Origin of the sequence: Arthrobacter sp. YD2 (assembly GCF_030410475.1) — a bacterium.
Taxonomy (GTDB): Bacteria; Actinomycetota; Actinomycetes; order Actinomycetales; family Micrococcaceae; genus Arthrobacter_B; species Arthrobacter_B zhangbolii.
Genome location: NZ_JAUHHB010000003.1, coordinates 286999 through 344669, shown reverse-complemented (window position 1 = coordinate 344669; position 57671 = coordinate 286999). Strand labels below are relative to the sequence as shown.

49 protein-coding genes and 1 pseudogene (2 of these 50 only partly in view) are annotated in these 57671 nt (G+C 66.5%); 28 read left to right on the top strand and 22 right to left on the bottom strand.

All coding sequences use genetic code 11. The annotated features are described in order from the left end of the window. Positions 1–683 carry the 5' portion of a branched-chain amino acid ABC transporter permease gene (locus QWJ37_RS12565; RefSeq protein WP_290245747.1) on the bottom strand. The gene continues 625 nt to the left of window position 1, outside the view, so the window shows 683 of its 1308 coding nt (coding positions 1–683); the start codon lies at positions 681–683; its stop codon lies off the left edge, out of view. Positions 684–1031: 348 nt separating this feature from the next. On the opposite strand from QWJ37_RS12565, the gene QWJ37_RS12560 reads away from it, so the two are divergent. The 6 genes from QWJ37_RS12560 to QWJ37_RS12535 all read left to right on the top strand — a co-directional run bounded on the left by QWJ37_RS12560 (position 1032) and on the right by QWJ37_RS12535 (position 7011). Continuing rightward, positions 1032–1868, top strand: a complete 837-nt coding sequence (locus tag QWJ37_RS12560; protein ID WP_227904205.1) for a Bax inhibitor-1/YccA family protein — start codon at positions 1032–1034, stop codon at positions 1866–1868. Positions 1869–2145: 277 nt separating this feature from the next. Continuing rightward, the gene (locus QWJ37_RS12555; RefSeq protein WP_290245446.1) at positions 2146–2853 is read left to right on the top strand and encodes a GAF and ANTAR domain-containing protein; all 708 of its coding nucleotides are present in this window, start codon (positions 2146–2148) and stop codon (positions 2851–2853) included. A gap of 30 nt (positions 2854–2883) precedes the next feature. Next, complete coding sequence (locus QWJ37_RS12550) at positions 2884–3840, top strand: aldose 1-epimerase family protein (RefSeq protein ID WP_290245445.1); 957 nt, start codon at positions 2884–2886, stop codon at positions 3838–3840. 48 nt (positions 3841–3888) lie between these two features. Beyond that, positions 3889–5187, top strand: coding sequence for an AI-2E family transporter (locus QWJ37_RS12545; protein ID WP_227904208.1), 1299 nt, complete (start codon positions 3889–3891; stop codon positions 5185–5187). Next, on the top strand, positions 5184–6425 hold the full coding sequence (ilvA, locus tag QWJ37_RS12540) for a threonine ammonia-lyase (RefSeq protein WP_227904209.1): 1242 nt from the start codon (positions 5184–5186) through the stop codon (positions 6423–6425). The genes QWJ37_RS12545 and ilvA overlap by 4 nt, the downstream gene beginning before the upstream one ends. Continuing rightward, a complete protein-coding gene (locus tag QWJ37_RS12535) occupies positions 6418–7011 on the top strand; it encodes a rhomboid family intramembrane serine protease (RefSeq protein ID WP_290245444.1) in 594 nt (197 codons plus the stop codon). The genes ilvA and QWJ37_RS12535 overlap by 8 nt, the downstream gene beginning before the upstream one ends. Before the next feature lie 30 nt (positions 7012–7041). Here the strand turns inward: QWJ37_RS12535 and greA are convergent, their stop codons facing one another. Together greA and QWJ37_RS12525 are read right to left on the bottom strand one after the other, a co-directional pair. After that, positions 7042–7578 carry a transcription elongation factor GreA gene (greA, locus tag QWJ37_RS12530; RefSeq protein ID WP_290245443.1) on the bottom strand — a complete coding sequence of 179 codons (537 nt, stop codon included), beginning with the start codon at positions 7576–7578 and terminating at the stop codon, positions 7042–7044. A 217-nt stretch (positions 7579–7795) separates the two neighbouring features. Then, the gene (locus tag QWJ37_RS12525; RefSeq protein WP_227928885.1) at positions 7796–8260 is read right to left on the bottom strand and encodes a DUF4307 domain-containing protein; all 465 of its coding nucleotides are present in this window, start codon (positions 8258–8260) and stop codon (positions 7796–7798) included. A 56-nt stretch (positions 8261–8316) separates the two neighbouring features. Between QWJ37_RS12525 and mca the strand changes: the two genes are divergently transcribed. The 3 genes from mca to QWJ37_RS12510 are packed head-to-tail and all read left to right on the top strand — an operon-like array spanning position 8317 to position 11856. Further along, entirely contained in the window at positions 8317–9228 is a 912-nt protein-coding gene (mca, locus tag QWJ37_RS12520; RefSeq protein ID WP_227904213.1) for a mycothiol conjugate amidase Mca, read from the top strand. A gap of 50 nt (positions 9229–9278) precedes the next feature. Then, positions 9279–9620 carry a hypothetical protein gene (locus tag QWJ37_RS12515; RefSeq protein ID WP_290245442.1) on the top strand — a complete coding sequence of 114 codons (342 nt, stop codon included), beginning with the start codon at positions 9279–9281 and terminating at the stop codon, positions 9618–9620. 10 nt (positions 9621–9630) lie between these two features. Next, positions 9631–11856, top strand: coding sequence for a thioredoxin domain-containing protein (locus QWJ37_RS12510; protein ID WP_290245441.1), 2226 nt, complete (start codon positions 9631–9633; stop codon positions 11854–11856). A 56-nt stretch (positions 11857–11912) separates the two neighbouring features. Here QWJ37_RS12510 and QWJ37_RS12505 read toward each other — a convergent pair whose 3' ends face one another. Further along, the gene (locus QWJ37_RS12505) at positions 11913–12563 is read right to left on the bottom strand and encodes a hemolysin III family protein (RefSeq protein ID WP_227904561.1); all 651 of its coding nucleotides are present in this window, start codon (positions 12561–12563) and stop codon (positions 11913–11915) included. Between the two features lie 287 nt (positions 12564–12850). Here QWJ37_RS12505 and QWJ37_RS12500 point away from each other — a divergent pair, with 287 nt between their 5' ends. The 4 genes from QWJ37_RS12500 (at position 12851) to QWJ37_RS12485 (ending at position 16246) form a co-directional block, all read left to right on the top strand. After that, positions 12851–13612, top strand: a complete 762-nt coding sequence (locus tag QWJ37_RS12500) for an isoprenyl transferase (protein WP_227904216.1) — start codon at positions 12851–12853, stop codon at positions 13610–13612. Between the two features lie 240 nt (positions 13613–13852). After that, positions 13853–15163, top strand: a complete 1311-nt coding sequence (locus tag QWJ37_RS12495; RefSeq protein WP_227904564.1) for a PhoH family protein — start codon at positions 13853–13855, stop codon at positions 15161–15163. A 73-nt stretch (positions 15164–15236) separates the two neighbouring features. Then, complete coding sequence (locus QWJ37_RS12490) at positions 15237–15758, top strand: A24 family peptidase (protein WP_227904217.1); 522 nt, start codon at positions 15237–15239, stop codon at positions 15756–15758. Positions 15759–15763: 5 nt separating this feature from the next. Next, on the top strand, positions 15764–16246 hold the full coding sequence (locus QWJ37_RS12485) for an NUDIX domain-containing protein (protein WP_290245440.1): 483 nt from the start codon (positions 15764–15766) through the stop codon (positions 16244–16246). Positions 16247–16346: 100 nt separating this feature from the next. Here the strand turns inward: QWJ37_RS12485 and QWJ37_RS12480 are convergent, their stop codons facing one another. The 5 genes from QWJ37_RS12480 to QWJ37_RS12460 all read right to left on the bottom strand — a co-directional run bounded on the left by QWJ37_RS12480 (position 16347) and on the right by QWJ37_RS12460 (position 21735). Then, on the bottom strand, positions 16347–18101 hold the full coding sequence (locus QWJ37_RS12480; protein ID WP_290245439.1) for an MDR family MFS transporter: 1755 nt from the start codon (positions 18099–18101) through the stop codon (positions 16347–16349). Further along, complete coding sequence (locus QWJ37_RS12475) at positions 18098–18826, bottom strand: TetR/AcrR family transcriptional regulator (protein WP_227904220.1); 729 nt, start codon at positions 18824–18826, stop codon at positions 18098–18100. The genes QWJ37_RS12480 and QWJ37_RS12475 overlap by 4 nt, the downstream gene beginning before the upstream one ends. A 110-nt stretch (positions 18827–18936) precedes the next feature. Next, a complete protein-coding gene (locus tag QWJ37_RS12470; RefSeq protein WP_290245438.1) occupies positions 18937–20358 on the bottom strand; it encodes a class II fumarate hydratase in 1422 nt (473 codons plus the stop codon). Positions 20359–20411: 53 nt separating this feature from the next. After that, positions 20412–21074 (bottom strand): carbonic anhydrase, encoded by a 663-nt coding sequence (locus QWJ37_RS12465; RefSeq protein WP_227904222.1) that lies wholly within the window; start codon positions 21072–21074, stop codon positions 20412–20414. Between the two features lie 52 nt (positions 21075–21126). After that, the gene (locus QWJ37_RS12460) at positions 21127–21735 is read right to left on the bottom strand and encodes a DUF4245 domain-containing protein (RefSeq protein WP_290245437.1); all 609 of its coding nucleotides are present in this window, start codon (positions 21733–21735) and stop codon (positions 21127–21129) included. Between the two features lie 164 nt (positions 21736–21899). Between QWJ37_RS12460 and glpX the strand changes: the two genes are divergently transcribed. Next, positions 21900–22940, top strand: coding sequence for a class II fructose-bisphosphatase (gene glpX, locus QWJ37_RS12455; RefSeq protein WP_227904224.1), 1041 nt, complete (start codon positions 21900–21902; stop codon positions 22938–22940). 57 nt (positions 22941–22997) lie between these two features. Here the strand turns inward: glpX and QWJ37_RS12450 are convergent, their stop codons facing one another. Continuing rightward, positions 22998–23849: a tryptophan-rich sensory protein gene (locus QWJ37_RS12450; protein WP_227904225.1), complete on the bottom strand. Its 852-nt coding sequence runs from the start codon at positions 23847–23849 to the stop codon at positions 22998–23000. A 98-nt stretch (positions 23850–23947) separates the two neighbouring features. Between QWJ37_RS12450 and QWJ37_RS12445 the strand changes: the two genes are divergently transcribed. Beyond that, positions 23948–24976 carry a peptidoglycan bridge formation glycyltransferase FemA/FemB family protein gene (locus QWJ37_RS12445; protein WP_290245436.1) on the top strand — a complete coding sequence of 343 codons (1029 nt, stop codon included), beginning with the start codon at positions 23948–23950 and terminating at the stop codon, positions 24974–24976. A gap of 80 nt (positions 24977–25056) precedes the next feature. Here the strand turns inward: QWJ37_RS12445 and manA are convergent, their stop codons facing one another. The 4 genes from manA to QWJ37_RS12425 are packed head-to-tail and all read right to left on the bottom strand — an operon-like array spanning position 25057 to position 29730. Next, positions 25057–26370, bottom strand: coding sequence for a mannose-6-phosphate isomerase, class I (gene manA, locus QWJ37_RS12440; RefSeq protein ID WP_290245435.1), 1314 nt, complete (start codon positions 26368–26370; stop codon positions 25057–25059). Between the two features lie 48 nt (positions 26371–26418). Further along, the gene (locus QWJ37_RS12435) at positions 26419–28068 is read right to left on the bottom strand and encodes an LCP family protein (protein WP_290245434.1); all 1650 of its coding nucleotides are present in this window, start codon (positions 28066–28068) and stop codon (positions 26419–26421) included. A gap of 9 nt (positions 28069–28077) precedes the next feature. Beyond that, positions 28078–28608 carry a 5-(carboxyamino)imidazole ribonucleotide mutase gene (purE, locus tag QWJ37_RS12430; RefSeq protein WP_227904229.1) on the bottom strand — a complete coding sequence of 177 codons (531 nt, stop codon included), beginning with the start codon at positions 28606–28608 and terminating at the stop codon, positions 28078–28080. A gap of 3 nt (positions 28609–28611) precedes the next feature. After that, positions 28612–29730, bottom strand: a complete 1119-nt coding sequence (locus tag QWJ37_RS12425) for a 5-(carboxyamino)imidazole ribonucleotide synthase (protein ID WP_231716091.1) — start codon at positions 29728–29730, stop codon at positions 28612–28614. A 229-nt stretch (positions 29731–29959) separates the two neighbouring features. Between QWJ37_RS12425 and QWJ37_RS12420 the strand changes: the two are divergent. After that, a pseudogene (locus tag QWJ37_RS12420) lies at positions 29960–30445 on the top strand (GtrA family protein); the annotation flags it as partial. Positions 30446–30656: 211 nt separating this feature from the next. Here the strand turns inward: QWJ37_RS12420 and QWJ37_RS12415 are convergent. After that, positions 30657–31379: a TIGR03089 family protein gene (locus tag QWJ37_RS12415; RefSeq protein WP_227904231.1), complete on the bottom strand. Its 723-nt coding sequence runs from the start codon at positions 31377–31379 to the stop codon at positions 30657–30659. A 365-nt stretch (positions 31380–31744) separates the two neighbouring features. On the opposite strand from QWJ37_RS12415, the gene QWJ37_RS12410 reads away from it, so the two are divergent. From QWJ37_RS12410 to QWJ37_RS12400, 3 genes are read left to right on the top strand one after another with little or no spacing between them, the layout of a single operon-like run. Next, a complete protein-coding gene (locus QWJ37_RS12410; RefSeq protein ID WP_231709980.1) occupies positions 31745–32287 on the top strand; it encodes a WhiB family transcriptional regulator in 543 nt (180 codons plus the stop codon). Then, the gene (locus QWJ37_RS12405) at positions 32287–35895 is read left to right on the top strand and encodes a glycosyltransferase family 2 protein (RefSeq protein WP_356882668.1); all 3609 of its coding nucleotides are present in this window, start codon (positions 32287–32289) and stop codon (positions 35893–35895) included. Before QWJ37_RS12410 ends, QWJ37_RS12405 begins: the two co-directional genes overlap by 1 nt. Then, complete coding sequence (locus tag QWJ37_RS12400) at positions 35892–38012, top strand: DUF5719 family protein (RefSeq protein WP_290245433.1); 2121 nt, start codon at positions 35892–35894, stop codon at positions 38010–38012. The genes QWJ37_RS12405 and QWJ37_RS12400 overlap by 4 nt, the downstream gene beginning before the upstream one ends. 7 nt (positions 38013–38019) lie before the next feature. Here the strand turns inward: QWJ37_RS12400 and QWJ37_RS12395 are convergent, their stop codons facing one another. After that, the gene (locus tag QWJ37_RS12395; RefSeq protein ID WP_227928896.1) at positions 38020–38532 is read right to left on the bottom strand and encodes a metallopeptidase family protein; all 513 of its coding nucleotides are present in this window, start codon (positions 38530–38532) and stop codon (positions 38020–38022) included. Positions 38533–38662: 130 nt separating this feature from the next. Between QWJ37_RS12395 and QWJ37_RS12390 the strand changes: the two genes are divergently transcribed. The 3 genes from QWJ37_RS12390 to ahcY all read left to right on the top strand — a co-directional run bounded on the left by QWJ37_RS12390 (position 38663) and on the right by ahcY (position 40859). Continuing rightward, on the top strand, positions 38663–39052 hold the full coding sequence (locus tag QWJ37_RS12390; protein WP_227904234.1) for a DUF3499 domain-containing protein: 390 nt from the start codon (positions 38663–38665) through the stop codon (positions 39050–39052). A gap of 105 nt (positions 39053–39157) precedes the next feature. Beyond that, positions 39158–39364 (top strand): hypothetical protein, encoded by a 207-nt coding sequence (locus QWJ37_RS12385; RefSeq protein WP_227904235.1) that lies wholly within the window; start codon positions 39158–39160, stop codon positions 39362–39364. A 10-nt stretch (positions 39365–39374) separates the two neighbouring features. Next, entirely contained in the window at positions 39375–40859 is a 1485-nt protein-coding gene (ahcY, locus tag QWJ37_RS12380; RefSeq protein ID WP_290245432.1) for an adenosylhomocysteinase, read from the top strand. Positions 40860–40899: 40 nt separating this feature from the next. On the opposite strand, the gene QWJ37_RS12375 is transcribed toward ahcY, so the two are convergent. Beyond that, positions 40900–41700 (bottom strand): RDD family protein, encoded by an 801-nt coding sequence (locus QWJ37_RS12375; protein ID WP_290245431.1) that lies wholly within the window; start codon positions 41698–41700, stop codon positions 40900–40902. 58 nt (positions 41701–41758) lie between these two features. Here QWJ37_RS12375 and QWJ37_RS12370 point away from each other — a divergent pair, with 58 nt between their 5' ends. Beyond that, positions 41759–42751, top strand: a complete 993-nt coding sequence (locus tag QWJ37_RS12370) for a stage II sporulation protein M (protein WP_227928899.1) — start codon at positions 41759–41761, stop codon at positions 42749–42751. 95 nt (positions 42752–42846) lie between these two features. Beyond that, positions 42847–44757 (top strand): TIGR01906 family membrane protein, encoded by a 1911-nt coding sequence (locus QWJ37_RS16200; RefSeq protein ID WP_356882341.1) that lies wholly within the window; start codon positions 42847–42849, stop codon positions 44755–44757. An 81-nt stretch (positions 44758–44838) separates the two neighbouring features. Here the strand turns inward: QWJ37_RS16200 and QWJ37_RS12360 are convergent, their stop codons facing one another. Then, positions 44839–46647, bottom strand: a complete 1809-nt coding sequence (locus QWJ37_RS12360) for an AMP-dependent synthetase/ligase (protein ID WP_290245430.1) — start codon at positions 46645–46647, stop codon at positions 44839–44841. A 42-nt stretch (positions 46648–46689) separates the two neighbouring features. After that, positions 46690–48192 carry a phospholipid carrier-dependent glycosyltransferase gene (locus QWJ37_RS12355; RefSeq protein ID WP_290245745.1) on the bottom strand — a complete coding sequence of 501 codons (1503 nt, stop codon included), beginning with the start codon at positions 48190–48192 and terminating at the stop codon, positions 46690–46692. Positions 48193–48463: 271 nt separating this feature from the next. Between QWJ37_RS12355 and rsmI the strand changes: the two genes are divergently transcribed. Together rsmI and QWJ37_RS12345 are read left to right on the top strand one after the other, a co-directional pair. Further along, a complete protein-coding gene (rsmI, locus tag QWJ37_RS12350) occupies positions 48464–49288 on the top strand; it encodes a 16S rRNA (cytidine(1402)-2'-O)-methyltransferase (protein WP_290245743.1) in 825 nt (274 codons plus the stop codon). Positions 49289–49434: 146 nt separating this feature from the next. Further along, positions 49435–50916 carry an NAD-dependent succinate-semialdehyde dehydrogenase gene (locus QWJ37_RS12345; protein ID WP_290245429.1) on the top strand — a complete coding sequence of 494 codons (1482 nt, stop codon included), beginning with the start codon at positions 49435–49437 and terminating at the stop codon, positions 50914–50916. Positions 50917–50931: 15 nt separating this feature from the next. Here QWJ37_RS12345 and QWJ37_RS12340 read toward each other — a convergent pair whose 3' ends face one another. Genes QWJ37_RS12340 through QWJ37_RS12330 form a run of 3 tightly spaced genes read right to left on the bottom strand, consistent with a single transcriptional unit; the run spans position 50932 to position 55849 of the window. After that, a complete protein-coding gene (locus QWJ37_RS12340; RefSeq protein ID WP_290245428.1) occupies positions 50932–53334 on the bottom strand; it encodes a DUF3488 and transglutaminase-like domain-containing protein in 2403 nt (800 codons plus the stop codon). Continuing rightward, on the bottom strand, positions 53331–54746 hold the full coding sequence (locus QWJ37_RS12335; RefSeq protein ID WP_290245427.1) for a DUF58 domain-containing protein: 1416 nt from the start codon (positions 54744–54746) through the stop codon (positions 53331–53333). The genes QWJ37_RS12340 and QWJ37_RS12335 overlap by 4 nt, the downstream gene beginning before the upstream one ends. A 38-nt stretch (positions 54747–54784) precedes the next feature. Next, positions 54785–55849 (bottom strand): MoxR family ATPase, encoded by a 1065-nt coding sequence (locus QWJ37_RS12330; protein WP_227904245.1) that lies wholly within the window; start codon positions 55847–55849, stop codon positions 54785–54787. A 149-nt stretch (positions 55850–55998) separates the two neighbouring features. Here QWJ37_RS12330 and QWJ37_RS12325 point away from each other — a divergent pair, with 149 nt between their 5' ends. Together QWJ37_RS12325 and QWJ37_RS12320 are read left to right on the top strand one after the other, a co-directional pair. Then, complete coding sequence (locus QWJ37_RS12325; RefSeq protein ID WP_290245426.1) at positions 55999–56985, top strand: TatD family hydrolase; 987 nt, start codon at positions 55999–56001, stop codon at positions 56983–56985. Positions 56986–57339: 354 nt separating this feature from the next. Further along, on the top strand, positions 57340–57671 hold the 5' end (the start) of the coding sequence (locus QWJ37_RS12320) for a resuscitation-promoting factor (RefSeq protein ID WP_290245425.1). The gene runs 808 nt beyond the window's last position; 332 of the gene's 1140 nt are visible here — the first part of the coding sequence; the start codon lies at positions 57340–57342; its stop codon lies beyond the right edge, outside the window.

Here is a 57671-nt window from a genome sequence, read left to right as displayed (position 1 = left end):
TTCCAGATACCGGCGTCCTGCGCGTAGCCGAACGCGGCACCGCCGGCCACCGCGAGTGGGAGAGCCACCCAGACCGGCAGCCCCAGTGCCGCAAACCCGAAGGCCAGCACGGCTCCCAGAGTCACCATTTCACCGTGCGCAAAGTTGGTCAGCCCGGTGGTGCCGAAGATCAGGGACAGGCCGACGGCGCTCAGCGCCAGCAGCAGTCCGAAACTCAGGCCGGCCACCGCACGCTCGGTGAGCAGCGAGGCGAAGCTCTCCTCCTGGAGCACAATGCCCTCACCGAGAAGGAAGAGCGTAGTGATGTTGGTGGTGCCTGCAAAGGTCACCGTGCGGGGGTTCTGCTGACCCTCCGCAAGCTCGACGCCGTCGGGCAGGGTGGACTCGTCCAGCTCCACCTCATACGCGCCCTGTTCGGGGACGCCGATGGACCAGGATCCGTTGGCTCCGGTGACCACTTCGCCTTCGTAGCCGTTGCCGGTGGCAGTGATCTTCACCCCTTCTATGGGAGTGCCCTGGTTCCGGACGACACCGCTGATGCGGTCGGCAAATTCGGCGCCGTCTGTGGCGCCCGTGCCGGAGGCAGGAGCTGAAGCTCCGTCCGATGGCGTGGCTGTTGTTGCGGAAGCGGCAGGTGCTGCGAGCAGCAGGGCAGCAAACATCGCTACCACCGCCGCCAGCATCCCCAGATACCGGGTCAGCGCCGATGTTCTTAGCAAATTCCAAAACCTCCACGCAGGGCTGCGGCACCGTTGGTCCGGTACTGGCAGACGGGTAGATGTGACACAGGTCACCGATTGGGGAACATGCTACCCACTGATTGTTTCCGGCAGTGACGTTTCACTCCGCCCGAATGTCGCGATCGGGTAACGACTTTGTTGCCGGGGAGGCAAGGCTGCAGGTCCCGGTGCAGCCGTTCTGTACCAAACCGTTACCGGATCCACTGTTTCTGCGGGAATCCGCCGCCGCATCCGTTCGTTGGCATTGGTAGGCTGGGCTGAAACAGCCCCCCAGATGGAGGACATATTTCAATGGCACTTGGCGGAAATCCGGTATTCAACGGAAAGAACTTCCGTTCCCAGACCCAGGGCGCAGCCCGGGGTTCGGTGGCAACGGATAACAACTACATGACGCCCCAGCAGCTGCAGGATCTTTATACGGCCCCCTCGGCCAAGGCCTCGGACATGGGCCGGATGACGTACGACGACGTCATCATGAAGACGGTATTCTGCCTCGCCGTCGTGCTGGTGGGTGCTGCGGTTCCCGTATTCGTGCTGCCCGGCATGGCCACCGGCCTGATGATCCTGGGCGCACTGGGCGGCTTTGTGCTGGGCCTGGTGAACTCCTTCAAGCGCGAGCCCGTTCCGGGACTCATCCTGGCCTACGCCTTCCTTGAAGGCATGTTCCTCGGCGGCCTGACTGCTGTCCTTGACGCAATGTACCCCGGCGTCGGCCTGCAGGCCGTGCTGGGCACCCTCGCCGTCTTCGCGGTGACCCTGGTGCTGTTCCGCAGCGGCAAGGTACGCGCCACACCCAAGGCAGTACGTTTCTTCATGATCGCGATCATCGGCTACGCCGTCTTCTCGCTGATCAACGTTGGCCTGATGATCTTCGGCGGCGTGCAGGACCCGTGGGGTCTTCGCGGCGTGGAACTCTTCGGCATTCCGATGGGCGTCTTCATCGGCGTGCTGGCCATCGGCCTGGCAGCCTTCTCCCTGATCATGGACTTCACCTCGATCGAGCAGGGTGTCAAGGCCGGCGCCCCCGAGCGCTACTCCTGGACCGCTGCCTTCGGGCTCACCGTGACCCTGGTCTGGCTGTACGTGGAAATCATCCGCCTGCTGGCCATCCTCAGGGGCGACGACTAAACGCAACAGCAGCAGGACGGACATCCGGCTGTGAACGAAGGACCGCAGGCATCATGCCTGCGGTCCTTCCGCTTTTTGTGGGTTCTGACCGGAGCCGGCAGACAATCCGGGGACTTGGGGAGTCAAAGAGACAGGGTACTCTGGCAGCCCCCGGGCCCCGGACATAGCATTGCCGTCGCGGGGATAATCTCCGCATGGGGAGCAGCCGGGCAGGACCGCTGCGGTGCGTTGTGCTGATACTGCCGTGAGGAGTGCCGGGCTGGATAAGGAGTCTTCAGTGGCCGAAAACGTCCGGCAAACCGTGTACGAGGAACTCCTCGACGCGCTGCTCCTGGAACCCGAACTGGAAGGCTTCCTTGCCGCAGCCGCGGAGATCTCCGCGCAACGGCTCGGCCTGGCGGCACCCGGGGGCTGCTCGATAGCCGTGGAACGCATCCGCCGGCCCCGCCTGTCCGCACCCAGCCTCGGGCTGTCCGGCCCGGCGCCGGACCTCGAGTACGGGGCCGGAAGCCCCGGTGACACCGTGCTGGGCGGGGGGCCCGGCGTCGTTATCCGGGACCTCGCCGCCGATCAGCAGTGGCCCGGTACCGGGGCCGCGGCGGCCGGGCTGCGGTCCGCTGTTGTGCTGCCGCTGCACGGCAACCGGGGAGCGCTCAGCTGCTATTCCGACCGTCCGGGCCTTTTCGACGAAAGGGAAACCGAACGTGCGAAGGAACATGCTGCCGAAACTGCGAAAGTGCTCCGCCTCGCGCTCCTGCTGGACGCCCGGGCGCACCGGGCCGCCAACCTGCAGGCTGCCCTGGAATCACGCACGGTGGTGGACCTGGCAGCGGGAATCATCATGGGGCAGAACGGCTGCAGCCAGCAGGCAGCCATCGACATCCTGCGGAGCGTCTCCAACACGAGGAACATCAAAATCCGCAATGTGGCAGCCGGTGTGGTTTCGGCTGTCAGCGACCGCGTCAATACCCACTTTGACGAGTAATCACCGGCCTCCGCGGGTAACCTTGAGGGCATGGACCTAACGGAACCGGTACCCGCTACCGGTGCTCAATATGAGATCAGCCGGGGCATCGCCCGTGCCGTTATCGGTTCGTTGGGCGGGGCACTGCGCCGATATACCCTGGGTGGCACGGACCTCGTGCAGACCTACCCCGACAGCAGTATTCCGCCGTCGGCCAGCGGTATCCTGCTGGCGCCCTGGCCCAACCGCGTGGCCGACGGCCGGTGGACGCTCGCCGGGGAACCCCAGCAGCTGGACATCACCGAACCGTCCCGCGGGCATGCAAGCCATGGCCTGCTGCGCAACACCGGGTACGTCCTGCAGGACCGGGAACCAGGCGCCGTAGTGCTGCAGGCAGAAATTTTCCCCCAGCACGGGTATCCGTTCCACCTGCTCCACCGCGCCGGGTACAGCCTGGGGGAGGCCGGAGGCCTGCGGGTCCGGCAGAGCCTGACCAACATCGGGTCAGCCGAGGCCCCCGTGGCCCTGGGCGCCCACCCTTTCCTGCGCCTCGGGGACGTCCCCACGGAAGAGCTCATACTCACGGTGCGAGCCCGCACAGTGCTGACCGTTGATGAGCGGCTGATCCCCAACGGCCGGCGGCCTGCCTCCGGGGCCTCGGACCTGAACCACGGCACCCCCGTGGGCGACCTGGAGCTGGACAGCGCCTACACGGACCTTGAACCGACCGGCGACGGTGTCTACCGCCACACCCTGACGGCACCGGACGGCCGCTCGGTGAGTCTGTGGTCCGGGCCTGAATGCGGATACGTTCACGTATTCGTCACCGATAAGTATCCCGGACAGGCCCGTGCGGTGGCGCTGGAACCGATGACCGCGCCGGCCAACGCCCTGAATTCCGGCGAGGGCCTGGTATGGCTTGAACCGGGTGATACCTTCACCGCCGAGTGGGGTGTCCATGCCGACCTCGGAACCGACGGGCCCCACTCCGGTAACAGCGGAGTCTAGGTGCGTAAACTCCGCTCCCGGCAGGGTTCCGTGTGGAAAGATGGCCCAATGAAACCCTACGCACACCGTTCCGCGGCGCCCCGTGTGCTGCAGGCGGCAGCGACGGCCCCCGGACGTAACGGCGATGATGTTCCCTTCGCCCTGCGCGTCAGCGCGGCATGGGCCTGGCGCCTGGGTGTTGTCCTGATTGTAGGAGCAGGACTGGTCTGGGTTCTCAGCCATTTCTCGCTGCTGATCATCCCGCTGATGATCGCTGCCCTGCTGGCTGGCCTGCTCTCACCGGTATCAAACTGGCTCCGGCGCAACAGGCTTCCCGGCGGATTGTCGGTTGCCGTCACCATCGTGGCCTTCCTGGGGCTCATTACCGCAGCACTGGCGCTGGTGGGCCGGCAGCTGGCCCTCGGATTCCGGGATCTGTGGGGAGAAACGCAGGAAGGGGTCCGGCAGGTCCAGGACTGGCTGTCCTCCGGTCCGCTGAACATCAGTGCCGGGCAGATGGACTCGCTGTTCGAGGAAGCAACCACCGCCCTGCAGCAGAATTCGGCCAACATCCTCTCCGGTGCCCTGAGTGTCGGCAGCAGTGCGGGCCACTTCGCCGCCGGCATTTTGCTGACCCTGTTTGCGCTGGTGTTCTTCCTGCTGGACGGGCGCCGGATCTGGCGGTTCACTGCCGGGCTGCTTCCCCGGCGGGCCCGGCCCGCCGCTTACGGCGCCGGGATCCATGGCTGGGAATCCATGGTGAACTACGTCCGCGTGCAGGTGGTGGTGGCACTCATCGACGCCATCGGCATCGGCGGAGGAGCTGCGCTCATCGGAGTGCCGTTGGCGCTGCCGCTCTCAGTGCTTGTCTTCCTGGGATCCTTCGTCCCGCTCATCGGTGCCTTCCTTACCGGTTTCGTGGCAGTCCTGCTGGCCCTGGTGGCCAACGGGTGGGTCAATGCACTGTTTATGCTGGGCATCGTTTTGGTGGTCCAGCAGCTTGAGTCCCACATCCTGCAGCCGTTCATTATGGGCCGGGCAGTCTCCCTGCATCCGCTCGCAGTGATCCTTGCGGTGACCGGCGGAACACTGTCCGCCGGCGTCCCGGGTGCCCTGTTCTCGGTTCCGCTGCTGGCCATCCTGAACACCATGGTGCGGTATATCGCCGCCCGCGGCTGGGAAACCGATCCCGGTTTGCGGGAGGACAGAGTCTTCGGGGACCGGGGGAGGGACCCCGACCCGGGGAACGGGCAGGACGATGATCCTGCGCCCCAACCGGAAAACAGCAGCCCGGAGGGATCCGGGGACAGCAGCCGGGATAAAACAAACGCTGATGCGACGGACACACAGGAAGACCCCACACCTTGACAGACCTGCCGAACCTTCCCGTAACCCTCGACGATATCCAGGCGGCCGCGAAGCTGCTTGACGGCGTTATTGCCCATACCCCCGTGGAAATGTCCCGGGCGCTGGCACGCGAAACCGGTTCCCCCGTTTACTTCAAATGCGAGAACCTGCAGCGCGCCGGTTCCTTTAAAGTGCGGGGTGCGTATGTGCGCATGGCCAAACTTTCCCCCTCCGAGAAGGACAGGGGTGTGGTTGCGGCTTCTGCCGGTAACCACGCCCAAGGTGTGGCGGTGGCGGCGGCGCGGCTGGGCATCACTGCCCGGATCTACATGCCGCTGGGCGTCGCGCTGCCCAAACTCGCCGCCACCCGGGGGCACGGCGCGGAAGTCATCCTGCACGGGCACACCGTGGACGAGGCCCTGGCCGAAGCCCAGCGGTATGCCGACGAGACCGGCGCCGTTTTTGTGCACCCGTTCGACAACGTGGACGTGGTTGCAGGTCAGGGCACCATCGGCCTGGAACTGCTCGAACAGGTCCCGGACCTGGACACGGTGCTGATGGGTGTCGGCGGCGGCGGACTGCTGGCCGGAGTCGCCGTCGCCCTCAAGGCCCGGGCCAGGGAACTGGGCCGGGAAATCCGCATCATCGGGGTGCAGGCGGAAAACGCGGCGGCCTATCCGCCGTCGCTGGCAGCGGATGCGCTGGTACCGCTGACCCGGGTCTCCACGATTGCCGACGGCATCGCCGTCGGACGTCCCGGCCAGCTGCCCTTTTCGATCATCCGGGAACTGGTTGATGATGTCGTGACCGTCAGCGAGGATTCCCTGGCCAGGGCACTGATTTTCCTGCTGGAGCGTGCCAAGATGGTCGTGGAACCCGCCGGCGCGGTGGGGGTGGCTGCCCTGATGGACGGGAAGATCGAGAACCCCGGCACCACGGCCGTGATCCTCTCCGGCGGCAATATCGACCCGATGCTGATGCTGAAGGTCATCCAGCGGGGCCTGGCCGCTGCCGGACGTTTTCTGGTGGTCCGCATCCTGCTGGATGACCGCCCGGGATCCCTGGCAACCATCTCGCGGATTATCGCTGAATCGGATGCGAACGTTACCGGGGTGGACCATACAAGGGTAGGAGGATCCATCAGCATGGGAGATGTTGCCATCACCATCAACATGGAAACCAAGGGCCATGAGCACTGCGAGCTCGTGTTGAAGAACCTCCGGGCCGACGGCTTCCAACCCGTAGTCATCCATGGATAAGCCGCTGCTGGCGCAACGGGCCAAAACGGCTCTCGCCGGTTCCGTAGCCTTTGCCGGGATCCTGTGGCTGGTGTACCTGCTGACTGCGCTGTTCGCCCCGGTCCTGTTTCGGCTGCTGGGCATTCTGCCGCGGCAGCTCGAAGGGATCGACGGCGTGGTCTTCGCGCCGCTGCTCCATGCCGGTCCGTCCCACCTCCTGGGCAACACCGTGCCGCTGATGGTGTTCTCCTTCCTTGTCCTGCTGGAAGGGGTGCGGCGGTTCGCAGCGGTGCTGGCCATCTCCTGGCTTGCCTCCGGAATTGGCGTCTGGCTCTTCGGCAGCGGACTGACGGTGGGTGTCTCCGGCGTGGTGTTCGGCCTGTTTGCGTACCTGATGGTCCGGGGCTTCTATAACCGGAACATTGCGCAGATCCTGCTCAGTGCGGTGCTGTTCCTGGTCTACGGTTCAATCCTCTGGGGGCTTTTCCCCACCGAGCTTGGCGTCTCCTGGCAGGCGCATCTGTTCGGGGCAGCCGGTGGCGTGATTGCGGCGCTGGTGCTGCGCGGCAGCCCGGAGACCCGTACGCAAAAGCGGGCCCTCCGGTAGAAGGCCCGCTTTTGGAAAGTGCAGCTGGTATTAGCCGGCGTACGGCTTGGCGGAGATGATCTCCACGGAGATGCTCTTGCCGTTCGGTGCAGTGTAGGTGGTGCTGTCCCCGGCCTTCAGACCGGAAATGGATGCGCCAAGGGGAGACTTTTCGCTGTACACGTCGATAGTGCTGTCGCCGGCAATTTCACGGCTGCCCAGCAGGAAGGTTTCCACGTCTCCGGCAACGCGCGCTTCCACCAGCATGCCGGGCTCAACAACCCCGTTGTCCTCGGGGGATTCACCAACATGCGCGTTCTCAAGGAGCTGGGTGAGCTGCCGGATACGGGCCTCAGCCTTGCCCTGTTCCTCCTTGGCAGCGTGGTAGCCGCCGTTTTCCTTGAGGTCTCCCTCCGAGCGCGCCTGCTCGATGCGGGCAACAATCTCTGTCCGCCCGGGGCCGGAGAGGTGCTCGAGTTCCGTCTTCAAGCGGTCGTAAGACTCCTGCGTGAGCCAGGCGACAGATGCGCTGTTGGTTGACACGGGTATCTCCTTATGTAACGTCCGGACCACCTGTTGGTCCGGCATGGCTGAACGCCCGCCGGCCGGATTGGCCTGACAAGCAAAGACCCCGCCGTGCGGGACCGGACTGCTCTGTGAGTTCCATCTCTGAAACCCTTCTGCGACTTCCAGCGGGAAGTTCACCAGAGCATAGCCGGACACCTGGGCGGGGCATGTCGTGCTCTCCATACTAGTGGCCCGGCGGGTTTAACCCAATACGCCGGGCCATGTAGGCAAACGGGTCTCAGGCCTCATCCTCCGGGACGATCCAGCAGGTGTTCACACCGCCCGTGACAGCAGGGGAATCGATACGGACGCTGATGTTCTGTGTGCTCGTTTCAGGCACCTCGGGGCCCAGAACCACGGTTTTCCAGCCCACAATGGCATAGCTTTCATTGAGCACCTGGACGGCGCAGGCAGCGGTGCTTCCTTCGGATTTGTCGACGTTGAACTCGACCGTGGCCATGCCCTCCTCCGGGAAGCTGAAGCCGACATCCTTGAAGCTCACGGTTCCTGCGGAGCTGGGGATGCTGTAGACCGCGACGGCGACCACCGCAGCGGCCACGGCCACACCGGCCCCGATAATGCGGGCACGCCGCGGCACGCTCCGCTTGGGGGCGCCGTAGCGATTGGCTAATCTGGACTCGGACGCAGAAGCGTCCGGCTGCTGGGGTGCCGTTGTCTCGGGTTGACCTTCCGAAGTGCTCACACGCCTATTTTAGCCGCCGTATTCATTGCCCCGTTCCGCTGATCTCAGGAGTTGCCTTGTCTGCCCGCGAAAGCACCGAATCCCGGACCGAGCTGCGCCTGCTCGCCGTGCATGCCCATCCGGACGACGAGGCCAGCAAGGGAGCTGCCATGATGGCTGCCTACGCCGCGGCCGGCGTCGACGTCATGGTGGCTACCTGCACCGGCGGCGAGCAGGGGTCCATCCTGAACCCCGGAGCCGCTGATGACCCGGCCGGCAAGCGGGACCTCGCCGGACTCCGCCGGCGGGAAATGGAGGCAGCCAGGGCCGCGCTGGGCATCCGGCACCGCTGGCTGGGCTTCGCGGATTCCGGCCTTCCCGAAGGTGACCCGCTGCCGGAGCTTCCCTTTGGCTGCTTCGCCCTGCAGCCTTTGGAACGCGCGGCTGCGCCCCTGGTGAAGCTCGTCCGGGAGTTCCGCCCGCACGTCATTGTCAGCTATGACGAGAACGGCGGCTATCCGCACCCGGACCACATCATGGCGCACAAGGTCGCGGTGGAAGCCTTCTCCGCCGCCGGCGACCCGGAACGATACAAGGGCACCGGCGAAGCCTGGGAACCCCTGAAGCTCTACTATGACCGCGCCTTCAACCCGGAGCGGTTCCGTGCCCTGCACGTTGCCCTCGAAGCGGCCGGGCTGCAGTCCCCGTACGCCGAGCGGCTCGCCGCCTGGCAGGAAGCGGATACCGAGGGCCACCAGCCGCCGGCCCCGCTGCACCCCACCACCACGCAGGTTGAATGCGGAGATTTTTTCGAGGCCCGTGACGAAGCACTGCGCAGCCATCGGACCCAGGTGGACCCGGAAGGCTTCTTCTTTGCCGTCAGCCCCCAGATGCAGCGCGAGGTCTGGCCCTGGGAGGATTACTCCCTGATTGAGTCCCGGGTGGAAACCGTCCTCCCTGAGACAGACCTGTTTGCTGGCATACGATAGAGCTTGGGAACACTGTTCCGCCGCCGCCCTGGCTAAGAGAGAGATATACCGTGAACTTCCTGTACAGCCTGGCTCTTGCCGTCACCCCGGCTCCGGACTCCACCCTCGCCCCGGGGGTCGATGAAAAAGATGTCACACCGGGCCTGCTGGGCTTCATCTTCACCCTGGTTTTGGCCCTCGCGATCATTTTCCTGATCCGCGACATGACCAAGCGCATCCGCCGGGTGCGTTACCGTGAGCAGGCCGCACAGGCTCTGGCGGAACGCGAAGCCGGTATGCAGGCACCCGGTGAATCCGTCGACGGAGCAAAATCAGCGCCCGGAAGCGTTCCTTCCCCGGACGCCCCCGCTGCCGGGGAGCCCTCCGACACCGGAAACACCTTCCCGCGGTAGCGGATCAGCCATGGCCGAGCGACTGAGGGACCAGGCATCGGCCTATCTGCGCCAGCACGCGGACAACCCGGTGGACTGGTGGCCGTTCGGGGATGAAGCCTTTGCCGAAGCCCGGCGCCGCAGCGTACCGGTTTTCATTTCGGTAGGTTATGCCGCCTGCCACTGGTGCCACGTGATGGCGCACGAGTCCTTCGAGGACGCCGCCACCGCACGGTACCTCAATGAGAACTTCGTCCCGGTGAAGGTGGACCGCGAGGAGCGGCCCGACGTCGATGCCGTGTACATGGCAGCCACCCAGGCGCTAACCGGCCAGGGCGGATGGCCCATGAGCGTGTTCACGCTTCCGGACGGCCGGACCTTCTATGCCGGTACCTACTTCCCGCCCCGGCAGATGCAGGGGACGCCCTCCTTCCGGCAGGTTCTGGAAGCGGTGTCCACGGCCTGGCGGGACCGCCCGGACGAGGTAGCCGCCAGCGCAGCGCAGATTGCGGAGCACCTTGCCTCGGCGCAGCACGGGAACCGGAGGCTCGTGGGGGCGCTGGACCTGAATACGGACAACGCCGGCGCAGTGCCCCGGACAGTTCTGTCGGGGGAGGTCCTGGCGACGGCGGTTGAAGAAGTCGCTGAACAGGAGGACGTCCGGTTTGGCGGGCTGGGCGGCGCACCGAAATTCCCGCCGTCGCCCCTGCTGAAGTTCCTGCTCGGCTACGGTTCAGGCAACGCACCCGCAGCAGGCACCGCAGCCGGAATAGCCGGCCGCACACTGGAAACCATGGCGCGCAGCGCGCTGTATGACCAGCTGGAAGGCGGCTTTGCCCGCTACACCGTGGATCGGGCCTGGGCCGTCCCGCACTTCGAGAAAATGCTCTACGACAATGCGCAGCTGCTGCGGCTCTATGCGCACTGGAGCAGGACGGCCGCCACCGGGGAACAGCGCAGCCTGGCGCTGCGCGTCTGCACCGATACCGCCCGGTGGCTCTCGCAGAGGCTGCGCGTGGACGGCGGCGGCTTTGCCTCCTCGCTGGACGCTGACACAGTAGTGGACGGCCGACGGCGCGAAGGCGCCACCTACGTGTGGACCGGCGATCAGCTCCGCTCGGCGTTGGCTTCCGCCGCCGTGCCGGACACGGAAGCAGACGCCCTGCTCTCGCTCCTGGACCTGGAGACCGGAGCCATGCCCGAGGGAGGCTCGACACTGCATTTCGGCCGCCGGTTGGATCCGGAGCAGGAAAGTCTCTGGCTCCGGCTGCGTCCGGCACTGCTGGCTGCGCGGAACCTCCGGCCACAGCCCGACCGCGATGACAAGGTGGTGGCGGGCTGGAACGGGCTAGCGGTGGCGGGGCTGGCTGATGCCGCACTGGCCATTGCCGATGCCGGTTCCTCCGGCGGCGGTTCCGGCGATGGGGGCGATGACGGCGACGGCGGAGACAACGGTGCCATGGCTGGCGGCGCTACGGAGGGCGGAGCCGAGGCAGCCGCCCGGCTGCTTGACCTGGCCCGGGACGCCGCCGGCTATTTGCTGCGCGTCCACTACCGTGACGGCGTACTGCTGCGGGTTTCCCATGATGGTGCTGCGGCAGGCTTCGAAGGACTGCTGGAGGATTATGCCGGGGTGGCAGAGGGGCTTTTCGCCCTTTTCGCCGCCACGGGGGAGGAACGCTGGTATCTCGCTGCCGAGGAACTGGTCCTGGCGGCGGAGCGACGGTTCATTGTGGACGGCGTGCTGCAGGACACCGCCGTACCAACAGTCCAGCTCGCAGCCGCGCAGGGTTCCCTCGCCGCGGCAGACCCGTTGGACGGGCCGGCTCCCAGCGGCACGGCCTTGTTCGCCGGAGTGCTGGTGACATATGCGGCGTACTCCGGCTCGAGCCGGCACCGGGCCCTGGCAGAATCCCTTCTGGCCCATGTGCAGTTGGTGGCGGCGCGGGCACCGCGGGCCGGAGGCTGGGCCATGTCCGTCCTGGCCCAGGCGCTGGAGGGACCCCTCGAACTGGCCGTCTGCGGAACCGATGAAGCAGCAGTTGACCGGCTGCTGCGGGCCGGGCGTGCAGCGGGAGGCCCCGGCGTCGTGATGGCCTTCGGCGCGGGTGCCGGGGACGAATCCCGCGTGCCGCTGCTCCGGAACCGGCAGGCACCCGACGGCGGGGCGCTGGCGTACCTGTGCCAGGGAATGGTGTGCAGCCGGCCGGTATCCGACCCGGCTGAACTCACTGCGCAGTTCCAGTCCCTGCGCTGAGCCCGGTCCCTGTGCTGAGCAGCTGTGTGTTTTTTTGGGGGGCGGTCGGCTGGCGCCTAGCCGCCGACCGAGAGCACGGCCAGCAGGATGGCAATGTAGTGGGCGGTGAAACCGGCCAGCGTAAAGGCATGGAAGATCTCATGGAAACCGAACCACTCCACTGAGGGGTTGGGCCGTTTCATGGCGTAGATGACTGCGCCGGCAATGTACATGGCACCACCCACGCAGATCAGCACTGCGGCGGTCGGATTGACCCCGTAGAACTCCGGAATATAAAAGAGCGCGGCGCAGCCCAGCGCAATGTAGACGGGGGTGTACAGCCAGCGCGGGGCGTGCAGCCACAGGAGCCGGAAGGCGACACCAAGAAGCGCGCCCGTCCAGATGATCCACAGCAGGGTCACCGCGCTGTCCCGTGGCAGCAGTGACCATGCCAGCGGTGTGTAGGAGCCGGCAATAACCAGCATGATGTTGGTGTGGTCCAGCCGCTTGAGCACCACCTTGACCTTCGGCGACCAGTTTCCGCGGTGGTAGACAGCACTGGTGCCGAACAGCAGGACACCGGTCAGGGCATAGATGGCCGAGGCAATCCGGGTACCGGCGGTGGGGGAGAGGACCACCAGGACAATTCCCGCTGCCAATGCCAGGGGGGCCGCGCCGGCATGCAGCCAGCCGCGCAGACGGGGTTTGATTTCCAGCTCTGCAGCCACGGTTTCAACGGCGCTTTCAAGCGGGCCGGGAGTGGTCCGGGACTCCGGATCGTGCTGGGCGGGAATGCCGGGAGTCCGGGCGGACGATGGTGACGAATCCATAACGGAAATTCTAACCTACGATCCGGTAACTTACGGTTGGGTAGCTGAGCCGCACCCCTTCCCGGCGCAACCAGGGGACAAGCTAGCGGTAGCCTAGGAGAAGATTTTTCCACTTCGGACAAAGACGGAGCCGCCCTTGCGGCCCCTCCGGTTCCGCTCCCGACCTGAGGCAGGTGAGGCAGACTATGAGATTCCCCGGAGTCGTCTATGCCTTCTATGAACGCAAGCTCAGGCGGTCCCTGAGCGGAGACCGTATTCCCCAGCATATCGGCGTGATGGTGGACGGAAACAGGCGCTGGGCCAAGCTGGCGGGTGCACCCACAAGCGACGGACACCAGGCCGGTGCGGACAAGATACTGGAGTTCCTGGGCTGGTGCGAGGAACTGGGGGTACGCACCGTCACCCTGTACATGCTCTCCACCGACAACTTGAACCGGGACGCGGATGAGCTTGAACCCCTGCTGAACATCATCGGCAACACCATGGACCGGCTGGCCGAAAAGGGTGATCTGCGGGTCCAGCCCGTGGGGGCGCTGGAGATCCTGCCGCAGAACCTGGCCAAGCAGCTCACCGGCCTCGGGGAAAGCACTGCCGATGCCGAGGGACTGCACGTCAACGTGGCGATCGGCTACGGCGGGCGCCGCGAAATCGTGGACGCGGTTAAGGAACTGCTCCGCGACGCCGAAGCCCAGGGCAAGGGGATCGCGGACGTGACCGAGGAAATCTGTGATGAACGGATCTCCGAATACCTCTACACCCGCGGCCAGCCGGACCCGGAACTGGTTATCAGGACCTCCGGAGAGCAGCGCCTGTCCGGTTTCCTGATGTGGCAGAGCGCCTACAGCGAGTTTTACTTCTGTGAGGCGCTCTGGCCGGACTTTCGTCGCGTGGACTTCCTGCGCGCCCTGCGCGACTACGCGAGCCGGCAGCGGCGCTTCGGTTCCTGAGATTCGGGACCGTGTCCTGCTGCGGTGACGGCCGTTGCGGGCGTACTTTGGTGCTTATCGGCCGCGCCCGGTGCCGGCCGTTCGCAGCTGCCGGGCGAGTTGTGCGCTCCGGCAGCACTGCATCCAGCGACCGGGGCTGCCGGGGGTGGCCCCTGACGGGAGTTCCACGTGCCCCACGAGGACGCAAGAAGGCAGTCAGAAGAAATTCCCCACGGATGGGCCGCGGCATCTCCGGCTCCCATCTCCGGCACCGATACGGATCGGGCCAGCTACGTCCTGGACACTTCGGTGCTGCTTTCCGATCCCCGGGCCATCCTGAGGTTCGCCGAACACGAGGTCATTCTGCCCCTGGTGGTGGTGACCGAACTCGAAAACAAACGGCAGGACCCCGAGCTGGGGTATTTCGCACGCAACGCCCTGCGGCTGCTTGATGATCTCCGGGTGCAGCACGGCGGGCTGAGCGCACCCATTCCCCTCGGTCCAAGCGGCGGTACGCTGCGGGTGGAACTGAACCACATTTCCACCGACGTTCTCCCCGACGGGATCCGGGGCAGCGACAATGACAGCCGGATCCTGGCCGTCGCCAAAAGCATGGCCGATGAAGGCCGGAACGTCACCGTGGTGTCCAAGGACCTGCCCATGCGGCTCAAGGCCTCGGCAATGGGCCTGGCCGCGGACGAATACCGCAACGAACTGGTACGGGACAGCGGCTGGACCGGAGTGGCGGAGCTGGATATTTCCGAGTCCGATATGGGGCTGCTGTATGAACACCAGCCCGTGTTTGTCCCGGAAGCTGCCGAGCTGCCGGTGAACACCGGCACCGTCCTGATGGCCGGCCGGGGATCCGCCCTGGGCCGGGTGGGAACCGACAAGCGTCTGCGGCTCGTGCGCGGTGACCGGGATGTCTTCGGCCTGCATGGCCGGTCGGCGGAGCAGCGCCTGGCCATCGACCTGCTGATGGACCGCGAGGTAGGCATTGTCTCGCTGGGCGGGCGGGCGGGGACCGGGAAATCGGCCCTGGCCCTGTGTGCAGGGCTGGAGGCGGTGCTGGAGCGCCGGGAACACCGCAAAGTGGTGGTGTTCCGGCCGCTGTATGCCGTGGGCGGCCAGGAACTGGGCTACCTCCCGGGATCGGAGTCCGAGAAAATGGGACCCTGGGGACAGGCGGTGTTCGACACCCTCGAAGCGCTGGTGTCGCCCGAAGTGGTGGAGGAAGTGCTGGACCGCGGCATGCTGGAGGTGCTGCCCCTGACACACATCCGCGGCCGTTCCCTCCACGATTCCTTCGTGATTGTGGATGAGGCGCAGTCGCTTGAGAAGAACGTGCTGCTGACGGTGCTCTCCCGAATCGGCCAGAACTCCAAGGTGGTCCTGACCCACGACGTTGCCCAACGCGACAACCTGCGGGTGGGACGGCACGACGGTGTCGCGGCGGTGGTGGAAACACTCAAGGGACATCCCCTGTTCGGGCACATTACCCTCACCCGTTCCGAGCGCTCGCCTATCGCCGCACTGGTTACGGAACTCCTTGAGGAGGGCCAGATCGGCTAGCCCGGCCCGGCCGGTTGTCCACAGGAAAGGCTTCCCGGATCCCTGGCCCCCGGGGCTGGGCTAGGTTATGGCCATGCTGGGGGTTTTGGCGGAATACAGCTCTGCGGGCGCCGGCGGCGCGGCCGCGGCGCTGCTGCTATGCCTGGCGCTGGGCTGGTTCGGTGTCCTGGCGGTTCGCCTGAGCCTGGCGGACATCCGTACGCGCAGGCTCCCGAATGTCCTGATCCTGCCGTCCTATCCCGCCGCCGGGCTGCTCCTGGGCGGGGCATCGCTGGCTGCGGGGGAGCCGGAGCGGGTGGGCGGGCTGCTGGTGGGCTCTGCAGCCCTGTGGGGAGGTTTCTTTGCCCTCCGGCTGCTGAACCCGGCGGGACTGGGGTTCGGGGACGTCAAGCTGGCCGGGCTGCTGGGGCTGTACCTGGGTTTCCTGGGGGCAGGGCACGTCTTCGCGGGCGTGGTGGCCACCTTTGTCGCCGGAGGCCTCTGGGGAGCGGGACTGATCCTCAGCCGGCGTGGAACCGGGAGGACCGCCGTGCCCTTCGGCCCGTTCCTGTTCCTGGGCGCTGCGGTGGCCATGCTGGCCCCTGGCCTACAGTAGAAACCATGCCTACCCCTGAGTTTGTCCTGACCCTGCGGGAGCGGATCGGACACGATCCGCTCTGGCTTCCCGGCGTGACCGCAGTGGTGTTCAACGAAGACCACGAGGTGCTCCTGGGCCGGCGTGCCGACGACGGACGATGGACGCTGATCACCGGCATGCTGGACCCCGGCGAGGAGCCGGGCCCGGGGGCACTGCGTGAGGTCGAGGAGGAAACCGGCGTCCGCGCTGAACTGGTGCACCTGATCCATGTGGGCGCCCACGGACCCGTCACCTTTCCCAACGGGGACGTCTGCTCGTTCCTGAACCTTGCCTTCAGCTGCCGGTACGTCAGTGGAGCGGCGCGGGTTAACGACGACGAGTCCACCGACGTGGGCTGGTATGCCCTCGCCGCCCTGCCGGACCTGAGTGAACGGCACCGGATGCTCATCGCTTTGGCGCAGTCCTCCAACGGCATACCGGTGTTCGAAGGCCAGGGCGCCGGGTAAAGACCCCGGGAAGGCGTCAGGGCCCGTCCGGCCGCACCCTGAAGGTGCGGCCGGACGGACCCTGCCACCGGACTTCCCCGGTTCGTCCGGCTGATTAAGGTCAGCGGCCGGTATCGCGGTACGGGTTATCCGGGGCCCGTGTGCCAGCGTCCTGTGTGCCAGCGTCCTGCGTGTCCGGTCCGTCCGGTCCGTCCGGGGCGTCCGGGGCGGCACGGCCGGCACTGGCGTCGCTGCCGGTTGTGCCGGACTTGAGTCCGGCCAGCCGCTCGGCTTCCAGCCGGTCCGCTTCGGGCCCGCCGACTGCTTCGCCGCGGGCCACCATGCCGGCCACATCCGAGAGCGGAATCTGCTTGAGGAAGAGGGCCAGCACCAGGGCAATCACCAGGAACGGAATCAGGTACCAGAACACCGGCGCCAGTGAATCCGCGTAGGCGGTAACAATGCCCTCCTGCAGCGGCTCGGGGAGGGTTTTCAGGACCGACGGCTGCAGCGTTGCTGTTGCCTCGCCTGCAGCAGAGGCGTCGAGCCCCGCCCCGGCGAAGGTTTCCTTCAGGTTCTCAGCGAGCCGGGACGTAAACATCGCGCCGAAGATGGCCACACCCAGAGAGGCGCCGACTTCGCGGAAGTAGTTGTTGCTGGAGGTCGCGGTGCCGATCTGGTCCACGGGAACCGAGTTCTGCACTACCAGCACCACTACCTGCATGATGTAGCCCAGGCCGGCGCCGAAAACGAACAGCTGGGCGCAGATGACCCAGACCGGGGTGTCCGCGGACAGCGTGGTCATCCAGAGCATTGCGGCAATAACAAGCGCTGCACCCATGATGGGGTACTTCTTGTACGTCCCGGTTCTGGTAATCGCCAGGCCGGAGTAGATGGAGGTACCCATCATGCCCACCATCATGGGCAGCATCAGCAGGCCGGAGACAGCCGCCGAGGTGCCTGTGGACATCTGGAGGAACGTCGGGACGAAGGCCAGCGCGGCGAACATGCCCATGCCCAGGGTGAAGCCAATGGCGGTGCTGTTTACGAAGATGGGGTTCCTGAAGAGGCCCAGCGGAATGATCGGGTCCTCCACCCGGCGTTCGATCATGACGAAAATCAGGGCAGCCAGCAGCATTCCGGCGCCGAAGGCGAGCGTGAGCGGATCCGACCAGCCGTGGTCAGCCCGTCCGCCGAAGTCGGTGAAGAAGATCAGGCAGGTGGTGGCGATGGACAGGAAAACCACGCCACCGATGTCGATCCGCTTCTGCGCCTTTTTGCTCGGCAGGGTCAAGGTGAAAAAGGCGATCAGGAAGGCAATGATGCCAATGGGGATGTTGATGTAGAACGCCCACTGCCATGTCATGTGGTCCACGAAGAAACCGCCCAACAGGGGCCCGGCGACGGCGGACAGGCCGAAGATGCCGCCCAGCGGGCCCAGGTACTTGCCGCGCTGGTTCGCCGGCACAATGTCGGCGATGATCGCCTGCGAGAGGATCATCAGACCGCCGCCGCCCAGGCCCTGGATGGCGCGGAAGACCACGAAACCCCAGAAGTCCGTGGCAAAGGCACAGCCCACGGATGCTGCGGTAAACAGGGCGATGGCGAAGAGGAACAGGTTGCGCCGGCCCAGGACGTCACCGAACTTGCCGTAGATGGGCATCACGATGGTGGTGGCCAGCAGATAGGCGGTGGTGATCCAGGTCTGGTGCTCGACGCCGCCGAGCTCACCCACGATCGTGGGCATGGCAGTGGAGACAATCGTCTGGTCCAGGCTGGACAACAGCATGCCCGCAATAAGGGCGGAGAAGATGATCCAGATGCGTCTCTGGGTCAGCAGGAGCGGCCCGGACGCGGGCGCTGCGGTGGTGGTCATGGGTGGTCCTTGGGAGAGGGCGGTGGGGGAGTCGGTGGGGGAGTTGGGGTGAAGGTACCCGCGGGAAGGGAATCCCGGGTCACCGGCGTCATGCCGGCAAGCAGATCCTGCAGGGTGGCAGCCTCCTCCGTGAGGAGGGACCGGTAGGACAGGGTGTTGCCGGGCGCGAAGAATGCCGGTCCGGCCCGTTGGGTGAGGCAGCTGAACAAACCAAGCGCCGCCCGGATGCGGGGATCCGTTGCCGGCACTTTCTCGCGGGCGGACAGGATCGCAGCGAAGGTGTCCTCGGCGTCCCTGGTGCCGTGCATTATTTTCTGCAATAGCCGCGGCTCGGCGGCAACGGCGTCCTGGAGTGCTGTCATCTGGGTCCGTGACATGGTCATCCGGTCCATCAGGGCGACGGCAAAGTCCAGGAAGTCCGCCAGCAGGGAGTCGGAAAGGGAGCCTGTGCTGCTGCCGGCGGCAGGCCCGCCGGCAATGAAGGCTTCGGCCAGGTCAGCGGGGATTTCATCCGCCGGCGAGCCGAGGATGGCGTCCTCCTTGGCCGGGAAATAATTGAAGAAGGTGCGCCGCGAAATGCCGACTTCCGTGCATAGCTCCTCGACGGTGAAGCCGTTGACCCCGTGCGCGGCGGTCAGGGACCGCGCAGCCTTGATGATGGCGAGTTTTGTAGCGGTCCGTTTCCGTTCCCGCAGGCCGCCGCTCATCTCTGCACTATTCTTCACGAGGTAAAGTTTTACACTCTGGGCCATAGAGTGCAAATAGTCTTCGGGCGCAAAAAAGGCATCCGGGAAACAACTCGGAAAGCTGCTTCCCGGATGCCTCCGGGATGGAACTAGGCCTGCGGCGGCTTGGTCATGGAGAGGACGTCCAGTGCCTTGTCCAGCTGCTCAACGGTCAGTTCGCCGCGCTCAAGGTAGCCGAGATCTTCCACGGCCTGGCGGATGGTCTTGCCTTCCTTGACCGAGTACTTGGCGATCTTTGCGGCGTTCTCGTAGCCGATGAACTTGTTCAGCGGGGTCACGATGGAGGGGGAGGCCTCGGCAAGGTAACGGGCGCGCTCAACGTTGGCTTCGATGCCGTCGATCATCTTGTCAGCCATCACACGCGAGGAGTTGGCCAGCAGGCGGATGGACTCAAGCAGGTTCGCGGCAATGACCGGAATGCCCACGTTCAGCTCAAAGTAGCCGAAGGTGCCGGCCCAGGCCACGGCGGCGTCGTTGCCGACAACCTGTGCTGCGACCTGGAGGACAGCCTCGGAAATGACCGGATTGACCTTGCCCGGCATGATGGAGGAACCCGGCTGCAGGTCCGGAATGGCGATTTCGCCCAGGCCCGTGTTGGGGCCCGAACCCATCCAGCGCAGATCGTTGGCGATCTTGGAGAAGGAAACGGCGATGGTGCGCAGCATGCCGGAGACCTCGACGAGCGCGTCCCGGTTGGCCTGTGCCTCGAAGTGGTCGCGGGCCTCGGTCAGCGGCAGGCCGGTGTCCTTGGCGAGCAGTTCAATCACTCGCTGCGGGAAGCCCGCGGGGGTGTTGATGCCGGTCCCGACGGCGGTGCCGCCCAGCGGTACTTCCGCCACGCGGGGCAGGGAAGCCTGGACGCGTTCAATGCCGTAACGGACCTGGGCCGCGTAGCCGCCGAACTCCTGGCCGAGGGTCACCGGGGTGGCGTCCATCAGGTGGGTGCGGCCGGACTTGACCACGTCCTTGAATTCCTCGGCCTTGCGCTCCAGCGACACGGCCAGGTGCTCAAGGGCCGGGATCAGGTTGTTGATAAGCGCCGAGGTGGCAGCAACGTGCACCGAGGTCGGGAACACATCGTTGGAGGACTGCGAGGCGTTCACATGGTCATTCGGGTGCACGGTGGTCTCGCTGCCGGCCTCTGTGAGTGCGCGGGTGGCGAGTTCGGCCAGGACCTCGTTGGTGTTCATGTTCGAGGAGGTTCCGGAACCGGTCTGGAAGACATCGATGGGGAACTGGCCATTGTGGGTGCCGGCGGCGACGGCGTCGGCGGCCTTTTCGATGGCGCGGGCACGCTCGTCGTCGAGCACACCCAGTTCAGCATTTGCAGTGGCAGCGGCCTTCTTGATCCGGGCCAGCGCTTCGATGTGCGAGGGTTCCAGCATGGTGCCGGAGATGGGGAAGTTCTCCACCGCGCGCTGGGTCTGGGCGCGGTAGAGGGCGGAGGCCGGGACGCGGACCTCACCCATGGTGTCGTGTTCGATGCGGTAATCGGAGGTGTCAGAAGTCATGCCCCCAAGCCTAATCTGCCCGGGCGCTGCAGCTGAAACCACGGTACGCACTGCTACTTGGGCGCTGCCGAGCGCTGCACGGCAGGGTGCTCCAGGGCTCCGAAACCGGAGACCAGGTCTGCGCGTCCCTCGGCCAGCCGGTAGGACAGGCCGATGACGGCAACCCGGCCCTCATCCACCGCGTCGGAGATGGTGCGGGAGCTTTCCACCAGCAGCTCGGACGTCTGCTTGGTGTGCTCCACCACCATGTCGTTGACGTCGTGCAGGTCCTTGCGCTGGGCCGCCAGTACGGACGGCGTGATGCGTTCCACGAGCGAGCGGACGTAGCCGCCGGGCATTTCGCCGGTTTCCACGGTGGCTTTGGCTGCGGTCACGGCGCCGCAGCTGTCATGTCCAAGGACCACAATCAGCGGTACGCCCAGGGTTCCCACGCTGTATTCCAGGGATCCGAGGACGGCGTCATCAATGACCTGGCCCGCGGTGCGGACCACAAAGGCATCGCCAAGGCCAAGATCGAAAATGATTTCAGCAGCAAGGCGGGAGTCGGAACAGCCGAAGATGACCGCGAAAGGGTTTTGTTCATTGACCAGGGAACTTCGCCGCGGGGCGTCCTGGTTCGGGTGGTTGGCGGTACCTGCGACGAAGCGTTCGTTGCCTTCACGCAGCTTCTGCCAGGCCTGTGCGGGGGTGAATGTTCTTCCGGTTGCTGATTCCACGTTTTCGAGGTTACTCCACCGGACCCGGCCGGCGGGGAAAGTGACGGCGGGGTCAGTTGCCGCGAAGCTCCCGGACCACGTGCTCGGCGAGGACATCAAACTCGCTCAGGTCAGCGGAACCGGACAACACCACGGTCTGGCCTTCGACGTCGGCCACCATGGCTGCCTCACCGTTCTTTGAGTCCCGCAGTTCCCAGGTCACGCCGCCGGCCGGGCGCTCACCGGCCACAGTTGAATCGCCGGTGCTCTGGTAGAGCCAGGTGGGGTTGGCGGCGTCCGTCTGGACCAGTTTGATGAACTCGGTCGAGGGAGTGAGATATCCCACCTCCCAGGTGGCTACGCCGTCATTGCTTCCGGTGTTCCAGCGTGCATAGTTCGCTGTCCAGCCTTCGGGCAGCTCCGGAGCCAGCGGGCTGTAACCGGCATCGCCGGCGGCCTGGTTGGCAACAGCTGCCACATCAACGTCCCGCGCCTGCATTTTGGGGGCGGGGTTCATCAGCACCGGAACCAGGCACAGCGCCAGTGTGAGCCCGGTGGCGATCAGCATCCCCATGACCGTGGCGTTGGCACGTTTGGCCTGTTTGCCGGTCAGGACCGGAGTCACTGTTTCCGGTTCGGAAGTGTTGGTCTGCTGCTTTGGATCCGGTTGCGTTTCACTCACCCCTCCATGATCGCTTATACGGGTAAGAAGTCCTACTTCGCACCCGTTCGCCGTGCTCCGGTCCGTGCCCGGGGTGGTGGCTTTGAACACGCAGACTATGATCGGACAAACGCCTTCTGCTCCTTAGCCGGTGTCCGCAGACGGTTTACATCGAAATTTCGAAGATGAGGTTTGACGTGTCCAAAGGTGCCCAGTACTCAACTCTTTCCCCCGCATTGGCTGTCGGGGACTCCGAGCCGGACCGGAACCTGGCCCTCGAGCTGGTCCGTGTCACTGAGGCCGCGGCCATTGCCGGCGGCCACTGGGTGGGTTTCGGTGACAAGAACGCAGCCGACGGCGCTGCCGTCGACGCCATGCGTTCCCTGATTTCCACCGTCCACTTCAACGGCGTCGTAGTCATCGGTGAAGGCGAGAAGGACGAAGCCCCCATGCTGTACAACGGTGAGCACGTGGGTGACGGCACCGGCGCCCTGTGCGACGTGGCGGTGGACCCGATCGACGGCACCCGCCTCACCGCCCTGGGCATCAACAACGCCCTGGCAGTGCTTGCCGTGGCCGAACGCGGCACCATGTTCGACCCGTCTGCGGTCTTCTACATGGAAAAGCTGGTCACCGGGCCCGAGGCAGCCGACATGGTGGACCTGCGCCTGCCGGTCAAGCAGAACCTGCACCTGATCGCCAAGGCCAAGGGCAAGAAGATCAACCAGCTCAACGTGATGATCCTGGAACGCGACCGGCACAAGCCCCTGGTGCAGGAAATCCGCGACGCCGGTGCCCGCACCCGGATGCTGATGGACGGCGACGTTGCCGGCGGCATTGCGGCCGCACGCGAAGGTACCGACGTTGATGCGCTGATGGGCATCGGCGGCACCCCCGAAGGCATCATTACCGCCTGTGCCATCAAGACGCTGGGCGGCGTCATCCAGGGCCGCCTGTGGCCCACCTCCGATGACGAGAAGCAGAAGGCGATCGACGCCGGACACGACCTCGACCGCGTGATGACCACCAATGACCTGGTCACCAGCGACAACTGCTACTTCGCGGCCACCGGCATCACCGACGGTGACCTGCTGCGCGGCGTGCGCTACAAGAAGGACCGCGTGCTCACCCAGTCCATCGTGATGCGCTCCAAGTCCGGCACCATCCGCGTGGTGGACGGCGAACACCAGGCGCACAAATGGGAGTCCTACGCCCGCTCCAACTAATCCACGCGGGCTCAAACAGCAGGCGGCCGGGGGAATTCCCCGGCCGCCTGCTGTTTTTTAGGCTGTTCGTTGCTGCGCCCCGGAATCCCGGGCGCCCCGCCGGACGCGCAGCAGGACCGTCGCCAGCACCACAACGGCGGCGGCAGCGATGGCGGCCACCGCCGTCGACGTCGATTCAAGCCCGCCGTTAAGCCGGGAGACGGCGATCCAGGCCAAACCCCAGGCCAGGGAGGCCGCGGGGGCAAGGCGGCCATGGCCTGCGGCAGCCAGCGCCACTCCAATACCGGCCGCCACGGCCAGGACACCCCAGGCCCAGATCTCGGGCGCTATCCCGAATCCCCGGAATCCTTCCGAGGTAAGGGCGGAGGCGGTATTGGCTGCCGTGGCCACGCACACCCAGCCGAGGTAGAGGCCCAGCGTGCCGTCAACGGCAATCCACTCCGGCCAGCTGCGGCCGGCGCGTGTGGTGACATACCGGCGGAAGCAGACCGCCAGGACAACCAGCAGCAAAACAATCACCACCACGCTCAGGATTACCGCACCGGCCTGCACTGTGAGGATCCACGCGGCATTGAGCAGAAGGGACGCCGCCACCAGCCAGCCGAGCGAACGCTGGCGGTCTGAGCTGCGCTGGGAAGGGAACCACTGGTAGAGCGTGTAGAGGCCCAGGCCGGTGTAGATGACGGACCAGATGGAGAATGCGGGGCTGGCCGGAGCCAGATAGGTGGCGTCGGCGCTGAGGGCGCCGCCGGCTGCCTCCGCGATGGGTGTGCCTCCGAACACGCCCACTCCGATCATGGAACCCACGATGCAGACCAGGAAGCAGACCGTCACCGTGATTTGGCGGGCGAGGTCCGGTCCACGGTAACCGGTTCGCGCTGTACGGGGGCTGGAAGCTTCAGTACTCATAGTCGACCGTAACAAAGCCGGCCTGCAGAGCGCAGTCCCCTGAAAGGTGCCGCATACCGTTTCGGAGCCCTGCGGCACGGCGAAGTAGGCTGGAAGGCATGACACTGCGCGTTACCCCCTGCTCCGATGCCGCTTCCTGGAATGAAACCGTCAACCGCTTCAGCGGACACCCCCAGCAGTTGTGGGGCTGGGGAAAAACCAAAGCCCAGCATGGCTGGCGCGTTGACCGGGTCCTCGTCACAGATGAAGCGGGGACTGTGCTGGGCAGCGCGCAGGTGCTGCTTCGCGCCCTGCCCTTCCCTTTCCGGGCCCTGGCCTACATCCCGCGCGGCCCGCAGGGACTGCCGGGACGGGAACTGGACGTCCTGGACGCGGTGGGCGGGTACGTAAAGAACACCCATCACGCCGTCGCGCTGTCCATCGAACCCGACTGGGACGCTGAAGGGCCGCTGGCCGCCGGCCTGCCGGGCCTGGGCTACCGCAGCAGCGATAACACCATCCTTATTGGCCGGACCCTGATCCTGGACCTCCGGCGGAGCCTGGACGAGCTCTCCGGGGACATGAGCAAAAAGCACCGGCAGTACATCCGCAAGTCCGGACGCGAGGACCTGGACTACCGGAGGGTAACCCGCGAGGAGATTGCCAAGTGCCTGGCCGTCTACAAGCTCACCGCCCAGCGGGCGAATTTCGGGATCCACGAAGATTCCTACTACCTGGACATCTTCGACCACCTGGGCGAAGATTCCCCGGTGTATGCCGCGTTCAAGGGCGAGGACGTCGTGGCCTTCCTCTGGCTGTCCACCAGCGGCTACACCTCCTTTGAGCTCTACGGCGGCATGACCGAGGAAGGGGAGCGGCTTCGGGCAAACTACGCCCTGAAATGGCACGCCATTTCCGACATGAAGGAACGCGGCATCACCCGTTATGACTTCAACGGCCTGCTCAATGACGGAGTGTCCAAGTTCAAGATGGGGTGGGCCAAGCACGAGGACCAGCTGGCAGGCACCTGGGACAAGCCGTTGTCACCGCTCTATCCCGTCTTTTCCTCCGCGCTTCCGCTGGCCAAGTCAGGGATGCGCAAGGCACGCACGCTCCTCGCAGGACTAAAGGGGCGCCTCGGGCGCTAGCCATCGCCGTGCGGCGGCGGCTCCGTTCCCCGGGAACCGAACCACAGCCGCACGGCATCCGACGGCGGGAGGGAGTCCGCTTAGACCGACACGTCCAGGGTCGGCTCGCCACTTTCCTGGCTGACTACTGACCCGACCGTGACGGCGAACGCCAGCGCGCCGTCGTCGTGCTGGGCGGAGTCCGTGGCGAGAGCAGCGGTCACGGGCGCATCCGCGGCCGGCAGGAACGCGCTCTGGCCCGCTTCGAGGACCAGGCTCCCCGCGGGGGAGGAGAGCAGCATGCTGCCGCGCACCACAATCAGGACCGCGGGCCCGTTCTGCGCCACCGGTACGGGGGCCGCATCCGAGTCCGGACCGGACGCCAGCTGCAGCCGCTGCAGCTGGAATTCCTCGAACGGCGGGCGGTAGAGTTCCTGCCCGGCGCCGGTGCGCTCCGCAGCAACGGAGGGAATGCCCACGGGATGAAAATCCACGGTTTTCAGCAGCTCGGGGACGTCTACGTGCTTGGAGGTCAGCCCTCCGCGCAGCACGTTGTCCGAGGAAGCCATGACTTCCACACCCAGCCCGCTCAGATAGGCGTGGACATTGCCGGCAGGCAGATACACGGCGTCGCCGGGCTCCAGCGATACGCGGTTGAGCAATAGCGAGATCAGAACCCCGGGGTCGCCGGGATGGAAGCCGTGCAGTTCTGCCACGGTGGCCAGTTCCCGGGCGTAGGCGCCGCCATCGGCGGTCACCGCTGCTGCCGCCGCTGCCAGCTCAACGGCAGTGTGCACCTCGTCGCCGTCGGCAATCAAAGTGCTGAACACCGAGCGCAGCCGCTCCGGGGCCGGATGGCCGGAGGATAGCTCGGCAACGATCCATTCCAGCAGGTCCGGAACCTGACGTCCGGCACCGTCGATCGCCCGGTTGACGGTGCGGAAAAGCTCCGCTGCATCGTCCGGGTCCCGGAAGCCGCACAGCGCCTCGAAGGGCGTCAGAGCGAAAATCATTTCGGGTTTGTGGTTGCGGTCCTTGTAGTTGCGTTCCCGGGCGCCACGGTCCACGCCGGCGGCCTCCTCGGCGGCATAACCGGCAGCGGCCTGGTCCGGAGTGGGATGGACCTGCAGGGACAACGGGGAGCCGGCAGCCAGGATCTTGGCCAGGAAAGGCAGTTCGCCACCGAAGCGTGCGGCGATGTCCGGGCCCAGCGTGGGGCCGGGATCCGCAGAGATCAGCTCATCAAGGGTTTGCGCGCCCTCGGCGGCAGGTACCAGAACGGACGGTGCGCCGGAGTGGGCGCCGATCCACATCTCTGCCTCAGGCTCACCGGACGGCTCCCGGCCGAAAAGCCCGGCCATCGCGGTGGTGGATCCCCATGCGTAGGGTCGAATGGTATTCCGGAGCAGGTACATGGGTCTCTTTCGGCTGCTGGTTGGAATGGGATGCTCGCAGGGTGCGGGTTACCCCGGGCTGCACTCGCCGTTGTTGTTCAGGAGTGCACCCAGGGTTGCGTCGTCCTGGATTTCCGCCAGGTACTGGAGGTATTCGACGGTGATCGCCGGCTCTTCGGCCTGCGGGGGTTCCACAATGGCTGTGCCGTCAGCGGCCTCGCCGTCTGTTCCCCCGGTGTCCGCGCCGGAGTCAATCCCCGCATCGGAGCCGTCCTGCGGTGCGGCTTCCTGCGGTGCGGCCTCCCCGGCGGGAGGAGCCGGTTCTTCGGCGGGTGCGGCAGGCTGATTGGAGGCGGCCAGCTTTTCCTGGACCCGGGCGTGGATCAGGTTGAAGTCCGGATACGTAACAAAATTGTCCGCCGCGCTTCCGAAGTCCGGGGGACCGATGGTCATCCGCTCCATGGTCCGGTTCTTCGCCTTGAGCGCCAGGTCAACGAAGCTGCCGAGCTGGTCCTGCGGGAGGTCGGTCCTGACGATCTGCTCGCCCGCCGAGGCAATGGCCTGGAACCGGGTCAGCAGCGTGGCAGGGTCCATCTGCGCCACCATGGCCTGCTGGACGCACTGCTGCCGCGAGATGCGGTGGTAATCGGTGACGAATTCGCGTGAGCGGGCGTACCAGAGTGCGTGGTAGCCGTCCATGGTCTGCGTGCCCGGCGGGATCCAGCCGTCCGGCGGGTAGTGCCGGTTGGTGCCCGGGATTTCCCCGGCGGTGATGGGTACCCAGCCTCCGGCGTTGATGGTGATGCCGCCCATTGCATCAATGAGCGTGGAGAAACCATCCATGTCCACGATGACGTAGCCCTGGACATCAAGTCCCAGGATGCCGCTGACGGCGTCCATCATGGCTTCTGCACCCGGGTCGGCGGAGCCCGGGTAGAGATCCGCGTAGTTCTCGGTCACGGTCTGGTACAGGCTGTTGATGATGCATTCGTCGCCGCAGTTGTACCCGTCCGGGTAAATTTCGTGCAGCGGGGAGTCGGTCGGGAACAGGGCGTTCTGGAAGTTGCGGGGAATGCTGAAGGTGACAGGCTGGCCGGTTTTGGCATCAACGCTGATCATGGAGATACTGTCCGGCCGGAGTCCGGTGCGGTCCTCGCCGGCGTCCCCGCCCATGAGCAGGAAGTTGTAGCGTCCGTCAACGGGATCAAGGGACGGACCGGAGGCGAAAATCGATCCGAAGGTCTGTCGGCTGACGTTGAGCAGGTATGCGCCGTAGGCGAGGCTGCCGCTGGTCAGGACCATCAGGGCTACGAGGGCTGCGGCAACCATGGGGCGTGCACCGCGCTGCAGCAGGGGAGGGCGGATGATGCGCAGCGTGTTGAGGAACAGCAGTGCCCAGCCCACCGCCAGGAGGGCCAGGACCATCATGATCAGGAAGGACGCCCAGCCGTGGGTGAGGACGTCGATGGCCAGTGCCCGGTTGACCAGGGCGACAATGACCGCCGCGATGACCAGCGCCCAGACAGTGAAGGTCACCCGGAGGGCACGCCGGCCGAGCCTCCGGTTACCGGCCACCACCTGCGCGGCACCGGGAAGCACCAGGGTCAGGAGCAGAAGGATGAAGGCCCGCTTGGTGCGTACGGCGGGGGGTGCGGACTGGGGGTAACGGACAGGGTCGGTGTAGGTGCCCGCACCGGGTGCCGCAGAATGCTCGTTCACTGCCGGCGCCTAGTCCGTGCCGGTCAGTGACGCCCGCAGTGCGGCACCTTTGGCCATGGCGGTCTGGCGAAGGGCACCGGCAAAATCGATGAGCTGTTCCTGCAGCCGTGCGGCCAGCGGGTCGGTTCCCGCGGCGAGCATCCGGACTGCCAGCAGGCCGGCATTGCGTGCCCCGCCGATCGAGACGGTTGCCACGGGAACCCCCGCCGGCATCTGGACAATCGAAAGCAGGGAATCCATGCCGTCCAGGTACTTCAGCGGCACGGGTACGCCGATCACCGGAAGAGGCGTTACCGAGGCCAGCATGCCCGGCAGGTGCGCTGCGCCGCCGGCGCCGGCAATAAGGACGCGCAGCCCGCGCCGGTGCGCGTTCCGTCCGTAATCAAGCATGTCCTCGGGCATACGGTGCGCGGACACCACGTCTGCTTCGTAGGGAATGTCGAACTCAGCCAGTGCCGCCGCCGCTGCGTCCATCACGGGCCAGTCGGAATCGGACCCCATCACTAGGCCGACCAGCGGCGTGGTTGCACGGTGGGGCATGCTTCAGTTCTCCTTCATGGGGTCGCGGCCGTCACGGATAATGGCCGCTGCCCGGCCGGCACTGCGCCGAAGAGCGGGAAGCTCGTCGGTGCTGCCGATGACATTAACGTGGCCGATCTTACGTCCCGGACGCACTGATTTGCCGTAAGTGTGTACCTTGACGGCGGGTTCCGCCGCCAGCGCGAGGGGATAGGCGGAAAACAGGTCGCTGTTCTCCCCGCCGAGGAAATTCTTCATCACGGCCGCACCACTTGTCAGAGCTGTGTCACCCAGAGGCAGGTTCAGGACCGCCCGCAGATGCTGCTCGAACTGGCCCGTCACCGAGCCGTCCATGGTCCAGTGGCCGGAGTTGTGCGGGCGCATGGCCAGTTCATTGATCAGGAACCCGCAGCCACGGCCGGGTGTTTCGAAGAGCTCCACGGCCATGACGCCGGTAACGTTCAGCTCTTCGGCCAGGCGCAGGGCTGCTGCTGCCGCCGCGGCCGCTATCTCCGGGTCCAGGTCCTGGGCGGGAGCGATCACTTCGTCGCAGACGCCGTCCACCTGGATCGAGTGCACTACGGGCCAGGCCCTGCTGCTGCCGCCGGGGGTGCGGGCAACCAGCGCGGACAGCTCCCGGCTGAACGGGACCTTTTCTTCAACCAGCAGCGGGCCGTTGCCGAACCAGTCGGTGCAGTCCAGGGCCGCGGCTGCATCCTCCACAATCCGGACGCCCTTGCCGTCATACCCGCCGCGGGGGGTTTTCAGGACCACGGGCCAGCCTGTGGTGTCACCGAACGCGGTGAGGGCCCGGACGTCGGACACTTCCGCCCAGCGGGGATTGGGCAGGCCGAGCCGGTCCACGGCCGAACGCATCACGAGTTTGTCCTGGGCATGCAGGAGCGCGTTCGGACCGGGCTGCACGTTGATCCCCTTCTCCACGAGGGCGTGCAGGTGTTCTCCGGGCACATGCTCATGGTCGAAGGTGAGCACGTCCACGCCGGCGGCGAAGTCGGCAAGAACTGCCAGATCGCGGTAGTCGCCGACTGTGGCATTCGCCACTGCGGCAACGGCCGACACGTCGGGAGCCTCGGCGAGCACACGCAGCTCGAATCCGAGTTCTGTGGCCACCGGGGCCATCATCCGGGCGAGCTGGCCGCCGCCTATCACACCGATAATTGGAAAATCCACGCCTTAAGGGTACCGAAAAGGCCTGCAGATCCCGCTCTGCTACGCCGCTGTCCTTGGCCTTACCAAGCAAACACCCACCAAGGAGCGGTAAGATCGCCTCTTGACCGCCGTGCGTCCGCGCGACGGCTATGGGCAGTCGCCGTCTCTACCGGCCGCTGTCACCGATCGGCCTCGGAGGGTCATGTTTACATCGCTGCAATCCCGTCTTCGGGGCCTTGTTTCCCTGTTTTGGCGGGAAGTTGCCAAGTTCGGAACCGTAGGTGCGATGGCCTTCGTCATCGATAACGGCCTGACCCTTTTCCTGATGCACGGGCCGATGTCCGGCAGCGAGGTCAAGGCCCGTTTCGTCGGTGCGGTGACCGCCACCCTGTTCTCCTGGGTTGCCAACCGTTACTGGACCTTCCGGCGCCGCCGGAACCAGAACAAAGTTGCCCGCGAACTGGGGCTGTTTGTCCTCATCAACGGTGTGGGCATCCTGATTTCCACCGGCTTTACCTGGGTGGCCCGGTACCCGATGGGAATCCAGGACAAGAACCTGCTGTTCCTGGCCGGTGTACTCGGCATTTGCGTGGCCACCGTGCTGCGCTTCTTCGCCTACCGGTTCTGGGTCTTCAACGCCGAACTGGACCAGGAACCCGGGTTCGAGCAGGACTACGAGCTCCTGGAAGAGCCGGCAGCCCAGCGCCCGGCACGCGGCGCCCGCGCCGTCGGCGTTCCCCGCACCGAAGACGGTCCGGCGCCGGGGTCCGAAGCCGGCACGGGCCACCGCGGCACCGTCGACGCCGGAGTGGTCAACACGGGTGCGCTGAACACCGGTGCCCTCAACAACGCCTCTGCCGAGTCCCCGGCTCCGGAAAACACCCGGACCGGGAACCCTGTCAGGCCTCCAAACGCCTAGTCACCCGCTCGGAAGCGAGCAGCCGTTCGCCGGGCTCCGTGCCGGCCGGGGTAAGCACCACGGAGCCGCCCGCCGCCCAGATCCGCAGCGCTTCGGCCAGGACCAGGGGCAAGTCAGCTGAGGCTGCCAGCAGGACCTCGGCCGATCCATCCTCCGCCTTCACGGGCAGTGCAGCATAGGTTACGGTTCCGCTGAGTTCCGCCGACGCCGTTGCGGCGTGCACCTCCAGGGCCGCCCCGGCCGCCTCCGGTGCTCCTTCTGATACGTAGGTGTCCGCGTAGGACCGGATCTCGGCGGCATAATCCACCACGCCGGCAGGCAGGTCCCCCGGGAACGAGAGGTCCAGTGCCCCCGGAGCCACTGCGACCACCGTGCCCTGCGCATCGGGTTCAGGTGAATCGGTCACCGTCACTTCTGCCGCCGTGCCGCCATCACCCAGCACCGCGGTGCCGCCGGTCTGCCAGACTGCCAGCACCCACACCAGGGTCTTCCAATGCACGGGCAGATCCAACCGGACGCGCATGCCGGGCTCGGCATCCAGTTCATCCATCAGGAAATTCGAGGTTTTGGCAACCCAGTTGTCCAGGACTTTCCCCGACAGCTCGATCCGCTCCCCGGCGTCGCCGTACCAGATCAGCGCAGGGGAGGTGGCCTGCCGGGTGCGCAGGTTGGACAGGAGGGTGCTTACTGCGGACGTCGTCATTCGGTGGAGCCTCTTTCTCTAAGTGCCGTACTGCTCTCGAAGTGCCGTACTGCGGGCTGCCGGGCTTCAGCGAAGGCCGTTGCACGTGGCCGCACGGGAAAAGTCCGGGGCAGCCGAAAAAGTTCCGGCTGCCGGCGTGCCGGGTGTAAAGTCCGACGCGCCGGGAAAATGAAGAAAATCCCGGGCGTGGCGTTCCCCGCATCTGCCGATTGAACTCTATAGGATGCCTGAACAGCTTGACGGAGCCGTATTACACACGTGTAATTAGGTATCGGATTTGCTCCAGCCACAAGGGAGGACCCGCGGGTTATGCCTGCGGTCCCGCCACACAGCCGCTGCTGGGGCAATAACACCGGGAGGACTCCATGGGGCAAGCAGAACACAACCGGGACAGCAGCGTCATAGCCGAACAGGCGTCGGCGAGCTACGGTTCCAGAGGCGTACCAGTTGACTGGTACGTGGATCCTGCGGACCCGGGAGCCGCAGAGAGGTACCGCCGCGAGGCGGCGGGATCGCTGGATGACCAGGCCACGGCTTTCCTGGCCGCCCATGAGGCACTGGCGGACGTTCCCGAGGAAACCGAACCGGTACTGGATCCGCCGGTCTCCCTCTTTTCCGGTCCTCCCGCCGAAGACCGCCCGGTGTGGATCGGGTTGCCCGGTCTGGGCCAGGACTACGCCGATGAAGGCGAACTCGGGTGGCAGGCCGATGCACTGTGTGCGCAGACGGACCCTGAAGCCTTTTTCCCCGAAAAGGGCGGTTCCACGCGGGATGCCAAGAAGGTCTGCGCAGCCTGCAATGTGCGCTCGCAGTGCCTGGAATACGCACTCGCCAACGATGAGCGGTTCGGCATCTGGGGCGGACTGTCCGAGCGTGAACGCCGCCGGCTTCGGAAGCAGGCAGTCTAATTCTTTCGCAAGTCCATGTCTGCGCCATTGTCGTAGCCCACAATGGCGCCCAATATCTTCCTGAAACACTGTCCGCCCTCACCGCACAAACGCGGCAGCCGGACTTCTTTATCGGCGTCGACGCCGGATCAACCGACGCCAGCGCCTCCGTGCTCCAGCTCGGCCTGCCGGTAGGAAGCCCGGTCATTGCCGCACCGGCCCGCAGCGGTTTCGGTGCGGCAGTGAAGGCCGGCCTGGCGGAGCTCCCTGAACACCGCCGTGCCGCCGGCGCCGGAGCGAACACCGAAGGCGCAGCGGATCCCGATCCGGAGCACGAGTGGATCTGGCTGCTGCATGACGATTCCGCCCCGGATCCCGGCGCGCTCGACGAGCTTCTCCTGGCAGTGGAGCGGGCGCCGTCCGTCACTATTGCCGGCACCAAGCAGGTGGAGTGGGATAACGAACGCCGGCTCGTGGACGTGGGCATCACGGTCAACCGGTGGGCCGAGCGGCTGACCATGGTTGACGCGGATGAGCTGGACCAGGGCCAGTATGACTTCCGCAGTGACACCTTTGCCGTGAATTCGGCCGGGATGCTGATCCGCCGTGATGTTTGGGACCAGCTGGGCGGATTCGATCCTGCCCTGCCTGGCAGCGGCGACGACATTGACCTGTGCTGGCGGAACCGGCTGGCCGGAAACCGCGTTGTGGTGGTCCCCGCCGCCCGCGTCCGCCATGCCGGTAACCGTCCCAACCCAGCAGGCGCCGCCTCGACTGCCCGCCGGGCGGAAATTTTCCTGCGGCTCAAGCACGCCCCGCTCTGGCAGGTTCCCTTCCTGATGGTTGGCGCCGTCCTGGGCGGGATCGGACGTTTCTTCCTCGGGATGCTGGCCAAGGACCCCGGTTATGCCGCGGCGGCGCTGCTGACCAGCACCGCCGCCGTCTTCAGGCCCGTGGACTTGTACCGTTCACGCAAACAGGCCGCGGCAACCCGGCGTCGTCCGCGCAACGCGGTAAATGCCCTCCGAAGCGGTCCCCGCGAGGTCCGTGAGCACCGGCGGTCCCTGACCGAAGCCCGGGCCGCTGCGCTGGCGCCGGAAACCGCGTCAACCGGTGGCCAGGAGTATGTTCCCAGCGGTGACGCCAATGATGACTTTGCCGCTCTTGAAGGCCCCGGCCGCAGCTGGGTTGGCATCGGCGCGCTGACGGCTGCCTTGCTCCTGACCGGTGCCTCGCTCGCCGCCCTGCACCGTTTCCTGGGCGCCTCGGCCCTTGCCGGGGGAGCCCTCGCGCCCCTTGGCCAGGGTGTTGGCACGGTCTGGACCGCAGCAACCGGCTGGTGGGCGCAGATCGGGTCCGGATATCCCGCCCATGCCGATCCGTTCACCTACGTTCTGGCCCTGCTTGCCCTGGCCGGCTTCGGCAACGGCAGCGCCGCCGTGCTGGTACTTGTGATGCTTGCCCTGCCGCTGGCAGGGCTGAGCGCATGGTTTACCGCCGGAGCGTTCACCGCGCACCGCGGACTCCGTTTCTGGGCGGCCATGTTCTGGGCTGCAGTCCCCGCCTTCCAGATTGCCCTGGGCGAAGGCAGACTGGGCGCCATCCTGGTGCATATCCTGCTGCCCCTGACGGTGCTGTCCGTTGCCCGGGCCGTGGGCGCCGGCTCCGCTGCCCGGTTGGGAAGCAACCCGGAGACTGCCGCCGGACCGGCCGGAGCCGCGATACGGGGACAGGCAGGCGGGAAAACCCGGCCGTCCTGGACCGCCGCGGCCGTTGCCGGCCTGCTCCTGGCTGTGCTCACCGCCGCCGCACCTTTGACGTTTGCCCTTGCGGTTTTTGCCGTCTTCCTGCTGACTCTCGCCCTGCGGGGCAGGGCGCGAACGTTCTGGTGGGCCTTGCTGCCACCGATTGCCATGCTCCTGCCGCAGGTTCTTTCGGCTGCGCCGAATCTCCGCAGCCTCCTTGCGGATCCAGGGCTTCCGCTCGCGTTCGACCGCGCCGAACCGTGGCAGCAGCTGCTGGGCTATCCGGTGGCCTTCGACGTCGAGGGAACCCTCGGCGGACTGCTTCCCCAGGGTCCCTGGCACCTGCTGCTGGCGCTGGTTATCGGAGCCCCGGTGGTGTTGCTGGCGGTCGTGTCCCTCTTCCGCTCAGCCACTGCTCCGTTGGGGCGGCTGACCTGGCTGCTGGTTCTGCTGGCGCTCCTCCTGAACCTGGCTGCCTCGTATGTGGGCACCGCTGCGGCTCCCGAGGCCGTAGTGACACCCTTTACCGGGCCACTGGTCTCCGCCGCCGTGCTGCTGTTGCTCTGCGCCGCTCTGGCAGCGGCGGGGGACCTGCTGACCGGTCCTGCCCGGTCCGTCTCCCGGGCGCGCGCTCCGGAGGGCGCAACTGCTCCGGCTGCACGCCGTCCGCGCCGGGCCCTGGCCCTGGTGCTGGGTACGGTGCTGGCGGCCGGCCCCGCCGCGAGCCTGGCCCTGTGGGCTGTTCCACAGTTCACCGGCAGCGGGTTTACCGGGAACGCCACCGAAGCTGAAGCCGGCGCAGCCGGTATCCTCCCCGGATTCACCACCGACATTGACGGTGCTCCGGCGCGCAGCCTGCCGGCTACCGCTGCGGACGCAGGCAATGGTGAAGCGCAGTCACGCAGCCTGGTCCTGCGGGCAGATGAACAGGGTAATGTCACTGCGGCCCTGATGCGCGGCGGAGGCACAACTCTGGAACAGTTCTCCACCATTTATGCTGCCCGCACCCTGGAGGGCATGCCGGGGGTACCGGCCGAAGATGACCCCGCCACGGCTGACCTGCGGCGGGCGGTGGCGGTGATTACCGCCGGTACCGGGGTGGACCCGCGTCCGGACCTGGCCCGCCTTGGCGTTGCCTTTGTGGTGTTGCAGGAATCGGATACGGCGGCGGAGCTGCTGGCGGGCCGCATGGACTCCGTTCCCGGCCTCGCTGCCGTTGGCCAGACCGAATCCGGTTGGCTCTGGCGGGTTACCGAACCATTGAATGACGCGGGTACTGAAACGCAGTCCGGCGTGGGCTCACGGGTACGCATCCTCAACGCAGACGGCAGCACGGCTGCAGCGGTCCCGTCCGGTACCGAGGGCGTCCGGGCGTCCATTCCTGCCGGTGGGGAGGGACGGCAGCTGGTGCTCGCCGAACGCGCAGACGCCGGTTGGCATGCGAGCCTTGACGGCAGGCAGCTGACGGCCGTGGACAGTGAGTGGGCCCAGGCCTTCGAACTGCCGGCCGACGGCGGCGAGCTGGAGGTGGCCTACTCCAGTCCGTGGGAACCCTGGGTGGAAGCACTGCAGCTGCTGGTGATTGGCCTGACGGTGCTGCTGGCACTGCCCACGCCGGCCGCCGGCCGCACCGTGCGGCTGCCGGGCAGGCGCGACGCGCCGCAGCGCCGGGAAGGGCCGCCGGAAACGGGCGGTGCTTCTGCGGGCGCACTGCCGCAGCCGCCCGCCAGCCATATGGCGGTGGTTTCCGCTTCCGGCAGCACGACGCCGGCTTCGTCCGAACAGACGGTGGCCTCCGCCCCTGAGTCCACCAACCGGGCGCCGGTCCACTCCGGAGCCGCCCCCCACCCGGAACAGCGTGCCTCGGAAGGAAGCAAGCCATGAGTACCGAGAGTTTCGGAGGCGGCCGCCGGGCGGCCCGGCAGCGGGAGAAGGACGCCGCCGACCGCACCGCGGCAGATACTGCTTCGACCGAAGACACCGCACCGACCGAAGACACCGCACCGGCCGGTGACACCGCATCAGCCCGGGAGTCTGTTCCGACCGATGCTCCCGGCGACACTGCGTCAACCGGGGTGCCTGCTGCGGCCGGTGAGTCGGCAGCGACCGGAAATACCGCATCACCCGGTGACTCCGAGTCGGCCGGTGAGCCTGCATCTACCGAGGGTCGTGCTTCGGCCAGTGAGCCTGCACCATCCGGTGAGCCTGCACCATCCGGTGAGCCTGCACCGTCCGGTGAGCCTGCCTCGCCGGAGAATACCGCTGCCACAGGCAGTTCCGCCGCAGCTGATGGACCGGAAAAGACGCAGGACAAACCGGCAGACCCGCCGATAGCAGCAGCCGGCAAGGCGGACCGGGCGGAAGGGCCCGCGCCGGCCTCCGGTCCCGCGCCGGCTGCCGGTCCCGCGTCTGCGTCCGGGGCCGTAGGGTCCCGGGAGCGGAAACGCGGCTCCGCACGGCGCAGCACCGGAAGATGGGCCGCCGGCATCCTCCTGCTCGCCTGCACTGGTGCAGTGGCGGCAGGGGCCGGGGTTGCCGGTATCGGCGCGTCAGCCCAAAGCGTTGAAGTGCCGTTCGCTGAGGTCCCCGCCGGACCACTGACCGGTGTCTGTCCTGAACCGTTGCGCCTGCTTTCGGGCAACGTTGCGGGTACCGATGCCGAATTCAGTGCTGAGTCCACGTCTGCCCGCAGCGTTGTCAACGCGGCTGTGCTCGCGGCGGCCGGAACGCAGCTGCCCGCTGCCGGTTTGGCCAAGGTTGCTGACGGTGCCTCGCTGGCCGAACTGTCCGCGGGGACGTCGGATACGCCGCCGCTGGCAGGCACCCGGCCCGGCGCCGTCGTCCGCGACCGTGCGGTTTCCGCCGCAACCCTGCTCAGCGCCGAACCGTCGGGAGCGTTGCAGGCAACCGCAGGTGCGGGCATGACGTATACCGCGGCGGACGGTGACCTCACCGGACTTGCCGCGGCCAACTGCCAGGCGCCTGCCAATGACCTGTGGCTGGTAGGGGCCCGGACGGCTGTTGGTGCCACGGCGGTCCTGCAGCTGACCAACCCCTCGCAGACTGCTGCCGACGTTGATTTGGAGCTTTACGGTACTGCCGGCCCCGTGGACGGGCCCGGCAGCCGGGGCATATCCGTGGGACCGGGGCAGACCAGGAATGTGGTGCTGGCCGGCCTGGCCGCCAACCAGGAGTCCCTGGCGGTGCGCGTGCGCAGCTCCGGCGGACCGGTGGCTGCCGTGATTTCGCAGAACATCCTGCGGGGTTTGACTCCCGGGGGTGTGGAACTCATCCAGCCGACCACTGCTCCGCAGCCCGCGCAGGTGATCAGCGGGGTCCGGATCCAGAATCCGGAAACCACCCGCAAACTCGCCAGGGAAGACGGCTACGCCTCGGTGCTCCCGTCCCTGCAGGTGGCCGTACCCGGCGCGAGCGATGCCGTAGTGAACCTGCGGGTGTTTGGTCCGGCGGGGGAAGTGCAGCTCGAGGGTGGCGGAAGCTATAACGTAGCGGCCGGAACCGTGAGCCGGCTTCCGCTGGATTCATTGCCGGAAGGTACGTACACGCTGGATATCTCCGCTGACGCAGGTGTGGCAGCCGCAGCCGTCTTCAGCCGTGGATCCGATCCGGAAAAGGGTACTGACGTAGGAGTTGCCGCCGCCGGTGAACGGCTTGGCAGCGAGCACCTGGCAGTGCTGCCTTCGGCGGATTCCGTGCTGTCCTTCACCGCACCGGACGGTGCAGCCGAAGTGCAGCTGACCGGAGTCACGGCGTCCGGGGACCTGCTGGCGGAAAAAACGGTGAAACTGGGTGCCGGTTCCGTCACTGAAGTCCGGCCCGGAGATCTGGGCGGCGCCGTTGCGGCAGTTCTCATCCATGCCACCGGCGCGCCGGTCTTCGGTGCGCAAAGCGTCACCGGCGGCGAGACCGGGATCAGCGCGCTGACCCTCCCGCGGGGCAACGTGGGCGGGAGTCGCGTCCAGGTGGGCGTGGGCTACTAGCGCGGCGCTAGAGCGGACGGTACCTGCCGTACGCCGGATCAATGGTTTCCGGGTCCATGCCCATCAGTCCGGCCAGCTGCTCCACGATGACGTCGTGGAGCAGCTCGCTGACGGGAACCAGCCCGTGCGCTGCGGTTTCCACGGCATGCCGGTAGATGGTGATAACCGGGGGACGGTTCGGTCCGGCCGGTGTTCCGGCGCCGAGGGGAATGGGTCCGCCTGAGCGTGCCAGTTCCTCGAGATCGGGCGGAATCTCCTCCACCAGAAACTGGTAGCTCTGAATCTGTTCGCCCCACAGGCGTTCAAGGCGCTGCGCTGATTCGAGCACCCATTCATCAAAGCGTTCAGCGCGTGTGCGGGCGCCGGCCAGGTGCGGGGGAATCAGGTCTCCGCGCAGGCCCCGGCCGTGCCGGTTTCGGCGGCGCTCCCGGAAGGACCGGGCGGGAGCATCGGCGGAGCCGGGCGCCGCGGAGTCCGGCCCGTCTTCCAGGCGCACCCGGAACGAAGATCCCATGGACATGTAAGAACTCTAACCGCTGCCAGCCGGTGCGGGGACCCGTTTCCCTCGGGTCCGGGGAGCCTTTTTCCCGCGGCTGCGGACCGGCGCGCCTGCGCGGGCACCGGCGGAGGAGCGGGTAAAGTGGTCGTCCGTGGAATCCTTACGTCAGTGCTCGCGTTCAGCCTGCCGCCAGCCGGCAGTGGCTACCCTGACGTACGTTTACGCCGACTCCACCGCAGTTCTCGGCCCGCTCGCCACCTATGCGGAACCGCATTGTTACGATTTGTGCGCCGGTCATTCCGGGCGGCTTACCGCCCCGCTGGGATGGGAACTGGTCCGGCTGAACCTGGAAGGCCAGCCCCGGCTCCCCAGCCGGGACGAACTCTCCGCTCTTGTGGACGCGGTGCGGGAACAGGCCGCAAACACCCCGGATGAGGACGACGACGAGCCCAAGCGCAGCGGCAAGCATGCGCTGGAGCCGCCGGCCGAAACCCCGGGAACCCGCCGGGCGCATCTTCGCGTCCTGCGCGAACAGCACTAAGCCCCGGATACATCCTTCCTCCGAAACGCAGGGAGCAAAGGGTTAGGCTTGGCAGTGACGAGCCGCCCGCTGCGGTACCTGATCTCTCAAGGAAGTGCTGTTTCCATGGCCACTATGACAGCCGGACTCCTCGAAGTCCTGCGTTGCCCCGTCACCGGTTCCCCGCTCACCCAGGACGGTGATGAGCTGGTTTCCACCGCGTCCGATGCGTCCGGGAACCCGGTCCGGTACCGGCTGGAAGAAGGCATCCCGGTGATGCTGAAGGCCGATTTCGACGCAGCGGAGGCCCCCGGGCCGGCCGCGGATCTCTGAGGATGTGCGCATGAGTGTCGATTTCAAAGTAGCCGACCTGTCCCTCGCCGAAGCCGGCCGGCACCAGATCCGGCTGGCCGAGCACGAGATGCCGGGCCTGATGGCCCTGCGGCGTGAATACGGTCCCTCCCAGCCGCTCGCCGGTGCACGGATCGCGGGATCCCTGCACATGACCGTGCAGACGGCCGTACTGATTGAAACCCTCACGGCGCTTGGTGCGGAGGTCCGCTGGGCCTCCTGCAACATTTTCTCCACCCAGGACGAAGCCGCGGCGGCAGTGGTGGTGGGCAACGGCACCCCCGAGGAGCCTGCAGGTGTTCCCGTCTTCGCGTGGAAGAACGAGTCGCTTGAGGATTACTGGTGGACTGCTGAGCAGATTCTCACCTGGCCCGAAGGCTCGGGCGGCCCGAACATGATTCTCGACGACGGCGGCGATGCCACCCTGCTGCTGCACAAGGGTGTTGAATTCGAAGCCGCCGGGTTTGTGCCGGAAAGCCCCAGGGAAGGAGACGAGGACTACTCCTACGAGTTCACCGTCATCCTGGACCGCCTGCGCCGCAGCCTCGCCGAGCACCCCGGCAAATGGACCGAAATTGCCAAGGGCATCCGCGGCGTGACGGAGGAAACCACCACCGGCGTGCTGCGGCTGTACCAGCTGGCCGCCGAGGGGAAGCTGCTGTTCCCGGCCATTAACGTCAACGACTCGGTCACCAAGTCCAAATTCGATAACAAGTACGGCATTCGCCACTCGCTGCCGGACGGCCTGAACCGTGCCACCGACACCCTGATTGGTGGAAAGGTGGCTGTGGTCTGCGGATACGGCGACGTCGGCAAGGGCGCCGCCGAGGCGCTGCGCGGGCAGGGCGCACGGGTTATCGTCACCGAGATTGATCCGATCTGTGCCCTGCAGGCCGCGATGGACGGATACCAGGTGGCCCGGCTGGAGTCGGTTCTCGGTCAGGGTGACATCTTCATTACGACCACCGGCAACAAGGACATCATCATGGCCGAGCACATGGCTGCCATGAAGCACCAGGCCATTGTGGGCAATGTTGGCCACTTCGACAACGAAATCGACATGGCCGGTCTGGCACGGGTTCCCGGGGTACGCAAGGTCGAAATCAAGCCGCAGGTCCACGAATGGGTCTTTGACGAAGGCACCGACAAGCAGCGCAGCATTATTGTGCTCTCCGAAGGGCGCCTCCTGAATCTGGGCAACGCCACCGGCCACCCCTCGTTTGTTATGAGCAACTCCTTTGCCAACCAGACGATCGCCCAGATAGAGCTGTTCACCAAGCATGGGACCAGCCGTCCGGACGGCACCCCGGAGTACGCAAACCAGGTGTACGTGCTGCCGAAGGTGCTGGACGAGAAGGTGGCACGCCTGCACCTGGGCGCGCTCGGCGTCGAGCTGACCGAGCTGACAAAAAGCCAGGCCGATTACCTGGGCGTGGATGTTGCCGGCCCGTTCAAGCCGGAGCACTACCGCTACTAGCGGCTGTTGCGGTGGAGCCGCGGCCGGGTGCCGGCCGCGGCTAGTCGCTGAACGGCATGCGGTGCAGCCGCGCAGCCAGCGCCTCGGTCTGCTCGCGCTGGCGGTCCAGCCGCACGTAGTCCCTGTCCCGCCGCTCGGCCATCACCGCCCGAAGGTAGGCCTCGGGATGGGTGCCGGCCGGAGGCTGCGGAGAGATGAAGCCGCTGGTTTCCGCCGCCAGTTCGGTGGCCAGCGCAGTCCGGGCCGGTGCTGCCATACGGCCGCTCTGGGCCAGGAAACGCGAAATCCGGCGCGACAGGCCGTCCGGCAGCCGGCCCATATCCGCAAGGTCCGCCCACGGCTCAAGTTCCGGGGGCGTGTGGACCAGCGGCGGCAGGGGAGCCACTACCCGGTCCCGCAATGCGTAGGTCCCGGCGAGAATGTCCCCGAGCCGCTTGGACCTGTTATTAAACAGAGCCACGGTGAAGGCCAGGGAACCGGCCAGGAGATAGATTTCCAGCACCGCAGTGATGGCGCGGATAAAGGCATGCCGAAACCGTACTGAGCCGCCGTCGTCGCGCACAATCCTAAGGCCCATGGCCAGCCGGCCCAGGGACTTGCCGCGCGTCAGGGTCTCCACACCGGCGGGTACCGCCACGAACATCAGTACCACCAGTGCCAGGGAGAGCGTGCGGGCGAGGGCGGGATCCGACTCGGCCACTGCTTTCCCGACCAGCAGCATCAGCCCGATGAACACGGTTACCTGCGCCACGACGTCGATAATGGCGCTGAGCATACGGGCAGCGAAACCCGCCGGACGCAGTTCAAGGACCACCGCCTCACCGGTAACAATGGTGCTCATATACGTCCTCCTCGAACCATGGGTCAGGACCACTGTACCGACCCGCTAGGGTGTAACCGTGGACCTCGATGCCTTTGCTGCCGTGCACAGCCCGGATTGGAAGCGGCTTGACGTTCTCGTTGCCCGGCGCCGCCTCAGCGGACCCGAGGCGGACGAGCTGCTGCGGCTCTACCAGCGTGCCTCCACGCACCTTTCCATCGTGCGTTCGGTGGCTCCGGAGGGCACCCTGTCCGCGGCGCTGTCCATGCGGCTTTCCCGGGCCCGCACCCGGTTGACGGGCAGCCGGTCCAACTTCCTCGAGGACATGGCATTTTTCTTTGTGTTCTCCCTGCCGTCTGCGTTCTACCGGATCCGCTGGCTCACCGTCGCCATCGGGGCAGCGTTTATTGCCGTTGCCTGGCTGACCGGTTTCTGGACCGTGAATACCCCCGGTGTGCTGGCCGCCGTGGGTTCCGACGCTGAGATGCGCCGGTATGTGGAAGAGGACTTCGTCAACTACTACTCCGAGAACCCGGCGGCGTCCTTTGCCGGGATGGTGTGGACCAACAATGCCTGGATTGCCGTGCAGGCGGTGGCTTTTGGCATTACCGGGGTCTGGGTCCCGTGGATCCTCTACCAGAACGCCGTCAACGTGGGCCTAAGCGGCGGAATGATGGCTGCGCACGACAGACTCGACGTCTTCTTTATCTACATCCTTCCGCACGGCTTTATGGAGCTGACCGCCATTTTCATTGCCTCCGCGGCCGGGCTTCAGATTTTCTGGACGTTACTGGCCCCCGGCCGCCGTTCGAGAATGAATGCGCTGGCCCAGGAAGGCCGCTCCCTGATGACTGTTGCCCTGGGGCTGATTGTGGTCCTCTTTATTTCCGGCCTGGTGGAAGGGTTCATCACCCCCAGCCCGCTCCCGGCCTGGCTGCGCCTGACCATCGGTTTCCTGGTGTTCGCGGCGTACTGGGTCTACACCCTGGTGCTCGGTGGCCGTGCCTACCGCGCCGGCTATCGGGGCGACCTTTCAGCGCGCGACGCCGGTGCCTCCGTCCTGACCGCCTAGCCTGCGGGCGGGGTGGCGCGCGCGCCGACACGCACCGGCCCGGTAGGGTCGAGGTAGACCAGCGTCGACCACGAGCGTCGAATAGTTTCAGGGAAGTGAAAGAGGAAGCAGTGGCCAGCCAGGACGAAACCCCCACGCATCGACCGACGGCGGGAGGCGAGCCTCCCAGCGACGGCCCGGTGACGCCCGAAACGGAGACCGGCGCTGTTTCAGCCAACGGATCCTCTGCCCGCGAAGCCTTGCACGGTACCAACGAACATGACGCCTGGGATGCCGAATTCAACGGCCTTTCCGGCGGTGACTCACCGGACGCAGCGAACACTGACGCCACGGGTGGCCGCCGCGATACCGCAGATGAACCTGCCGCAGATGAACCTGCCGCCCCAAAGCCTGCCGCAGCCGAGACTGCCTCCTCTGAACCTGCCGCATCCCACACTGACGTAGCCGAGCCCGCTGAGGCTGTCTCCGCCGACGGAAACAACGCGGGTACGCGGGAGTCCAATGGTGCCGGCGCAGCCGAGACGCCTATAACCGGAGCTGCTGCAACGGATATGACTGTCCCGGGAGGACACCCCGCGGTCGCCCAGCGCAGCCACCTGCCAATGCGCCGGGCAAGCACGCTTCCGGATCTGAGCCGTTACGCCTCCCGGTCCGATGACAGCCGAACGGATACAGGCGAACCGAACGCCGGAACCGCGGCAACTGCTTCCGGGTCCGATGCCGAATCCGGGGAACGAAGCCTGCGCACACCAGGGGAGCGCAGTGCCGGCCACGGTGCCGCTGCCGCCGGAGCAACTGCGGGTGCAACCGCCGTTCCGGGTGCTTCCGCCTCAGCTGCATCTGTGCCCTCCACATCTGCGGGCTCCGCTGCGGATGTTTCCGCCGCCGATGCCGCCGTCACGGATGTCCACGGTTCAAATGTCCCCGGTTCAAATGTCCCCGGTTCAAATGTCCACGGTTCAAAAGCCCCCGGATCCGATCTGCCCGGTTCCGAGGTCCCCGCCTCCGGCGCGGATACCCGTACGGCCGCCTTCAAAACTGTGGACGTCAGCGCCACGGGATCAGGCGCCGCAGGGGCCAGTGCCGCAGGAGCAAGATCCGCGGGGGCACAAGCCGCGCAGGCACAAGCCGCGCAGGCACAAGCCGCGCAGACACAATCCGCTGACAAAGACTCGGCAGAAGACGGCGCGGATTCAGCGGATTCCCGTGCCAACGAGGACTCCCTGTCTCCGGCGGAAGCCGAACGGCGGGCCCGGGAACGGGAAAAGGCCGCTGCCGGGAAACCCGTTCTCGCCCGGGTGCTCCAGGTGATGATTGCCGTGTTTTTCCCGGTGATGCTGCTGGCGGCCGCCATTCGTGCCGTGGCAACGCCGCTGTTCCTCTGGGCGGAGTACCACCGGCCCGGGTTCCCCGCCGACAGCTACGGGTTCACCACCGATGACCGGATGACCTACGGCTCCTATGCCGTGGATTATCTCCTGAACTGGACCGGTCCCCGCTATCTGGGGGACCTGGTGGGTGACGGCGGGGAACCGCTGTACCTCGAGAGCGAGGTCAGCCACATGGCTGACGTCAAGACGGTGCTTACGGCAGCCTTTGTGGCGGCGGCGGTGATGGCCGTCCTGAGCATCTGTGCAGCGTTCTACCTCGCACGGCGCAGCCCCGGCGGCATCCGCAGGGCTCTCTTCTCCGGTGCCGCCGTCACTCTGGTGCTGGTCCTCGTCCTCCTGACCCTCGCCATCCTGGGCTGGGAGCAGTTCTTCACCCAGTTGCACACGGTGTTCTTCGCCAACGGAAACTGGACCTTCAGGCTGGACGACACACTTATCCGGCTCTTCCCGGCGCAGTTCTGGATGGACGCCGGCATTGTGATCGCGGCCCTGGTGCTCGTCACCTGTGCGGTTGTCCTGGCCTGCTGCTGGCCGACCAAGGCACGCCGCAACCGGGCCCGGGCGGCACGGGAAGCCGCACGCCGCCGGTACACCGACTCGCTGGACGCCCTCTAGCAGCCGGACCCGCAGTCCACACAGAAAACCCCCGTACCGCCTGGCGGTACGGGGGTTTCCTGTGCTCGGGCCGCAGCGGTGCTACTTGGCGTAGAGCTTTTCAACCTCGTCGGAGTAATCCGCAATCACGGCGTTCCGGCGCAGCTTGAGGGTTGCGGTGAGGTGACCGGACTCCAGGGTGAAGTCCTTGGGCAGAACCGTGAACTTACGGATCTGCTCTGCCCGGGACACCGTCGCATTGGCCGCGTCCACGGCGTCCTGCAGGATCTGCTGCACCCGCGGATCATCGCCGGCAACACCGGTGGGGGCGCCGTTTTCGCGGCTCCAGGCTTCCAGCGCCTCGTCATCAAGGGTAATCAGGGCCGAGACAAACGGGCGGCCTTCACCGACGACAATCGCCTGGGAAACCAGGCGGTTCTCGCGGATCTTTTCCTCCAGCGGGCCGGGTGCCACGTTCTTGCCGCCGGCGGTGACAAGCAGGTCCTTTTTCCGCCCGGTGATGCGCAGGAATCCGGCGTCGTCGAGCTCGCCGACGTCGCCGGTCCGGAACCAGTCACCGTCGAACGCTTCGGCGGTAGCTTCGGGGTTGCGGTGGTAGCCCTTGAAGACCACTGCGCCCCGCACCAGGACCTCGCCGTCGTCGGCAATCCGGATGGTGGTGCCGGGCATGGGCAGGCCCACGGTGCCCACCCGTGTGCGGGCCACCTGGTTGACGCTCGCGGGGGCGGTGGTCTCGGTGAGGCCGTAACCCTCCAGGACCGTCACGCCGCAGCCGCGGAAGAAGTGCGCCAGCGTCGGGCTCAGTGCGCTGGCACCGGAGATGGCGAATTCCGCATTGCCGCCCAGGACTGCCCGGACCTTGGGGTAGAAGAGCCGGTCAAACAGTTTGTGCTTCAGGGACAGCGCCACGGACGGCCCGCGGCCGCCGCGCGCGGCAGAGTCCTTGGCTTCCGAGTAGGCAATGGCCGTGGCGGAGGCCGCGGCAAACGCCTTGCCCTTGCCGGCGGCTTCCGCGGACGCCTGTGCGCCGGTGTAGATCTTTTCGAAGATCCGCGGCACGGCCAGCAGGAAGGTTGGAGAGAAGGACTTGAGATCGCTCATCAGGTCCGAGGCGCTGCGGGAATGACCCACCTTCACGCCGGCGTGCAGGCAGCCGACCTGCACTGCGCGGGCCAGCACGTGGGCCAGCGGCAGGAACATCAGGGTGGTGGGATTCGGGACCTTCAGCATCTCAGGGAGAACTTCGATGATGTTGACGCCGAACAGGGCGAAGTTGCCGTGCGTGATTTCGCAGCCCTTGGGACGTCCCGTAGTGCCGGAGGTATAGACCATGGAAGCGGTGTCTTCGAGGTTGGCGGTGCTGCGGGCAGCCTCCAGGGCGTCGTCGCTGACGCTGCTGCCGGCTGCGGCCAGGCCGGTGAGCGAGTCGGCACCGTCGCCGTCGTTCATCAGCCAGATGGAAAACTCCCCGTCAAGGGCGGAAACGGCTGCCTGGACAACGGCTGCCTTGCGTTCATCCTCAACAAACACGTGCCGGGCACCGGAATCCGCGAGGATCCATTCAACCTGGGACGGGGAGGAGGTTTCGTAGATCGGAATGGTCACGGCGCCGGCGAACCAGTTCGCCATATCCGCCACGGTCCACTCGTAGGAGGTCCGGGACATCACCGCAACGCTGTCGCCCGGGCGGATCCCCGAACCGATCAGGCCCTTGGCCAGCCGGGAGACTTCGGTCAGGAACCGCTCAGCTGTGACGTCCTCCCACTCTGTGCCGTTTTTTACGGCGTACAGAACCCGGGATGGATCCTTTTGGTGCATTTGGAGCAGAAGATCCGTGACATTGGAATCTGCGGGAAGGCGGACCAGGAGGTCAGTGGCGGACTCGCGCACTTAGGCCCTCTCTTTCTGTGCCGGGGCACATGGGTAACGAGACTAAATCCAGCTGGGCATCCACATACGCAGCCGCCAGTCAGAATACGGGATGGTTTCCGCCGTCCAGACCGGCATGAAGAATGCCGAGAGCAGGACGGCACCCGCCACGAAGCAGCCGACCACCAGCAGGCCTGCCCGTCGCCGCGGCAGGCTGTCGGAGCGCCGGCCCAGAACCAGCCCCAGGACATACACCAGGGCCAGGACCAGGAAGGGCTCGAAGGAGACCGCGTAGAAGAAGAATGTGGTCCGTTCAGGATAGGCGAACCAGGGCAGGTATCCAGCCGCCACTCCGGACAGGACCGCACCCGCGCGCCAGTCACGCCGCCCTATCCAGTAAAAGAGCACCACCACCAGCGCCAGGGCGGCACCCCACCAGATCAGCGGATTGCCCACCGAGGTGACGGCAGTGGAGCAGCTGTCCGCCAGGCAGCCGTCCTCGCCGGCGGAGGAACCCTCATAGAAGAAGGACGTGGGCCTGCCCATGAACAACCAGGTCCACGCGGTGGAGGAGTAGCTGTGTTCCGAGCTGAGCCCGTTATGGAAGGCATAGGCGCTGCGGTGATACTCCGCGAGGGAACGCAGCGATGCGGGCAGCCAGCTCCAGCCCTCGTCCGGATTCTGCGCGGCCCACTGCCGGTCATAGGCGTCCTCGGAACGCAGCCAGCCGGTCCAGGTGGCCAGATATACGAGGGCGGCGGTGGGAATGATGGTCAGGAACGCCGGGATGCCGTCCCGGAACAGTGCTCCTTCCCACCCGGGGATGCCCGCAACCCGGCGGGCGCTGACATCCCACAGCACCGTCATCAGCCCGAAAACGGCGACGAAGGCCAGAGCGGACCATTTGGTGCCAACGGCCAGCCCCAGGCAGGCTCCGGCAACCAGCCGCCATGGACGCCAGAGGAGCCACGGTCCGTACAGCAGTGCCCCGCGCGGCGCGGGGACGGTGCCCGGAGGCCCGCCCGCCGTGCCGGGACTGCCGTACAAACGGGCCAGCCGGCGGGCGAGCCGCAGCCGGCCGTCCCTGCGGTCCAGCAGCAGCGCCCCAAACGCGGCCACCACCCAGAACGTCAGGAAGACATCCAGCAAAGAAGTGCGCGAATGGACAAGATGATGCCCGTCAACGGCCAGCAGGAGCCCTGCGACGGCACCGAGCGAGGCGGAGGAAAACAGCCGGGCGGCAATCAGGCCTACGAGCAGGACGGTCAGGGTGCCCGCCAGCGCGGCGCCGAAACGCCAGCCAAAGGCATTGTCCGAGCCGAAGAGCGCCATGCCGAAGGCGATCATCCATTTACCCGCGGGCGGGTGGACTACGTATTCGGGACTGTCCAGGAGGATGCCCGGCTGACCCGCGTTGAACGAATCGTTGGCGTTCTCCGGCCATTCCCGTTCATACCCGGACTGCAGCAGCGAATAGGCGTCCTTGACGTAGTAGGTCTCGTCGAAGACGAGGGAACCCGGTTCGCCGAGGCGCACAAAGCGCAGCACTCCGCCCAGAACGGCCATCACCAGGGGCAGCAGCCATCCGGCGGTTCCCAGCGGCACCAGGGTGCTGCCCAGCAGGCGGCTCCGCAGGGACTCAAAGCTGAACGCCGACTGGGGAGATTCCAGCAGCGGCGCGGCCTCACGGCGGGCTTTCACGGTTCCGGTGAGACTCACGCGCACCACTCTATAGCCTGTCGCGTAGGGTTGGAGGGTGGACTCGAGCAAGAAAACAGGCAACCAAACCGGTACTACGGCAGGTACTGCCGCATCTGAGCGCGCAGGCTCCGGGCAGATTGTCCTGGCCGCGACCCCCATCGGCAATATGGGTGACGCCACCAACCGGCTGATCGGACTGCTTGAAAGCGCCGACATCATCGCCGCCGAGGATACCCGGCGGCTGCACCGGCTGGTGAGTGCCCTGGGCATCACCACCCGCGGCCGGATCATCAGCTACCACGAGCACAACGAGGCTTCCCGGACCGCTGACCTGCTGGAGATGGTGCGTGGCGGCGCCACCCTTCTGATGGTCACTGACGCGGGCATGCCGGCCGTGTCCGATCCGGGTTTCCGTCTGGTCGAAGCCGCGGCTGCGGAAGGACTGACAGTGACCGCAGCGCCGGGTCCCTCGGCGGTGCTTACGGCGCTGGCGCTGTCCGGACTGCCCACGGACAGGTTCTGCTTTGAGGGGTTCCTGCCCAGGAAGCCGGGGGAGCGCAGCACCCGTCTGGCCCAGCTCGCCGGTGAACAGCGCACGATGGTGTTCTTCGAGGCCCCGCACCGGCTGGAACCGATGCTTCGGGCACTCGATGCTGCGTTTGGCAGCGACCGGCGGGCGGCGATTGCCCGGGAACTGACCAAGCTGCACGAACAGGTACTGCGCGGCCCGCTGCGTGAGCTGCTGGAGTGGGCCGAAGCCGGTGACGTCCGCGGAGAGATTGCCGTGGTGGTTGAAGGCGCACCGGACGCGGCTCCCGAACAGGCAGCCGACCACGTGGGGGCTGTCAACGCGCTCATCGAGCAGGGACTCCGGTTGAAGGAAGCCGTGGCAGCCGTGGCCGAAGAGGCCAGGATCAGCAAGCGCGAACTGTATTCGGCGGTGCTTGAAGCGCGGAGCTGAACCCGGTCCCGGCTGGGCACCTGCACAGCGGAGCCGCTTTGGTGCAGTGCACCCTCGCATTTACAGGGTTAGTGCCCGAAGCCTACGGTGAAGGGAAGCGCGGGCACCGTCCGCGCCGCACCCTACGAATTTCTGGAGGCGCCCCCATGGGTATTCCCGCACACCGTGAAGCCGAACTGCTGGCACAGGTCCCCACCGGCCTGCTGATTGACGGCGAGTGGCGGGATGCTGCCGGCGGGGCCACGTTCGACGTCGAGGATCCCTCCACGGGCAAGGTGCTGCTCAGTATTGCCGATGCTTCCACCGAAGACGGTGCCCTGGCCATGGACGCGGCAGCGGCGGCACAGGAATCCTGGGCCCGTACGGCACCGCGTGAGCGCGGGGAAATCCTGCGGCGCGCCTTTGAGCTTGTGACCGAACGCGCCGAGGACTTCGCTTTGCTGATGACTCTCGAAATGGGCAAGCCCCTGGCCGAGTCGCGGGGCGAGGTGACCTACGGTGCAGAGTTCCTCCGCTGGTTCTCCGAGGAAGCGGTTCGAGTCTCCGGCAGGTACAGCACCTCCCCGGACGGCAAATCCCGGCTGCTGGTGACCAAAAAGCCGGTAGGTCCGTGCCTGCTGATTACGCCCTGGAACTTCCCGCTGGCCATGGCAACCCGCAAGATCGCCCCGGCCGTGGCGGCCGGCTGCACCATGGTGCTGAAGCCGGCGAAGCTCACGCCGCTGACGTCCCAGCTGTTTGCAGCCGTGATGATGGAGGCCGGGCTGCCGGCCGGCGTGTTGAACGTTGTGTCCACAACGTTGGCCGGGGACGTGACCGGCCCGATCCTGAAGGACCCCCGGCTGCGCAAGGTGTCCTTCACCGGGTCCACCGCCGTGGGCCAGGGCCTGATCCGGGATGCGGCGCACAACGTGCTGCGCACCTCCATGGAACTTGGCGGGAACGCGCCCTTCCTGGTGTTCGCGGATGCGCACCTGGACAAAGCGGTGGACGGCGCCATGGCCGCGAAACTGCGGAACATGGGTGAAGCCTGCACCGCCGCAAACCGGTTTATTGTCCAGGACACGGTGGCCGATGAGTTTGCGGAGAGGTTCGCCGCCCGGGTGGGCGCCATGACCACCGGACGCGGCACCGAGGACGAAACCAAGGTGGGGCCGCTGATCGACGCAAAATCACGGGACAAGGTGCACTCACTCGTGACGGATGCGCTCGACGGCGGTGCCCGGGCCCTGGTGGGCGGCGCCCCTGAAGAAGGCCCGGGCTATTTCTACCAGCCGACCGTCCTGAAGGACGTTGCACCCGACGCCCGGATCCTCAAGGAGGAAATCTTCGGACCCGTAGCGCCCATCGTGACGTTCTCGACCGAGGACGAGGCGGTGGCACTGGCCAACAACACGGAGTTCGGGCTGGTGTCCTACGTCTTTACCAGCGACCTGAACCGGGGGCTCCGGATCGGCGAGAAACTTGAATCCGGGATGCTGGGGCTCAATGCCGGCGTGGTGTCGAACGCCGCAGCTCCGTTCGGCGGCGTGAAGCAGTCGGGGCTGGGCCGTGAGGGCGGGGCCGAGGGGATTGAAGAGTACCTGTACACGCAATACACCGGTATTGCCGATCCCTACGCCGGGTAGGTGCCGCCGCCGTCGTCAGTCATGGCGGAAGCGCACCGCGAGCGACGGCGGCAGGAATCTGGCCCGCAGCCGGTCCGGCAGCCGGGCCGTCCGGCCAAGGGCAGATTCCACGGTCCTGATATCGGACCAGTCGGCGGCGGGTGACCGCACAGCCGTACCGGATTGGCCGGGTGGGGGCTGCCCGTGCTGTGACCCCTGCGCCTGCCGGGCAGCTCGTGAATAAAGCTCCTCCTCGTAGGCGCGGCGGATTCGGTCCAGGGCTTCCTGCGCTCCGGCATTGAACCCGGCCTGCCGGGCCAGCCTGTCGGCGTAGCTGCGCGGCGTATCGGAGACCTGCCCCGGGTAACCGTAGTCCTGTCCCAGATCAGCCAGCTCGTCCCAGACGGGGGCCGAGCGGGCAGCGTTGCTCACGGTGGAGGCGTTGCGGCGGCGGAGCGTCCGGAGCCGGCGCAGGCTCCACGGCGTACAGGCGGCAGCCGCGGCTGCCAGTACCGCAGCGGCCGTCCATAGCCAGGCCGTGCTGCCGGTCTCAGCAGGTTCCAGTACGGCTTCGGGTGCCAGCGGCGTTTCCCTCGGTGTTGGCCGGGGTGCGGGTACTGCTTCGCCGATCCTCGGATCTTCATCAGCGCGCGGATTGGTGCTGGGCTGTGTCTGCGCCTGCTGCTGGGCATAGTCGGGCACGGACCCGCGCGAGGGGGTGGGCTCAAAGCGCACCCAGCCGGCGTCCTCGAAGTAGAGTTCCGGCCAGGCGTGGGCATCCGTGGAATCCACTTCGAACAGGCGCATGGACTCTCCGCCGGGTCCGGGCACCTCGGAGTCCTTGCCGGTGGAACGCCCCGGTGCGTAGCCCAGCGCCATGCGGCTGGGGATCCCCTCCTGCCGTGCCATAACCGCCATCGCCGCTGCGAAATGCACGCAGTACCCGGCCTTGCGGTCCATGAATTTGGACAGGACGTCCAGCCCGTTTCCGTCATAGCCGCCGTCAACCGGTGCATCAAGGGAGTAGCTGAACTCAGCGCTGCGCAGGTAGTCCTGGATCGCCATGGCTTTGGCATAGGGTGTGCCCGCGGACCCGACGGCTTCCCGGGTGGCTTCGGCAATGTTGCCGGGCAGGCTGTCAGGCAGTTCGGTGAAGACCGGATCCACCGTCCCCTCCGGCACCGGAGGGGCCACGGCAAGCTGCTGCGGGGTCGGTGCCGCTAACACGCTGACCACTTGGTAAGCCTGCGGCGCGGGCCCGTCATCGTCGTCGTTCAGCACGGTCATGGTCTTCGGATCCCAGGACCATGAGCCCTCCGCGCCGGTGACGCCCACCGGATAGTAGGGGGCCAGCAGCCAGGGACTGGAATAAGTATCCGAACTGATCCGGGTTACCACCCGTTTGTCGGAGAGACTGGAACCGCCGTCGCTGCCCATCCCCGAGACACCGTTACGGCGTTCCCCGGTGCGCAGATCAGGTGCCCAACGGCTCCCGGAGAAATCCTCCAACGTGGTGGAGCGAAGGTAGACCGGTTCATCGGAGGATGTCGCATAGGTTATCCGCCCGGCCGACTGCGGCTGGCGCAGGTCATTTCCCAGTGTGACAACAGGGTTCAGCCCCGTGGTTCCTGACCAGAAATTGAAGCGGGTACCCTGCGGGAAGGCGCCCGCGGTGAACCCCGGCAGTACCAGTGGCAGCATCAGGGCCAGAATAAGAGCGGCTCCCGAAACGGCGGCGCACCGGCCCAGCCAGCCACGGGGAGGGCCGGCACCCGGAACGGCCGGCTGGTGTTCCCGCCGGGCCCCGGCGCCCAGCACAAGCAGGTAGCCAACAGCAGCAAGTGTGAAGTACCCGGCGCCGAGGCTTTCCGGCAGCAGCACCGCCGGGATCATCACCACCGCGACCAGGCCCAGTCCCGCAGTTGCAGGCATGCGCAGCGTCGCTGCCAGGGTGTCCGAAAGGACCGCCACGAGTCCTATCCCGGCGCAGCAAAGGAACACGATGCCAGGGAGGGCCTGGACCGGGGTGACCTCCGTGATGATGATGGTCCTTGCCTCGAGCAGCAGGGCATCGGCCCGCGCCAGGGTACCGGGCCCGGGAAGGAAGCCGAGCGGTGATACGGATGAGGCAAACAGCCCGGTCAGCGTCATGATGAGGGCAGCGACGCCGGCAACCGGGATCAGCGGAAGCGGGAGGCCGAGCCGCCGCGCTCCCGCCGTGGCCGCCAGGGGCAGCAGGACCGCCAGGACCAGCGGCGCCAGCCAGGACCAGCCCTCAATCACCCCGTGCAGGCTCAGGGAACACAACAGCACGGCGGCAGCCGTCGCCGCGCCCACTCCGAGGTTCGCCGAACCGCGGCCCGGGGCTGTGCGCCGCCCGGGACCGGCAGGACGGTGCGGCTGCGGGTCAGGCGCCGGGCGGTTAAGCACTGCTGTCATGAGAACGTGCTTTCAACAACGGGCCCGGGCTTCCGCCGGGGTCCGGCACCCGCGTGCGCGGCTACAGTTGCCGCGCCGGTACCGTCGCGGTCGCGGTCCAGAAGGGCCCAGGCCGATGCTATGGGTGTTGCCGGGGCCACGGCCGCGGCTACCCAGCCTGCCTCACGGAGGATTCTCAGCACCGGACGGAGGTCCGCCGGCCGGTCGGTGACCAGCAGGGCCAGGGGCTGGGGCGAGTACCGTGCTGCTCCGGCAAGCGCGGTGGCCTCCGACGTAGTGAGCCGTCCGCCGATCATCAGCAACGGACCGGGCGTCCGTCCGCCGGCAAGACCGTCGAGCAGGGTGTCGCCGAACGGCTCTGCGGGAAGGGGATCCGCCGTCTGGGCCGGTGCGGGGGCCGCGGGCTGCAGACCCAGACCGGCCAGGCCCTCCGCCAGGTTGTGTACGCCGTCTGATCCGCCGAACCCGGATTCATCAGCGTCAACCGCGGAAGGGGAGTGCAGCAGGCCGGGGGACGAGGACTCATCCACGAAACGGACGCTGTAGCCCCCGTCGGAGAAGTGGACGGCGCCGGAGATGACGGCGGAAACCGCCCACTCGAAGGACTCGGTGGTCAGCAGTTCCCGGGAATCATCGGAGCCAGGCAGGGCTCCCGCACCGTAGGCTGCCGCCCTCTGGTCCAGCAGGATGGATGCGGTAGGTGCCGTGACGGGTTCTTCCTGCCGCACCATCAGCTCGCCGTGCCGGGCTGTCGCGGGCCAATGCACGCGGCGCATAGGGTCGCCGTACCGGTACTCGCGGGTGGTGGCGTCGTCTTCGCTGGGGGTGCCGCGGCGTCTGCTCGGCGAGGTGCCCTCGGTTCCCCTTGCCCCGGACAGGGCGAGCACCGGCAGATCCTGGGGTGCGGGGGCAACAGCCAGCTGGTCGGTCCCGCCCAGGGTGTGGACCGTTTTCGCAAGGCCGAAGGGGTCCAGGAACTCCGCCGTGACCGGGCCGATGGCGTACAGCCCGCGCCGGCTTGAGCGCAACCGGTATTCGTAGGTGCTGGCTCTGCCGTCAACGGCCAGACCGGACGGGAAATGGAATTCCGGACTCCGGCCGAAACGCAGCGGAAGTCCCTCACGCATGGTCGCTGAGGGTATCTGGCTCCCACGGCAGCGGATGCTGAGTTGCACTGTGGCTGCCGTGCCGGTTTCCGTCAGCGGCGGCGTGAAGGTCCTTTCGACGTCGAAGCCCGGCTTGGCCAGCCGCAGCAGGACCGCGGCGGCAAGCGGCAGCCCCATCAGCAGGACGGCAACAGCAAGCAGATCCCTGCGCCCGAGCACCCCTGCCGCCAGAAGGAACGCAGCCCCGGCGCTTAGCAGGCCCCATCCGCGAGGCGTGAATAAGCCCGTGAGGGAGGGAATCTGCATGGCTGCCTTTCACTTGGCGGGGAGCGGGGCGCAGGCTGTTACCGGCGTGAGCGCTCCGGGGCCGTTCGGGGAACCGGAACGGAGTCGATAACGGCAGCGATGCAGCTGGAGGCGCTTTCACCGGCACCGGCCGCTCTGCGGTGCAGCAGGAGGCGGTGCGCAAGCACGGAATCCGCCAGCCCGGCGACGTCGTCGGGCAGGACGAAATCCCTGCCGTCCAGCGCCGCCATGGCCTTGGCCGCCCGCAGCAGCTGCAGCAGTGCCCGCGGGCTGGCCCCCAGACGCAGGTCCGGATGCTCGCGGGTAGCCCGGCCCAGCGCCACCGTGTAATCCTTGACGGCTGCCGACACGTAGATATCACGCACGCGGGCAATCATCGCCTGTGTCTCGTGCAGATCCACCACTGGGGCTATGCCTTCCAGGGGCGAACCCGCCTGGTGGTTTTCCAGCATGTCCGCTTCGGACCGGGCATCCGGGTAACCAAGTGAAATCCGGGCCATAAACCTGTCACGCTGGGCTTCGGGCAGCGGATAGGTGCCCTCCATATCAATGGGATTCTGTGTGGCCACCACCATAAACGGGGCGGCCAGCCGGTGAGTGCCGCCGTCCACTGTTACCTGTTGCTCCTCCATGCACTCCAACAACGCGGACTGGGTCTTGGCGGAGGCCCGGTTGATTTCGTCCGCTATCACGACGTTGGCGAACACCGGGCCCTGCCGGAACTCGAAGCGGTGGCTGTCCTGGTTGTAGATGGACACGCCGGTGACGTCGGAGGGCAGCAGATCCGGGGTGAACTGGATACGGCTGACCGTGCAGTCGATGGTCCGGGCCAGGGCTTTGGCCAGCATGGTCTTCCCGACGCCGGGCACATCCTCCAGCAGCACATGCCCCTGCGCCAGCAGCACGGTGAGGACAAGGCGGGCGGCCTCCTCCTTCCCGTCAATCACTGTCCCGATTGCTGACAGGATGCCGGCCGCCTGGTGCTGGAAGGATTCGGGATCCGCGGCATAGGTCGGGGAGTGGAGCGCAGTGCCTGCTGATGAGCCGGTGGAAGGAAGACCGTGGAGGGACGCCGCGGCGGCAGAGGGGATTGGAGCGTCCATGGACACCTTCCGTGCTGGGCATTAGGCGGCAAGAGCCGTGAGCGGCTGCAAGGTCCTGAATACTGGCGCATTATCCGAACCCCGGACAGGCCAGCAGCCGCCGGCGGGACTTGTCCGTCCAGAGTACAAGCTCCCTTAGGCTTAAGAACATGAGTAAATGCAGCGGATATGTTCCGGGCAGCACACCGGCAGCCTACCTTCCGGAAGGAACCGGCGCGGATGCGGTGCGGCATAAGGGGAAGGGCTACCCGCCCGCTCCGGAACCGCTGCCGGTTCCGGTCATGGACAATCACACCCACTTCGACTTCCCGGCGGGTGATTTCCGGGTCGCCCTCGGGGCAGCACTCGACGCGGCCGAGGCCGCGGGGGTGAAGGGCGCCATCCAGGTAGGAACGGATCTGGAATCCTCCCGGTTTACCGCGAAGGCAGTCGACGCCGATCGCAGGCTCCTCGGCGCAGTGGCCATCCACCCGAATGACGCCCCGCAGCTGGCGGCGGAGGGAACCCTGGACGCGGCGCTCGCCGAAATTGAAGCTCTCGCAGCCCATCCGAGGATCCGGGCCATCGGGGAAACCGGGCTGGATTATTTCCGGACAGGCGAGGACGGACTCGAACGCCAACAGTATTCGTTCCGCCGGCATATGGACATCGCCAAGCGGCTCGGCCTCGCACTGCAGATCCACGACCGTGATGCCCACGCCGACGTCGTGCGGCTGCTGAAGGAGGAGGGCGCCCCGGACACGGTGGTGTTCCACTGTTTCTCAGGCGACGCGGAACTGGCCCGGATCTGCAACGAGAACGGCTGGTACATGTCCTTCTCCGGGACAGTGACATTCAAGAACTCGCACGGCCTGCACCAGGCGCTCGCCGAGGCTGACAGGAACCTGCTCCTGGTTGAAACCGACGCCCCGTTCCTTACGCCCCATCCGCACCGGGGCCGCCCGAATGCCAGCTACATGGTTCCTTACACGGTGCGTTTCATGGCTGACCGGCTGGACCTGACTGCGGCCGAACTGGGGGAGTCCCTGGCGGCCAATACCGAGCGGGCCTACGGCTCCTGGACGGATACCCGGAGTGCGGCCGCGACCGCGGAAGCTGCTCCCGGCGGCACCCGCGGAGCCCATCCGGAGCGGTAGGCGCGGGCAGGTACCGGAAGACGGGAGCCCGGACACCTCGTTTGCCCTTACATCACGGTTCGGTTACGGTAGGGAGCTATTAGCCGGGGTCGGGGAAGGCATCCGGACTAGTTTGGTGTCAAGACCGCGAACGGAACCTGGTTCCGACGCGGGAATTGCAGGTTCCCTGTCTGCGTCAGCAGGCGGGGGTTGTTGCGGCTGAGTGCCGTAACTGCCGCGCCGTGACGGGTTGGGGACCTTTTGCCGCTACGCCTGTGTCAGGCGCGGGTTCCTTCCTGCCTTTGGCAGGAAACGGGCAGCCGCGTCCGCGCACTTAAATCCCCGTGCCCGGATGCTGTGACAGTTTGGGAACCCGTGGCAAATTCACTCGCAAAGCGTGGGGTAAAGATTATTGCGCAGGCCGCCGTTATGGTCTGTCTGGTGCTGGGGCTGGTCGCGTTTGTCGGCGCCTCCAAATCAGTAGTGCTGACAGTTGACGGCGAAAGCCAGGAAGTGCAGACCTTCGGGGGCACAGTGGCCGACGTCCTGCAAAAAGCCGATATCTCCCTAACCTCCGCTGACCGGGTAAGCCCCGAGCCCGCCCAGGCGCTCGAAGACGGCACCACGGTAGAGGTCCAGCGCGCCCGTGCCGTGGATGTCACCCTCGACGGCAACGGGACCACCGTGCACACCACGGGCGAGACCGT

Excerpts from the sequence above, each read along its gene's own strand:
- QWJ37_RS12345 (WP_290245429.1), top strand. The coding sequence starts at position 49,435 with ATGGGTATTCCCGCACACCGTGAAGCCGAACTGCTGGCACAGGTCCCC.
- QWJ37_RS12375 (WP_290245431.1), bottom strand. The coding sequence starts at position 41,700 with ATGAGCACCATTGTTACCGGTGAGGCGGTGGTCCTTGAACTGCGTCCG.
- QWJ37_RS12560 (WP_227904205.1), top strand. The coding sequence starts at position 1,032 with ATGGCACTTGGCGGAAATCCGGTATTCAACGGAAAGAACTTCCGTTCC.
- QWJ37_RS12445 (WP_290245436.1), top strand. The coding sequence starts at position 23,948 with ATGACACTGCGCGTTACCCCCTGCTCCGATGCCGCTTCCTGGAATGAA.
- QWJ37_RS12330 (WP_227904245.1), bottom strand. The coding sequence starts at position 55,849 with ATGGACGCTCCAATCCCCTCTGCCGCCGCGGCGTCCCTCCACGGTCTT.
- QWJ37_RS12550 (WP_290245445.1), top strand. The coding sequence starts at position 2,884 with ATGGACCTAACGGAACCGGTACCCGCTACCGGTGCTCAATATGAGATC.
- glpX (WP_227904224.1), top strand. The coding sequence starts at position 21,900 with ATGAGGTTTGACGTGTCCAAAGGTGCCCAGTACTCAACTCTTTCCCCC.
- QWJ37_RS12490 (WP_227904217.1), top strand. The coding sequence starts at position 15,237 with ATGCTGGGGGTTTTGGCGGAATACAGCTCTGCGGGCGCCGGCGGCGCG.
- QWJ37_RS12425 (WP_231716091.1), bottom strand. The coding sequence starts at position 29,730 with ATGATGGCCCCGGTGGCCACAGAACTCGGATTCGAGCTGCGTGTGCTC.
- QWJ37_RS12480 (WP_290245439.1), bottom strand. The coding sequence starts at position 18,101 with ATGACCACCACCGCAGCGCCCGCGTCCGGGCCGCTCCTGCTGACCCAG.
- QWJ37_RS12500 (WP_227904216.1), top strand. The coding sequence starts at position 12,851 with ATGAGATTCCCCGGAGTCGTCTATGCCTTCTATGAACGCAAGCTCAGG.
- QWJ37_RS12470 (WP_290245438.1), bottom strand. The coding sequence starts at position 20,358 with ATGACTTCTGACACCTCCGATTACCGCATCGAACACGACACCATGGGT.
- QWJ37_RS12385 (WP_227904235.1), top strand. The coding sequence starts at position 39,158 with ATGGCCACTATGACAGCCGGACTCCTCGAAGTCCTGCGTTGCCCCGTC.
- purE (WP_227904229.1), bottom strand. The coding sequence starts at position 28,608 with ATGCCCCACCGTGCAACCACGCCGCTGGTCGGCCTAGTGATGGGGTCC.
- QWJ37_RS12400 (WP_290245433.1), top strand. The coding sequence starts at position 35,892 with ATGAGTACCGAGAGTTTCGGAGGCGGCCGCCGGGCGGCCCGGCAGCGG.
- QWJ37_RS12485 (WP_290245440.1), top strand. The coding sequence starts at position 15,764 with ATGCCTACCCCTGAGTTTGTCCTGACCCTGCGGGAGCGGATCGGACAC.
- manA (WP_290245435.1), bottom strand. The coding sequence starts at position 26,370 with ATGTACCTGCTCCGGAATACCATTCGACCCTACGCATGGGGATCCACC.
- QWJ37_RS12395 (WP_227928896.1), bottom strand. The coding sequence starts at position 38,532 with ATGTCCATGGGATCTTCGTTCCGGGTGCGCCTGGAAGACGGGCCGGAC.
- greA (WP_290245443.1), bottom strand. The coding sequence starts at position 7,578 with ATGCCGGACCAACAGGTGGTCCGGACGTTACATAAGGAGATACCCGTG.
- QWJ37_RS12415 (WP_227904231.1), bottom strand. The coding sequence starts at position 31,379 with ATGACGACGTCCGCAGTAAGCACCCTCCTGTCCAACCTGCGCACCCGG.
- QWJ37_RS12510 (WP_290245441.1), top strand. The coding sequence starts at position 9,631 with ATGGCCGAGCGACTGAGGGACCAGGCATCGGCCTATCTGCGCCAGCAC.
- QWJ37_RS12545 (WP_227904208.1), top strand. The coding sequence starts at position 3,889 with ATGAAACCCTACGCACACCGTTCCGCGGCGCCCCGTGTGCTGCAGGCG.
- QWJ37_RS12450 (WP_227904225.1), bottom strand. The coding sequence starts at position 23,849 with ATGAGTACTGAAGCTTCCAGCCCCCGTACAGCGCGAACCGGTTACCGT.
- ahcY (WP_290245432.1), top strand. The coding sequence starts at position 39,375 with ATGAGTGTCGATTTCAAAGTAGCCGACCTGTCCCTCGCCGAAGCCGGC.
- QWJ37_RS12535 (WP_290245444.1), top strand. The coding sequence starts at position 6,418 with ATGGATAAGCCGCTGCTGGCGCAACGGGCCAAAACGGCTCTCGCCGGT.
- QWJ37_RS12335 (WP_290245427.1), bottom strand. The coding sequence starts at position 54,746 with ATGCAGATTCCCTCCCTCACGGGCTTATTCACGCCTCGCGGATGGGGC.
- QWJ37_RS12340 (WP_290245428.1), bottom strand. The coding sequence starts at position 53,334 with ATGACAGCAGTGCTTAACCGCCCGGCGCCTGACCCGCAGCCGCACCGT.
- QWJ37_RS12325 (WP_290245426.1), top strand. The coding sequence starts at position 55,999 with ATGAGTAAATGCAGCGGATATGTTCCGGGCAGCACACCGGCAGCCTAC.
- QWJ37_RS12410 (WP_231709980.1), top strand. The coding sequence starts at position 31,745 with ATGGGGCAAGCAGAACACAACCGGGACAGCAGCGTCATAGCCGAACAG.
- QWJ37_RS12355 (WP_290245745.1), bottom strand. The coding sequence starts at position 48,192 with ATGGCCGTTCTGGGCGGAGTGCTGCGCTTTGTGCGCCTCGGCGAACCG.